Raw genomic sequence first — 57,671 nt, forward strand, 5'->3', positions numbered from 1 at the left:
GTCTGAAGGCCACGCGCCGATGCTATCCCGCACCCCTTGCGATCCTGTCGGCGGTCTATGAGGGCACGCAGGTGCCGTTCGACACCGGCATGCGGATCGAGGCCAAGTATTTCGGCACGCTGCTGGCGGACAAGATCGCAGGCAACCTGATGCGCAGCTTCCTGCGGACGGGCGCGGCGCGGAAGCGAGTGTTCGGCGATCCGGCGCGCGCGCCGCTTGCGGTCCGGCGGATCGGTGTTCTCGGCGCGGGGATGATGGGCAGCGGCATCGCGAATGCGGCGGTCGGGGCGGGTGTGGAGGTCATGCTCTACGACGCGGATCCCGCCGCCACCGCGCGAGGCCTTGCCCATGCGCAAAAGGACCGCGCCCGCGCTGTTGCGCGCGGTAGCCTGACCGAGGCGCAGGCGCAGGCGACACTTGCCCGTATCACGCCCACCGAGGATCTTGCAGCTTTCGCAGGCGCCGATCTGATCATTGAGGCGGTCTTTGAGGATCGCGCGGTGAAAGGCGATATCCTGGGCCGCGCGCAGGCAATGCTGGGTGCTGGCGGGTTTATCGCGTCCAATACCTCCACGCTCGCGATAAGCGGCCTTGCGACGGCTGTGGCTGATCCCGCCCGCTTCATCGGTCTCCACTTCTTTTCGCCAGTGGAGCGGATGCCGCTGGTGGAGGTGATCGTCGGGGCCGAAACCTCGGCGGAGACGATCGCCGACGCGCTGGCCTTCGTGGCGAGGCTGAAGAAGACGCCCATCGTCGTGCACGACAGCCCAGGGTTCTACACCAGCCGCGTCTTCTGCACCTATATCGACGAGGCGATGGCGATGCTGGCGGAGGGCATTTCTCCGGCGCTGATCGAAAACGCCGCGCGGATGGCAGGATTTCCCGCGCCGCCGCTGTCCGTAACCGATGAGGTGTCGCTCGATCTGCAGGCCCGTGTGATCGGTCAGGCAAAGGCGGATCGGCTCGACGCGAGGTTCCTGCGCGCTCATGCGGAGCCGGTGGTCGCGCGGTTCAACACGCTCGGTCGTCTCGGCCGGAAGACGGGCGGCGGCTTCTATGACTACGCCGCAGATGGCGGCAAGCAACTCTGGCCCGGCCTTGCGGACCTGTTCCCCCAGGCCGCAGATCAGCCGACGGCAGAGGCGGTTGGCAAGCGTCTTCTGTACGTCCAGGCACTGGAGAGTGCCCGCTGCCTGGCCGAAGGGGTGATCGATGACGAGGCGACCGGTGATATCGGCTCCGTGCTGGGCATTGGTTATCCCGCCTGGACGGGCGGGGCGTTGTCGCTGATCTCCACGATCGGTCCGGAGCGCTTTGCCGCAGAATGCGCAGGGCTCGCGCAATCCTGCGGCGCGCGCTTCTCCCCGGATGATGTCGTGATCGCCGGCGCGGTTGCAGCGGCATCCCGGGCGCGTGCGGCCTGAGGCACGAACTTATCGAACGGCCGATTGATCAAAATTGAGGATCGGATAGTGTCATCTGGCAGGCGGGGAGGTCTGCCGAGGGAGGAAGAAAATGAAGAAGATCATGACTTGTGCGGCAGCCTTGTCCGTCGGGGCTACCATGGCGATGGCAGACATGACGAACGGAGAGATTACCGTCGTCGTTCTGACCGACATGAGCTCCAGCTACTCCGATACGTCGGGGCGGGGATCGGTGGCAGGGGCGGAGCTGGCGGTGGAGGACTTTGCCCGGGAACATCCCGATATAAAGGTGCGCGTGCTGAATGCCGACCATCAGAACAAGGCCGATATCGGGGTCCTCAAAGCACGCGAGATGATAGATACCCAAGGTGCCGACGTCTTCGTCGACATCTCCAACTCGGCGGTGAGCCTTGCCGTGCAGAGCATTGCCCGGGATGCGGACCGCGCGGTGATCCATGTCGGGTCGGCCACGGCGGCGATCTTTGGCGAGGCCTGCTCCCCGACAGGCGCCATGTGGCTCTATGACACGGATTCGCTGTCAGAGGGACTGGGCCGCGCGATCATCGCCGAAGGCGGTGACAGCTGGTTCTTCATCAGCGCCGACTATGCCTTCGGCAAGGCGATGGAAGCCAGCATGACCCGCATCCTGGGCGAGATGGGCGGCACGGTAAAGGGCGCGGTCCGCCATCCCATCAACAACACGGACTATTCCTCCTTCGTCCTGCAAGCTCAGGAATCGGGCGCCAAGGTCGTCGGCTTCTTCAACGCCTCCGGGGACACGGTCAACTCCCTCAAGGCGGCGGGCGAATTCGGCCTGGCGCAGCAGGGTCAGAAGATGGCCGCGCCGCTCTTCTACATCCAGTCGGCCAAGGCGGTCGGCCCGGAACTGGCGCAGGGGCTGCAATACATGGCGGGCTACTATTGGGACCGTGACGAGCCAAGCCGGGCCTTTGCCAAACGCTTCAGCGAGAAGATGGGAGGAGGCGTGCCGTCGGAGGCTCATGCCGGCACCTATAGCGCGACGCTCCACTACCTGCGCGCCGCGGCCGAGGCCCAGACCGACTCCGGCAAGGCGGTCATGGCCAAGATGAAAGAAATGCCCGTCGATGATTTCTTCGCCCCGGGTGCGATGGTTCGCGCCGACGGACGGCTCCAGAACGACATGTATCTGGTCGAGGTCAAAAGCCCGTCCGAAATCACCGGCGAGTGGGATATCCTGAAGGTCATCCGCACCATGCCGGCGAAGGAAATCCTCGTGCCGCTCGAAAAGAGCAAATGCCCGCTCGTCACCAACTGACAGAAGCGGAGCGGAATGGCTGGAGCCGGGTCTCCAGCCATTCCCGTATCAAAGCGACCGGGAGATCAGTTCCTTCATGATCTCGTTCGTGCCTCCGTAAATGCGTTGTACGCGGGCGTCGGCCCACATGTGGGAAATCGGATATTCCACCATGTAGCCGTAGCCGCCGAACATCTGGAGGCAACCGTCGATGATGCTGCCCTGCTTCTCTGTGAGCCAGAACTTCGCCATGGCTGCCGTCGTGTCGTCGAGGGTGCCGTCCAGCAACCGGCGGATACAGTCGTCCACGAACACGCGGCCTATCCGCGCCTCCGTCCGATATTCGGCGAGTTGAAAGCGGATCGCCTGATTGTTGAACACCGGCGCACCGAAGACCTTGCGCTCCTTGACATAGGCCGTGGCAAGGTCGAGCGCCGTTTCCGCCGCCGCGATGGCCTCCACCGCGATGATGAGCCGCTCTCGCGGGAGCTGAGCGCGCAATTGGGCGAAACCTTCGCCCTCCCGGCCAAGAAGATTTTCCGCTGGAACCTCCGCCGCGGCAAAGAACAATTCGGCGGTGTCCTGGGCATGCCAGCCGATCTTCTTCAGATTTCGCCCCCGGCTGAAGCCCGGTGTGCCCTCCTCGACCCCGATGAGGGAGAGGCCGCGGGAGCCTTCACCCGGTCCCGTCTTCGCAACGACAAGTATCAGCCCGGCGTTGTGGCCGTTGGTGATAAAGGTCTTCTGGCCGTCAAGGATATAGCGGTCGCCATCCCGCACCGCCCGTGTCCTTATCGCCTGCAGGTCGGAACCGGTTCCGGGTTCCGTCATGGCAACGGCCCCAACCAGTTCGCCGGTTGCCAGCCGGGGCAGCCAGCGCATCTTCTGTTCTTCGGTGCCGTAGTGAAGGATGTAGGGCGCAACGATGCCATTGTGGAGCGGGATGCCGAAATCGAGGAATCCGATCCGCGCCAGCTCTTCCATGATGACGACCTCATACCGGAAATCGCCGCCTGCACCGCCATATTCCTCCGGCATGCTCGCGCAGAGCAGCCCCCGCTCACCCGCCTTGCGCCACACCTCACGGGGAACTGACTGCCCGTCCCGCCATTCCTGCATATGAGGCACCACCTCTCGCTGCAGAAAACGTTCAAGAGACCGGCGGAATTGCTCGATTTCGTCCGACATGGTCCTATGCTCCTCCGGCCATGAAACTGTCAGACGAAATTATCGGCCAATCGTTTGGTTTGTAAAGTACGCGCTCCCGGTCATTGATCGGAGAGTTCCGACACAGTGCCGCCGAACCGATGCTGTATGGACGGCAGGGAAGCCCTTCATCCGCTCGGTGAAGAGCATCAGGGTCGCTGCAAGAACCTATCATTCATCGGCCGTCGCGCTGGTGCAACTCAGATGGCGACACGCCGTGCAATCTGAGAGATAAAGCCGTAGCCGAGCATGCGGGCGCCGTCCGGCCTTTTCGGATAATGCCTGTCGGAGCGCAGATACCGAAGGATGTTTATCTCGCGCGCTCCTGTCGGGCAGCGAGAGGGGTCGGCGGCGCCATGCTGATCCAGACATCTTCGCCAGAGGCCTGCGGTCTGCCGAAGGCTCCGGCGACATCTCGCAAGGGGCGACGTCGGCAAGTTGCAGACCTGCCTGCTCCAGAGAATGCGCAAGAAGGCAGGTCTAGAAACGAACTGTCGATCAACCCGCCGCGCTTTCCCTTGAGTTAGCCCCTGTCTCGGAAAGGGGCCTTTTCGGCGCGGCAGGTGCGATCTGTCACCTGTCGCATCAGGGAATCACGCGTCATGCCGATTGTCATGCCCTTCGCCGGGTTGAATGACCTGCGGAGCGACACTGCACAGCAGGCGAGGTCTCCCCGGCGATGGTCGACTCATATAGTGTCTGGCGACAATCTCGACAGTTGGTCCAGGCTTCAGTCAGCGCCGCAGGCGGTGCAGGTTTCAACGAATCCAGAGCGACTGGTATGCCGCAGCATGTGCTTTCCCGCCGTCAGTCGAACTCTCGAATCCGGCGGACGAGTTCGGGGCCGATGAGGGCGGAGATTTCGGGCGATGTCATCTGGGAGTGCAGGCAGGGCGCATCAAGCAGATCGAGGGTCTCTGCATAGGCGTGCCACATCTCGGGCCTGAGCGGCCTGCCGGCGTGGTCCTGCGCGGCGCGGATATGGGTGATGGTTGCCGGCAAGGGCGTGTGATAATGGTTGCGAACGAGGCGGTTCGTATCGGTCACCGTCCGCACCACCCCGTCGAGCGTCCGTTCAGGCAGGCTGCCCAGGGCGGTATCCCCGGCGCGGAGAAAGGCAACGACGGCTTCCCGCGTCGCAAGCTCGGGATAGGCTTCCGGATCGTAACCAGCGATAGCCAGAAGCGCGCGCAGCGCAGCCACGGGATCGGGATCGGGCTCATCGCGCCAGCAATCCGCGGGATAACTGTCGAGCAGCGCGACCAGCCCCGTCTCACGCCCGATCTGCGTCAGCGCAACGGCCATTTCTTGCGCGATGAGACCTCCGACCGACCAACCTGCCAGATGCACCACACCTTCCGGCTGGAGTTCCGAAACCCGGAGAATGTAGCGACGGGCCAGCGCCGCAAGGCTCTCCGGCATGGGTTCGTCCGGGTCAAGGCCCGGGTGCTGAAGCCCCCAGACCCGTCGCTCGGGCGCGATGTGTCGGGCAAGCGCGCGGTAACCCCAGGCGATGCCGCCCGCGGGATGGATCACGAAGAGCGGCGACCTTTCCGTGTCGCCATCAGCCAGCAGCAAGACTGGCCCAAGGCCATCATCCCTGGGCCGGGCAGCATCCAGAGCGGCAGCCAAGCTGGAAAGCACCGGATGCTCAAAAACGGTTCCCAGCCCGCAATCCCGCCCGGTCTCCTCCTCGATCCGCAAGGCCAGTCGCACGGCCAGGAGGGAATCTCCGCCCAGGGCGAAGAAATCAGCCTCCGCCGGGAGGGGGCCATGAAGATGCAGAACCTCGGCGAAGAGGTTTGCCAGCAGGGTTTCGGTGGGCGTCTGCACCGGCCGGCCGGTCGCGACGAAATTCGGCACGGGCAGGCTCTTGCGGTCGAGCTTGCCGTTGGCGGTGACGGGAAGCGCATCGAGCGGCACTTCGGCGGCAGGCACCATGTAAGCGGGCAGCTGCGCTGCCAGCCGGGGCATGAGCGCACCCGGCGCATAGCTGTCCGTGGGCACGAGATAGGTGACCAGCCGCTTCTCTCCGGCATGATCCTCCCGCGCCACGACAACGGCCTCGCGCGCGAGGCCCGTCGCCATGATCGCCGCCTCGATCTCGCCCAGTTCGATCCTGAGACCCCGGACCTTCACCTGCTGATCCGATCGCCCAAGGTAGACGACCGCCCCGTCGGGCCGGAGCCGGGCGAGATCGCCGGTAGCATAGAGCCGCCCCCCCGGATGGCGCGGATCGGCGAGGAACCGGGCATCGGTCAGGTCCGGGCGGCCCAGATAACCGCGTGCGAGTTGCACACCGCCAAGATAAAGGTGCCCCGCAAGGCCGGGCGGCACAGGCCGCATCCGATCGTCCAGAACGTCGAGCCGGGTGTTCCAGACCGGAAAACCGATGGGCAGAGGGTTGGTGCGGTCCGCTGCGGGTGCAGGCCAGTAACTCACGTCCACCGCCGCCTCGGTCGGGCCGTAGAGGTTGTGCAGCTCTGCCGAAATGCGCCGATGGAAGCGGTCGCGCTGTTCAGCGGTCAGCTCTTCGCCCGAACAGAACACCCGGCGCAACGAAACGCCTTCGGAGGCCGGGACCGCGAGAAAGGCCGACAGCATGGAGGGCACGAAATGCAGCGTCGTGATGCCATGCCGGCGGATCGCGGCCGCGATGGCCGCAGGATCCCGGTGCGCACCGGGTGGCGCCATGACGAGCTCCGCGCCAGCGATCAGGGGCAGGAAGAACTCCCAGACCGAGACGTCGAAGGTCGCGGGCGTCTTCTGAAGGATCCGGTCGTCTGACCCGATACCGTAATGCTCACGCATCCAGAGGAGCCGGTTCACGATGGCCCTGTGCTCGATCACCACACCCTTCGGCTCACCCGTCGAGCCAGAGGTAAATATTACATAAGTCATATTATCCGCGGCGACCTCGCTCCGCGGCGCTTCACCCTGCGCAGGCCAGTCGGAAACCAGCAGAAGCGGCGTGCCCGGTGGAAACAGGCCGGCGTTCTCCGCCGTTGTAAGGACGACGACGGGTGCCGCCATTTCCAGGATGCGCGCGATCCGCCTTGGGGGATGCTCCAGGTCGAGGGGCAGATAAGCGGCCCCAGCACGCAAGATGCCGACCAGCGCCACGGGGAGTTCGGCAGACCGCTCAAGAGCCACCGCCACGATCCGCTCCGACCCCGCTCCCAGCCGCGCGAGTTCGGCGGCGAGGGCATCGCTGCGCCGCTTGAGTTCCGCATATGTCAGGGTGCTGGAGCCGAAGGTGATCGCAGGCGCATCGGGCGTCGCAGCCATCTGCGTCTCGATCAGCGCGGTGAGCGTCGTTTCCGGCAGCGGGACCCGCGCGGCTTCGGCACGAGCATCCTGAAGGTCGATTTCCTCCCGAGTCGCGGTGGCCACATCCGCGAGCCGTTCGGCAGAAAGGCCGTTCTGCAGGAACGCAACCATCCGGTCCGAATGGGCGGCGATCTCCTCGGCAGTGTAGAGATCAGGATTGGCGTCAATCTCAAAGAGAAGGCCCGACCGCGCATCGCCCCGGAACGTCATCGTGAGATCGTCCACGGCGCCCGCGCCGAGAATATGCAGCCCCACCTCCAGCCCGGCAAACACCGGCGGCAGGTCGAAGGGCTGCACATTGACCAGCGGCCCGTAAAGCCGCCGCGCTCCGCCGATCAAGCCCAGATCCCGGCGCAGCTGCTCACTCCGGTAGCGTCCATGGCGACGCGACTGCAGGAGCTGTTTCGCCACTCCGGTGAGCCAGTCCGGCAACAGCGCATCCTCATCAGCCGTGAGGCGCAGGGGCAGGACGTTCATCACGGTACAGGGCAGCCGGGCGGCCTTGCTGCCCATGCGCGCCATGAACGGCACACCCAGCACCACCTCCCCATCAGACCAGCGGGCCAGATAGGCGCCTGCGAGTCCCGTCAGCACATCGGGCCATGTCAGCCGGTGGCGCGCCGCGAAGGCAGTGAGCTCCGCCTGCAACGCATCGGACAGCCAACGGCTGTGACGGAGGAAGGTGTGCCCTGAAACCGCCCGCCCCGGCGCAGGTCCGGTCACTTCCGGCAGATCGGCGAGGGTCTGGCGCCACCAGTCGCGATCAACCTTCCGGCGCGGTGAACTCCGGTAGTCCGCGTCCTCCTCCAGAGCACGCGCGAGAGCAGGGAAGGCGGCGGGCGGCGGCGCACCCGTCACCAGCGCCGAGTAATGCTCTCCGATGCGGTTCGTGATGAGCACCATGCCGTAGCCGTCACAGGCGAGGTGGTGGATCCGCTCATAGAGCAGATGCCGCCCGTCCGGCAGACGAAACAGTGTGAAGGCCGCGACCGGCTCCGCCGCGAGGTTCAGCGGCCGGTCACTGTCGGTCTTCATCAGCCTCCGGGCTTCGGTTTCGGCATCAGCGCTATGGGTAAGGTCCATGATCGTCAGAGCCGGGCCTTCGCTGTGACGCCACTGCACAGGCCCCTCCGGGGTTGCGCGGAACCGCAGATGCAGCGCCTCCGTCTCCCGGATCGTGCGGGCGACAGCTGCACGGAGCGCCGTGAGGTCAAGTATCCCCGTCAGCTCCAGATATTGCCCGGTGTTGAGAATGGGGTTCGCAGGATCGAGCGCCTGCGCATACCACAACCCCTCCTGCGCTTCCGTCAGGGAATGATCTTGCCCCGGCACGGCGGGCGGCAAAAGGCTCTGGTCAGTCATGTCAGCCGGCAGCCTGATGCTGGGAGATGACGGTCCACCATCCGCCCAGGGTCTCGTATTCGGCAAGCATCCCGAAATCCGCGGTCAGCCCCGCCTGCTCCCAGCCGAGGATAAGTGTCATTAGCCGCATGGAATCCAGCCCCAGATCGGGGAGGTTGTCATCATCGCCGATCTCGGATGGATCGACATAAAGCACATCTGCGATGTCCTTGCGCATGCGCTCGAGGGTCAGGGTCATGCGGTCTTCTCTCCATTCAGATATTCGGCCCGTAGCGCGGCGCGGAGCGCCTTGCGGCTGACCTTGCCGACAGCGGTGGATTCAAACGCGGTCACAAAGATCACCTGATCGGGCACCTTGAAGTCAGCAACGCCCCTTGAACGCATGAAGGCGCGGATTCCGGCGGCCTTCGGGCGCTCCTCACCGGAGGGGATCACAAAGGCGCAGCTCCGCTCCCCCAGATAGGCGTCCGGGATCGAAACCACCGCTGCATCAAAGACCCCCGGATGCGCCAGAAGGTGATCCTCGATCTCCTCGGCCGAAATCTTTTCGCCCGCGCGGTTGATGTGGTCGCCCGACCGCCCCTGCACCACCAGATAGCCGCCCGGAAGCCGCTTCACGATATCGCCCGTACGGTAGAACCCGTCGGGCGTAAAGCTGCGGGCATTGGCGGCGGGTTCGTTGTGATAGGCGCGGATCGTGTAGGGTCCGCGGGTCAACAGATGCCCCGCCTCCCCCTCCGGCACCGGGTTGCCCTCGTCGTCGAGCACCAGAACTTCGTCATCCGGGCTGATCGGGCGGCCCTGCGTGTTCACGATGATCTCCTCGGGATCGTCGAGGCGCGTGTAGTTCACCAGCCCCTCCGCCATGCCGAAAACCTGCTGGAGCGCGCAGCCCAGCACCGGCCGGACGCGCGCCGCTGCTTCGGGCAGGAACTTCGCCCCCCCGACCCCGAGCACCTGGAGGCTGGACAGGTCATGCTTCGTCCCGGGCGCGGCCTGCATCCACAGAAGCGCGAGCGGGGGGACGAGGCCGGTGATCGTCACTCCTTCCCGCTCGATCAAAGCGAAAGCGGTGGCGGGGCTCGGATCGGGGCTCATCACCACCCGCCCCCCGGCATAGAGTACCCCGAAGACGCCCGGCGAGCTCATGGGGAAGTTATGCGCTACGGGAAGCGCGGCGAGATAGACCGTATCGGCACCCAGACGACAGATCTCGGCGCTGGCGCGGAAGCTGTAGATGTAATCGTCATGCGTGCGGGGAATGAGCTTGGACAGGCCAGTGCTGCCACCGGAAATCTGCAGGAACGCGACGGCGGCCGGGTCCACTTCGGGGAGTGGTGTCTCGCCTGGCATCAGGGCATCGAACGATAGATGCGGCCCCGGATCGCCGACCACGATCACATGGGCAAGCGCCGGTACCTCGGTCTGCACCGTGCTGGCCAGCGCACGGTAGTCGAACCCGTCCATCTTGTCGGCCACCACCAAGGCCTTGGCGTGTGATCGGCGGGCAAAATGTATCAGTTCCGTCTGCCGATGCGCGGGCAGCGCGTAGACCGGGATCAGGCCCGCAAGAAACAGCCCGAAGACCACCGGGAAAAACCCGGCGACATTCGGGATCTGCACGATCACCCGGTCTCCCGGAGTGAGCCCCAGCCCAAGAAAGCCGGACGCTGCGGCTTCTGCCCGGGCCAGCAACTCACCATAGGTCCAGCGTATCTCGCCGTCCACGACAGCCACGCGGCCGGGATGCTCGGTCGCCCGTTCCCGCAAGACGCCGCCCATCGTTTCACCGCGCCAGTACCCCTTATCGCGGTAGTGTGCGGCAACCTCCTGCGGCCAAACCTGGCGCGGCGCGTCTTGGTCGGATTGCACCATGCGTCATACCTGCTCTTTGGATGGCCAGCGGCCCGGCTCAGGCGGCATAGCCGCACAGACTAAAACAGTCAACTTTGCGTGCGGAGCGTTGCGGGCCAGAAGGATCAGTGGCATCACCATTGGCAACCCCCTCGAACGAGATCCGCCGATGCCCTCCCCTACAGTTCCCCTGCGCGACACGCCGACCGTCTACGGCCGGATCACGCGAGCGCTCCACTGGTCCATCGCCGCGCTGGTTCTGTGGCAACTGTTCGGCATGACGCTCCGGCTGATATTCGGACGCCAGCCATTCGTATCCTTCTTCGTCGGGTCGCATCAGCCGGTCGGCACCGTGCTTTTCGTGCTCATCCTCCTTCGGGTGATATGGGCCTTTGCCAACCGCGATAACCGGCCTTCGCATGGAGCGGGTCTGGTCGGGATCGGGGCGCGGCTCGGGCACTTGGCACTGTATGCGGTGATGCTCCTGGTGCCGTCGCTGGCGCTCCTGCGGGCCTGGGGTTCGGACCGGGCCTTCGCACCCTTCGGCGTTCAGGTTTTCCCAGCGCAGACGCCGCCGGTGGACTGGGCCGTGGGGCTGGGCGATGCGCTGCATGGCGAACTTGGCTGGGTTCTGGCACTGCTCATCCTGGGCCATGTCGTCATGGTCGGCCTGCATGAGGGGATGTGGCGCGACGGGACAATGGCGCGGATGGCAGGCACCCGCGCGCTGCGCCGTTAGCGCCTCTTCGCCTCGTTCTCCAGATCGATGAGCAGCGGCATTTTCTCCCGCCAGGCCGCGTACCAGCTTTCCACGGCACCGCCGAATATTTCCGGCCCGGCTTCCACCAGCGGTGCGCCGGCCTCCTTCAGCTTCGCGCGGTAGTCCGCGTCGATACCGGCATAGGCCGCGCGGATATGCGCCGCCTCCTCTCCGACCAGCCGCGTGATCAGGGCCCGGTCCTCCTCAGGCAATGTCCGCCATTTCCGCCCCGAGGCGACGGCGAACATCGGGAAGATCGCGTGCCGGCTATCCAGCACCACCGCCGAATAGTCCTGGAAGCGATTGTTCCAGGTGCCCTCAAGGTCAATCTGCATCCCGTCGATCTGGCCGTTGGAATAGGCGTCAAACAGTTCGGGAAGCGGGAGGGGCGTGGGGGCGGCACCGGCACGGGTCCAGAAGTCCATCTCCTGCGCCAGAGGCACAGTACGGATCTTGCGCCCGGCAACGTTGCCTCCTTCGGGCAGCGGCTTGGAAAGCAACACGATCCGCATCTCCGCCATGCCATATCCAAGACCCTTCAGACCCAGCGCGCCGAGCTTTTCCTGCAACGCGGTGGCGGTAGGCCCCTCCAGCAGCTTCGCAGCGCTTTCGGCATCGGGCACCAGATAGGGGGCCGTCAGGATGCCAAAATCCGCATCGCGGTTGGCAAGCTCCCCGACCGTCAGGAAAGCAAGGTCTAGCGCCCCCGTCTGGAGCTGCTGGAGCATCTGCGCCTCATTCCCCAGCTGGCCTGAGGGAAAGACCGCGAGTTTTATCCGGCCCTCCGTCTCCGCCGAAATCCTGTCCGCCAACGCATTGGCCGATCGTGTCCATTGATGCGGCGGCGGAGTGACCATGCCGATGCGCATATCCTGCGCGCCCGCCGGTACAGACAGCGTCACGATGGCCAGCAGACCCGGGACCCACTTTGGAAAACGCATGTTCTATACTCCTAGCCTGCGTTGATGGCAGCGATCAGCGTCATCCCCGCAAGGACCGCGATCACCCCCGCGAAGAACGGAACAAGCAGCCATGACAGCCGCTCGGCGCTGACCCCTGTCAGAAGCGACGCGGTGTAAAGCCCTGCGCCCACCGGCGGGGTCAGCAGGCCCAGCGTCAGGTTGAGGCAGAGGATCACCCCGAAGGTCACTGCATCAATGCCATAGACATCGGTCGCCACCGGAAGGAGGACGGGTGCGATGAGGATGATCGCCGGAATGGGTTCGAGCACCGTTCCCAGCAGCAAGAGCAGGATGTTGAGCAGAATAAGGAAGGCCAGCGGGGAAGAAGCCATCTCCTGCATCCAGTTCGCAGCTTGCGCGGGCAGGCCGGCGAAGGTCACGACCCAACCGATGATCTGCGCGGCCGCGACAAGAAAGAGCACCGCGCCGGAGGTTACAGCAGTCCGTACAAAGACCTGCGGCAGATCGGCGAGACGAAGCTCCCGGTAAACCAGCGCCCCGATCAGCATCGCGGCCAGAGAGGCGATCGCCGCGGATTCCGTGGGTGTAGCGATGCCCGTCAGGATGGAACCCACGACGATCAGCGGCACCGCGAGCGCAGGGAGTGCCTGCCACCCGGCACGGAGCCTCCCACGGAGGGGTTGCGATGGGACGCGGGGCAGATTGTGCCTCCACCCCAGCCCCGCGATGATGAGGGCAAAGACCGCCGCCATCGCCAGCCCCGGCACGATCCCGGCCACGAAAACGTCCGCCACGGGAACCTGTGCCACGGTCGCGTAGACGATCAGGTTCATGGAGGGCGGAATGACAGGGGCGAGCAAGCCGCCTGCCGCTGTGACAGTGGTCGCGAGATCGCGCGGATAGCCTGCGCGTTCCATCTCCGGCACCGCGAGCCGTGACATCACGGTCAACTGCGCCACGGTTGATCCGAGAACCGTCGCCATCAGAAGGTTGGCCAGCAGATTGACATAGGCGAGACCGGCGCGCACCGGCATCATCATCGCCTGAGCCAGAGCAAGGAGTCGCCGCCCGATGCCTCCCGCGCCCATCAATTCTCCCAGCAGGATGAAAAGCGGCAAGGCAAGCAGCCCGTAGCTTTCGATCCCCGCAAAGAGCTGCTGCGGGAAACTGTCGAGCAGCACCGCATTGCCCCCCGCGACGATCAGGATCAGCGCCACGCCGATCAGCACAAAGGCAATCGGCGCGCCGATTGCCAGCAGGACGATGAATGACAGCCCGGCGGTCATGCCTGCCTCCTCAGTTCGGTCAGATCGGCGGAGAGGGCCGCGAGCGCGTGGATCGCCCCTGTCATGCAGGTCATCGGCACGATCAGCCAGAACCAGAACTTCGGCACGCCCAGGGTGAGCGTCGGGTCGGTGTAGATGAAGTTGAACGTATCGCTGGCAAGCGCCGCGCCGGACCCTGCACGGAGAAGGCCGGGCAGGTCGAACCAGCGCCAGATAAGCCACCCCATCACCACGAAGAAGACCATCACCAGAAGGTCGCTCAGCAGCAGCAGCCAGGCCCGCCCGCGGCTGCTCAGACGCTCTGGCAGGAGCGCGACTGCCATGTGGCTGCGGGTGGCGATCCCGAGCGAGGCACCCAGAAATGCGACCCAAACCATCAGGTGCACGGCGAGTTCGTCCGTCCAGATCAGCGGCTGCCCGAGCGTGCGCGACACCGATCCCGCGAGCAGCGACAGGCAGATCGCCGCGACAAGCGCACCACCGAGCGCCATTTCGGCCTGCGCGACGCGCCGGCTGATGCGGCCCGGGAGAGCCGCGCGGATACCGGGCTCATACCCGACGGCATCATTGTTCAGGCTCATTCGGCCGCATCCTTCTGTCGGGGGGATGAAGGCAGTTCCTCATCCACCAGCACCATCAGGCGACCGCGCGAACAGCGCTCCACGCGCGCACTGACGCCATAGACCTCGGCCAGCATGGCAGGCGTAAGCACCTCCTCGGGGCGCCCGGCGCTGTAGAGGCACCCCCGTCGCAGCATCACCATGTTGTCCGACCACTGCGCCGCGAGGGCCAGATCATGCAGAACGGCGATGACCGTCCGCCCCTCCGCGGCAAGGCGGCGCACCTCCGCGAGAAGACGCGCCTGATAAGCAAGGTCGAGCGCACTGGTCGGTTCATCCAGAAGCAGCACCCGCGGGTTGCGGACGATGGCCTGCGCAAGCCCGACCATCTGGCGCTGCCCGCCCGAGAGGCTGTCCACCGGCTCGAGGGCGAAGTTTCCGATCCCCAACCGATCGAGCGTTGCCATCGCGACGGTTTCCGCAGCACCCCGAACCTGCTCGCCGCCCGCGCGCAGCGCTGCAATGATGCTCTCCAGCACGATGAGCGAGGAACCGGTAGCCAATGATTGTGGCATGAAGCCCAGGAGCATCGCGCGCTTCGATCCGGGCAAGCGGTGGAGATCCTGACCATTGAGCGTCACCCGACCGCGATAGGGCAGAAGTTGCGCCACCGCGCGGAGCAGCGTGGATTTCCCCGCGGCGTTCGGCCCGGCAAGCACCGTCAGCTCGCCCTCCCGGAGCGGCGGCAGGGTTAACCCGTCCAGCACCCGCCGGGCACCGAATTGGACGGAGAGATCGCTGACTTCCAGCCCGGTCATCGTGCCTCCCTGCCCCGCAGGATCAGCCAGAGGAAAATCGGCAGGCCGATCAGCGAGGTGACAAGCCCGATCGGCAGCAGAACTCCCGGCGCGACGAGTTTCGACAGGGTGGAGGCCAGCGACATCACCAATGCACCGGTGAGCAGACTGGCGGGCAGGAAGAAGCGGTGATCTTCACCGACCAGCATGCGCGCGATATGCGGGCCGGCGAGGCCCACGAAGCCGATCACCCCGACCATGGAGACCGCGCCCGCCGCCAGCAGGCTCACCCGGATCAGCGTCCAGCGGCGGAGCGCAGTGACATTGACACCAAAGCTGCGCGCCTGCTCCTCTCCCATGCGGAGGGCAGTGAGCTGCCACGCCGCCCGGAAGGAGAAGGGCAGTGTCACCGCGAGCAGCAGCGCAAGCAGCGCCACGCCCGGCCAGCGGCTCGAAGCCAGGCTGCCCATGGTCCAGAAGACGAGCTGCTGGAGCGCATCCGGTGAAGCCACGAACTGCACCAGCGACAGAAAAGCGGCAGCGGTGAAATTCAACGCGATACCGAGGAGGACGAGCACCTCCGTCCCGCCTCCGCGAAGCCGGCCCAACGTCTGGAGCAGTGCAAGCGCCCCGAGCGCGAAGAGAAAGGCATTGGCCGAAACGCTCCATGCCGCCGGTAGAAACGGCAGGCTGATGCCCAGCACGATGGCCAGCGCCGCACCAAGCGCCGCGGCGGAGGAGACGCCCAGCGTGAACGGCTCGGCCAGGGGGTTTTCCAGCACCGTCTGCATCTCCGCCCCCGCCAGCGCCAGAGCCGCGCCGACGCAGAGCGCCATCACGGCCACCGGGAGCCGCACATCCCAGACGATAACCCTTGCCCCGCGCGACACATTCTCCGCGCCAGTCAGCACACGCACCGTCTCGGAAAGGGTCAGCCCCGCCGGCCCTGTGGACAGGTCGATGAGAAGGGCCACCACCGCGAGCAGCCCAAGGAGGACCACCAGCGCCGCACGACGGCGGTTCCGCTGCCGGTAGCGATCAAGCAGGAGCGCCGTCATCGACGCGGAACCACCCACCAGGTTCCCGGCACGGAAACCGGCGCGAAACGGGTCTCGATCTCGGCCCGCGTGGCGGCGGGATCAACATCGCCGAAGAGGTCGGGGTGGAAGGTGCGGGCCAGGTACTCGATCAGCGCGATATGGGCCGGCGTGTCGTTGAAGAGGTGCCACACACCTGCGACATGCCCGTCTTCCACCGCGCGCAGAGAGGCGAAACCGGGTGCGTTGACGAGCGTGTCGAAGCTCTGCTGCGCGGTTTCCGCCTCAACCAGCGGCCCCAGAACCAACCCGCCGCGGGAGGCCATATGCGTGCCCCCTGTGGCGATGTAGAAATCCGGGTCGGCGGCGATCAGGAATTCGAGGCTGACATTGCCCAAAACACCCTTCACCAGTTCGCCGCCGATGTTCTCCCCGCCGGCAGTCGTGATGAAATCATGGAAGACGCCGGTACCGACGGTGGAGCAGCACCCCTGCGCGGCGGCATGAACATGGAAGAAGACGCGCGGCCGCGGGATGGCCGGGTCAGCCAGCCGGTCGCGGATACGGTCCAGGCGGGTTTCATAGAACAGCGCGAACTCCTCCGCCCGGTCCGACGCTCCGGTGAGCGTGCCAAGAAGGCGGAGGCTGGACATGGAATTCTCAAGCGGATGGGAGAAGAAATCGACGTAAGCCACGGGAATGCCAGCGGCTTCCAGTTGGCCCCGCGCGACCTCCATCGCCTTGTCGGCGGCATCGACGAGCGAAAGGACCACCAAGTCGGGGTTGAGCGCCACGATGCTCTCCACCGAAATGTCACGGTTGCCGGAGCCCACTGGGCGGATGGCGTCGATTGCCGGAAACTTCGCGCGATAGGCGTCCAGCGTCGGTTCATCCAGCCCCTTGTCAAGCCGCCAGCCGGTAACAAGCGCCACGGGATCGTCATGGATCAGGCCAAGAACGGCCATATGCCGCCCCTCTCCCAGCACGATCCGCCGGGCCGGCTCCGGCAGCGCCACCTCACGGCCCAGTATGTCGGTGGCCTTGACCTCCGCCGACAGGGGCTGGGCGATGACTGCAGCGGCCAGCGTGAACACGGCGACGCATAGGGCGTGAAGGCGGACCATGTCAGGTCTTTCGTAGGGCGCCGGTCGTCCGGCGGGAAAATGCTTGCGGCGGAGGCCACCGCCTCCGCCGCTGTCTCATGGCGCGGGATCAGTGCGTGGCGGGGGTGATCCGCCAAATCCGGTCGCCGACTGGGTCGTTCTCGCCGCGGGACTTGTTCACAGCGTAGATGTTGCCTTTGCCGTCGGCACGAAGCTGGTTCGGCATGCTGCCTGCGTCGAGGTTGGCCACGATCTTGCCATCGGTATCGACGACGGTGATCGTTCCCGCGCCCCGGTTGGCCACATAGGCCAGGCGGTTCACCGGGTCGAAGGCGACGTTCAGCGCACCGGCGCCGACTTCGACGTCATGGAGCACTTCGCCGCTGGTATTCGCAATCAGAAGGTTGTCGGTCTGCTGCGATGCCACGAAGATCAACCCGTCCTTCGCATCGAACGCCACACCGGAAGCACTGCGCGCGCCCGGAAGCGGGAAGACCTTCGTTTCACCTGTCGCCAGCGTGACGACCGCCGCTTCGTCCGAAAGCATGCTGACGGTGACGAGCGTGCCCCCCTCGGTGTCGATATCGAGGCTCATGACAGAGAAATCCCCGCCACGCTTGCCCGACTGAACCACGATGGGGTCCAGCTGCTCCAGCGTCTTGGTGTCAAAGACCTCGATATTGCCGGTCCCCGTCGCGCTCGCATAGGCACGGGAGTTGGCCTCATCAATCACCACATCGCGGGCGTGGGCGACAGCGCCCGGCTCAAACTGCTTGACCAGCGATAGATCGGACTGCTGGTAGACCGCGACGGTATTCTGACGCGTGTTGGTCACCCAGACATTGCCGTTCCTGTCATCCACCGCGACGCCGTAGACGGCGAACACGCCGCCATCACTACCGTCTGCCCGTGCGGGAGCGGCAGGAGGCGCGACCTGTGCCTGTACCTCGAGTGTCTTCGCATCGATCTTCAGCAGGGCGGAGTCCTTCACCGGCGGGCGGCCGATCGCAGAAGTGACGAAAACGGCATCGGTGGCATCGCTATGGGCGACCTGATAGAGTCCGCGTGTCACCAGACCGCTTTCGATAGCGAACTTTTCCTTGCCGGAGACAGGAACATCGGGAGAGATTTTCAGCTCCACGACCGTGGCCGCCGCCGGTTTCTCTGCAATGACGACGATCGGTTGCAGCCCGGTGACGGCGTCGGCATCCAGCGTCAGATCGAACGAGAACTTGCCCTCTGCGTCGACAATGATCGGCCCGTCGGTATTGAGCACCGTCGGGCCACGGAGCAGTGTGATCTCCTGCCCAGGGATCAGGCGGTCACCGGCGATCCTGACCTTGCCACCTTTCAGGATGGCGCTGCCCGGTGCATCAGAGGCGGCGCGAACCATCCCCGCAAATCCGTCTGCGGAGGGGGTGAAGATCGTGTCGGCCAGAGCGGGGTTCGCCGCGGTTGCAAGAATCAGCGCCGTCACACCCAGCGAGGCGCGCAGGCGGCTGAACGGAAGAATGGCCATGTCGGGACTCCTTGACCTCATGTCATCAGTCACTTGGCTGCCCGGGATTGTCCGGTCTGGCTTGGTTCGCGTGCAGCACTATATTTCCGACAAACTTTGTCAACCACAACCGGCGCGACCAGCGTTGGTCTCTATATGAAGAGACACCATGCGGCAGATGGTAAAGGTGGGGCCGGAGCACGCCCTGCGACAAGCGGAACTGCTCATACTGCGCAGCGAAAATCCCACACATGAAATGGTGGAAAGAACTGTGGCCACAGGACCGGGGCACCGCATCTTCCTTGCCATCCCCCGGATCAGGCCACCGCAGAGCGGATGGCCCATCCTGTATCTGCTCGATGGCAATGCAGCCTATGACTATCTGACACCCGCGCATCTCGCCCTCGCCCCGGGGCTGGTCGTCGCCGGTATCGGTTATGACACCGACCGGCAGTTCGCACGGGAGCGCCGCACTCTGGATTTCACCGCCCCTGACGGTCCTGGCGATGGTATCCGGCCCGACCCTGTCCACACCGGTCGTCTTGCCGGGGGAGGAGCGGTGTTTCTGGATCGGCTCACCGGGCCTTTGCGGGAGGCGGCAGAGCGGGGGTTGCGGATCGACCCGCAGCGCCGGACACTCTGGGGCCATTCCTTCGGTGGTCTTTTCACGCTCTACGCGCTGCTCTCGCGGCCCCGCGCCTTCACGCGCTACGCCGCCATCAGCCCGTCGATCTGGTGGGATGAGCCGCTGATCCGACGCGTTGCCGCACAATCCGCGGCTCTCGATCCGCCACCGCCGCTGCTCGTCGCACTCGGCGACCGCGAGAAGCGGTCAGGAAGCGACGGCCCGACGCCGGACGGCCCTGCCCCCGCCACGATACGCTTCCTCGAAACATTGCGGGAGTTTCCCGGACTGCGGCCCGTCTTGCATGTGCTCCACGAGCATGCCCACATCCAGACCCTCCCAGGCTCGCTGCCGCTGGTGATCCCGTTTGCGGCTGAGGAGTGATCGCCCTCGACCAAGGCGCATTCGCGGAAATCGTCTAACCGGCGCGCGCTCCGCATCGTTCGCCCCGCGCGCGGGGCGAAGCTGACGGAACGGCTCGCGCGGCGGATCGGGGCACGCTTGCTTCCGCACGGGCAGTGTTTTCGCGGGTGGCGCCGGACGCGCCAGCCCTCGCACGGGTGTCGCTGCCCGAAAAGCATCTCTGTCGCCAAGGGCCCCCGGCCAGCAGCGCCCGCGCGGGTGTGGCTGCGCTTAACGGAAAGCATTCGTTCCTCCGTACAGACATCACAACACCTTTCCGATCACACCCTCTGCACGGGCTTTCCGCCTCTGCCGGTCGCGGCAATGCGTGTCGCGCGTCTGGCTCCTTCCGCCTTCGTGGCGGGGCATCGCGCTTGAGAAAACCGCCGCGACTGGCGCATCGTCGGGGTTTCATCAAGCTGTCATCCATCTGGCCGCTCCCCGATCCTTGACCAGATGCTCTGGGCCATGCCAGTTCTGTGCGGCAACTCAGGGAAGACCATGGCCGCGACAACCAATCTTCTAGCTGGTATTCCAGTTCTCTTCGTCATGGCGACCGAGGCGGAATACGGCCCTGCCCTGCGCGCCCTCATCACGCCGTTGATCACCGGGGTCGGGCCGGTGGAGGGCGCGGTGGTCCTGACCGCTGCCTTGGCCGAAATGCGGCAGCGACCGCGACTGATCGTTTCGCTCGGCTCCGCCGGGTCACGGACCCTGGATCAGGCGCGTGTCTATCAGGTTTCCAAGGTCGCCTATCGCGATATGGACGCATCGGCTTTGGGATTTGAACGCGGTCTTACACCGTTTCTTAACCTGCCCGTGCAGATCGACCTTTTGCATCGCATTCCCGGCCTGCCCGATGCCAGCCTCTCTACCGGAGGAAATATCGTCAGCGGCACAGCCTATGATCGGATCGAGGAAGATATGGTGGACATGGAAACCTTTGCCCATCTCCGCGCCGCGCACCGCTTCGGTATTCCCCTGATCGGCCTGCGCGGAATATCTGACGGCGCCGCTGAATTGACCCATGTCACGGACTGGACCCAGTACTTGCATCTCATCGACGAACGGCTTGCGGCTGCGATTGCCATGCTCCGCACCGCTCTGGAAGACGAGGCGCTGAACATCTGAGGGAGGTTGCTTCTGCGCTCCGGCCTTGGGAGCGCGGGGAACCGGCAGGCGGGCACAAGATCGGACCGAAACCGCTCAAGTGCAGGTTATCGCGAGCCTGATGCTCCGACATGGACTTACCGCAGGCTGCGGTCAGAGACATTGAGCGCAAAGCAGGAAGCCTGCGCCGCACATGGCGGGCGCCATTGGAGAGATCGTCTCGATCACGACTGCAATCCTATCCGGTCAGCACCCTTCCGCTATCTGGATCCTCTGGATGGGCGTATCGATTTAAGCGCCCACGCTCCCCGGGGATCTTCAGAACTCCAGCCATGTCTCTTCCTGCAATCAGCCGGTCGAGGGGATGCGGAGACGGTCGCCATCCAGCAACCCTCTGTCCGTCGGGTCGAGCGAGCGTAGCACTCCCCCTCCCCGTCTTCCCCGGCCGGCTCCTGGCCACGCCGCGCAGGCGGGGCACTTGATGTAGAGCGACAACTCCTCCCCGCTCGAAAGGGTCTCATACATTCATGGCCATTATCGACCTTGGCTCGTTCGTTCCGCGTTGCTCGACAGCCTTCTCGACAGGGTCGCAGCTTTGAGATGCAACGCCGGACAGGAGGTGGCAGGTCTTAGCAGGCCGGGCGGAAATCCAGCCCTGGATCAATGCTGGTGGGACGGTCCTTGAGCGAGAGCGCGGCCGTCACGGCCGGTGTCCGGCTGATCACACGCCCGCCACGGAGCACGAAAAGCCGCGTCGGCTTGAGCCGAATGGCCTCCGTCACATCGGCGGCCTGCAAGACCACCATATCGGCCCTGCAGCCCGGGGCCAAACCGTAATCCGCAAGGCCCATCGCCCGCGCCGGGTTCAGCGTGACCGCCTCGAAAAGCCGGGTCTTGTCCGCGACGCTGCCCATCTGTGCGACATGGACGGCCATATGTGCGACCTCGATCATGTCTGCCGCGCCCATGGAATACCAGGGGTCCATGCAGCAATCCTGCCCCAGAGAGACATTGATCCCCGCCGCCATCAGCTCCGGCACCCGTGTCATGCCGCGCCGCTTCGGATAGGTGTCATGTCGTCCTTGAAGCATGATGTTGATGAGAGGATTGGGGATCGCATGGATTTGCGCCTCCACCATCAGCGGGATGAGCTTGGAGACGTAGTAATTGTCCATGGAATGCATAGAGCTGAGATGCGAACCCGTCACCCTCCCCTCGAGACCGAACCGGATTGTCTGCGCGGTCAGCGTTTCGACATGACGGCTCAAGGGGTCATCGGTCTCATCGCAATGCATGTCGACCCGGAGGCCACGGTCTGCGGCGATACGGCAGAGCGCTTCGACGGAGGCACGGCCCTCTTCCATGGTACGTTCGAAATGCGGGATGCCGCCGACGATCTCCACCCCCATGTCCAACGCCCGTTCCAGCGCGGCGGCGCCGTCAGGCGTGCGGTAGTAACCATCCTGGGGGAAAGCCACCAGTTGCAGGTCGATGTAGTCCCGGACGCGATCGCGGACTTCCAGAAGCGCCTCTGCCGTCACCAAGCGTGGATCGGAAGTATCCACATGGCTGCGGATGTGCAAAAGACCCTGGCTGACCGCGAGATCGCAGTAGCGGAGCGCCCGCTCCACCAGCGCCTCCCTTGTCAGCAACGGGCGGAGCTCCCCCCAGAGTGCGATACCCTCCAGCAACGTGCCCGAGACGTTCATCCGCGGCAGCCCAAGAGAGAGGGTCGCATCCATATGGAAATGCGGATCACAGAAGGCGGGGCTGACGAGCCGCCCGGTGGCGTCGATCACCTGACCTGCCTCGGCGGTAATCCCCGGCTCCACCGCGGCGATGTGACCGGCTCTTATGGCAATATCGACGCCTTGTCGCCCATCGGGAAGGTTGGCATTGCGGACCAGGGTATCGAACATCGGATGGCCTTTCAGCGTTCGCCGCGGCGATAGGGTTGCATGAGCGCCTGCGGCACGCGGGCGCGGCGCGCCATGACCGCCAACGCGACAATGGCGAGCACATAGGGTGTCATGAGGAATATCTGATAAGGGATCTGGCCGCTGAAACCAGCCTGAAGACGGAGTTGAAACGCATCGAAGAACGCGAAAAGCAGCGCCCCTGCAAGCGCGCGGAGAGGCCGCCACGAAGCAAAGACCACCAGCGCGATACAGATCCATCCCCGCCCCTGCACCATGGTCGGGATAAAACTGTCGAAGGCCGAGAGCGTGAGGAACGCCCCTCCAACGCCCATCAGGGCCGAACCCGCGATCACCGCTCCATAGCGCACAACCATCGGATTGATCCCCTGCGCTTCGGCGGCATGGGGGTTTTCGCCGGTCATGCGGATCGCGAGGCCAAGCGGCGTACCGAAAAGGAGCCAGGCCATCAGCAGCGCCAGCGCAAAAGCGAGGTAGGTGGGCGCGGTCTGGGTGAACAGCGCCGGGCCGAAGAACGGCAAATCCGACAGGCCGGGGATGACGAGCGGAGCAAAGGGCGTGATCTTGGGCGGGGTGCCTTGGATCGCGACAAGCAGCCGAAAGAGATAGTAGCTGAGGCTCGAGGCGAAAAGCGTGATCCCAAGGCCCACGACATGCTGTGAAAGGCCGAGCGTCACCGTCAATACGGCATGGAGCAGGCCAAAGAGCGCCCCCGCAGCCGCAGCCACGATCAGCCCCGTCCAGAGATCATACCCGTGAAAGACCGCCAGCCAGCCAATCATGGCACCAAAGGTCATGATCCCCTCGATTCCTAGATTGAGCACCCCCGCTCGCTCGCAGAGCAGCGCGCCCAGCGTGCCAAGGATCAGCGGTGTCGCAATCCGCAGCACTGCCGCCCAGAGACCGGCGGAGGCGAGTATGTCCAAAAGAGCTATCATCGACGGATCCTGTACTGCGTGAAGAACAGCGCAACGAGCATCGACAGCAGGGCAACCGACACGGTGACATCCGCAATGTAACTTGGAACAGCGAGCGCCCGGCTCATGGCATCGGCGCCCACGAACATCGCGGCGGTGAAGAGCGCGGCAAGGACAACCCCAAGCGGGCTGAGGTTCGCCAGCATTGCCACCACGATGCCAGAGTAACCGTAACCCGGAGAAAGTTCCGTCGTCACATAGCCCATGACGCCCATCACCTCCATCGCGCCCGCGAGGCCCGCCAGCCCCCCCGAGATCACGGCGATCCCGATCAGCGTTCGCCGGAGAGGCACCCCCGCAAAAGCCGCACCTGCCGGACTCAGACCCGCCGCCCGCCCCTGCATCCCGAAAACGGTTCGCGCCTGAACCCACTGGATCACGATCGCCAACCCCAGGGCGATGATCAGGCCAACATGCAGCCGCGACCGTGCCACGATGGCCGGCAGGGTTGCATTACCATCGACCGGGATCGACTGGGGCCAGCCGAAAGCCATCGGATCCTTCAGCACTGTGTCGATCAGCATGGAGACGAAGAGAATGGCGACGAAGTTGAGCAGAAGAGTTGTCACCACCTCATCCACCCCGAAGCGGAGCCGGAGCCACAAGGGAATGAGCAGAAGGACAGCTCCGGCAGCGGCACCTGTCAGGAACAGCAGCGGGATTTGAACGAATGCGGGCAATCCGGCAAGAGCCGTGCCGCTTATCGCTGCAACCGCTATGGCGCCCATGTAGAATTGACCCTCCCCGCCGATGTTCCACAGCCGCGCCCGGAACGCGACAGCGGCGGCAAGCCCTGTCAGGATCAACGGGATCGCCCGCGTCAGGGTCTCCGTTATTGCGAGCCGGGAGCCAAAGGCGCCGCTGGCGATCCGGCCGAACGCATCCAGCACGGGAGCGCCCGCAATGGCGATAAGCCCTCCGGTAAGGAGCAGCGCGACTGCAACAGCGATCAGCGGCGCAAGCATGATGAGCGCCGCAGGCCGTTCTGCACGGCGTTCAAACCGCATCTGTCGCCTCCCACTCTCCCGCCATCATCAGACCGAGCCGCCTTGCATCGGCGGACTCCGTCGGAATGGCGGGCGAAAGGCGTCCGCCCATGATGGCGTGAATCCGATCCGACAGCGCCATGACCTCCTCCAGATCTTCAGAGATGAGCAGGATCGCCGTACCCTGCCGCCGGGCGTCGAGCAGGCGCTCGTGCACAGCCGCGACGGCTCCCTCGTCCAGCCCGCGCGCCGGCTGCGCGGCGATGAGGACGCGAGGACGTTCGATCAGGTTGCGGCCAAGGATGAGCTTCTGCATGTTCCCCCCTGAGAGCAGCCGAATTCGGCTGGTCGGTGTGCCGCCCCGCACGTCGAACCGGGTGATGATCTCCTGCGTGCGCGCGATGGCCGCCTGCTGATTGACGAGACCAAGGCGAGAGTACTGTGCAAGACGCTCCAGCACGACATTCTCCCACAACGTCATCTCCCCAACCGTCCCCTCATGGTTCCGGTCCTCCGGGATCCGGCCGATCCCCGCCGCTATGGCCATGGGAACCGTCAGCCGGTCCAGCCGCTCTCCGTTCAGCATGAGATCGCCCTCCGTCCAGCGTGTCATGCCGCCCAGCACCTTTGCGAGCGGTGCCTGACCGTTCCCGGACACCCCTATAACGCCAAGGATCTCGCCCGCATGGAGGCGGAAGCTCACGGATTTCAGCCGATCCACGCCCCCCTCCCGAAGCGACAACCCTGCTGCCTCCAGAACGATTGGGCCAGGCGTCGCAGGCGCGCGGCGCGGGCGTTCAACCGCGCGACCCACCATCAGTTCGGCCAGTTCGCCCTTGCTCGTCTCCGCCGCGCGCCGCTCCGCCACGAGCTTCCCGCCACGGAGAACCGCCACCCGATCGGCGGTGGCCATCACCTCCTCCAGCTTGTGTGAGATGAAGATCAGCGACAGACCCTGCCGGGCCATCTCCTTGAGGGTGGAGAACAGGCGGGCGGATTCCTGAGTCGTCAGAACGGCGGTCGGTTCGTCAAGAACAAGGATTTGCGCATCGTTATAGAGCGCCTTGAGAATCTCCACCCGTTGCTGCTCTCCCACCGAGAGATCACCCAGTCGCGCTTCCGGCACGACGCTGAGACCGAACCTGTCGGAGATCGCCATGAGTTTTGCCCGCGCGGCCCCTGTCGCAGAGCGCGGGCGCCAGAGGCTCTCCGTCCCCGTCATCACGTTCTCCAGCACCGTAAGATTGGGCGCGAGTGAGAAGTGCTGGTGCACCATGCCGATCCCCGCTCGTATCGCCGCGCGCGGTCGGCCCGGTGGCAGATCCGCGCCCATGACCCGGATATGGCCTGTATCCGGGGTGTAATGGCCAAAAAGAATGCTCATCAGCGTCGTCTTGCCTGCGCCATTCTCTCCCAGCAGAGCGAGGATCTCTCCCCTTCCCAATGTCAGCGTAATCGCGTCGTTCGCCAGCGTATTGCCAAAGCGTTTGGAGACATCGACGATCTCGAGCACGGCATCGGTCATGCGGGATTTCCCATTGGATTGGTCCAACGCTCCTCGGCTTCCAGCAGCCCGGCGAGCGCCAACAGCACCCCCTCCGACCCAATCGGCGCGATCATCTGGATCGGAAGCGGCAGGCCCTCCGCATCCGCGCCGAAGGGTATGGTGATCGCAGGACAACCCGAGACATTGGCCAGCGTCGAGACCGGAGCAAAACCCGACATCGCCTTGAAATGCCGGTTGGTATCCGTCTCAGTCGTCGGCAACCAGCCAATGGGCCGCGGCGGACCCGTCAACATTGGAGTGAGCAGCACATCCACCCGGCCGAACAGGCCGGAGACTGCGTGGCTGACATGCGGAAGTTCGGCAATCACCTGCCAGAAGTCCGTGGCGGCTATCGCTTGTCCCTCCGCGATCACACGCTGCGTCAGTGGTTCTGCGCGCGCCGGATCCAGCCGTTCGGAAGTGACGAAGGCGGCGAGGTTCACCGTGACAAGGGCACGGAAGATCCGATCGCTCGCTTCCACTTGGGCGCGGATATCGGCCCAGTCGAGGGTCACGATCCGGTGCCCGTGCGTCGTGAGCGTCTCTGCCGCAAGCTCCACCGCCTCACAACGCGAAGGATCCGTCGCCGGTGCGGTTTCCGTTAGGAGACCAATTCTCAGAAGGCGCGGGTCAACCTCGGAATAGCGCGTGGGGAAAAGCGGGCCGCGTGCCACCTCCGTCACCACCGGGAAAAGCCGGGCAGCATCACGGACGGACCGGCAGATGGCAAACTCGCTGGCAATGCCGCCCAGATGATTGCCAAACTCAGGTCCCTCCACCACCGATCCCCGGCCCGGTTTCAATCCCACGAGCCCGCAACAGGCCGCTGGTACGCGGATGGATCCGCCTGCATCCGTGGCATGGGCGATCGGGACGATACCCGCCGCCACCGCTGCTGCGGCACCGCCAGAGGAGCCGCCTGCGCTGAGCCTCGGCTCCAGCGGATTGTGCGCCATCGGGCCAATGGCCGGTTCACTGGCCAGCGACAGGCCGAACTCCGGGCTGGTCGTCAGTCCGAACGGCAGCAACCCCGCCCGGCGAAATTCTCTGGCAAGGCAGGAGTCCTCCGCCGCCATAGGCTCGACCATGCCGGAGCCGAGGCGGAGGGGCAGGCCCGCGAACGGTCCGCCCAGATCTTTTGCGAGCGTCGGAACACCCGCGAAGACAGCATGGCGCCGAGGCGAGTCCGGGGCCAGCGCGTCGAACTCTGCGGCGGCCTGGCGCCCAGCGGCGGCGTCCAGCCAGGCCACTGCACCGAGAGCGGAAAGACGGTCTGCGGCAGAGAGCGCCTCCGCCATCGCCTCTCCCGCCGAAATATCCCCATTCAGGATCGCCGTGGCGAGCGCAGTTGCATCAGACGGCACGATCAGCCCTTGGTCGGGTCCGCGAAGTTCTGCGGCACTGCGAAGGCCCCGCTGCGGATCTGCGCGTGAACCGCCTCCATCGCGGCCTCCGCTTCTGCCGGTGCCACGCCTTTGACATAAGCGATATCGCTGCCGCCCTCCTTCATCAGCCCATAGGCCGTGTAGTCGCGACCGGCGGACTTGCCTGCCTGAGCATCCGCGATGGCGGCGTTCAGGATCGGGCGGAACCCCCAAAGAGCATTGGCAAAGACCGTGTCGGGATACATCGGCGTGTAGTCGATGAGCGAGCCGACGGCCTTGATCCCACGTTCCTTCGCGGCGTCCGCGGTGCCGATGCGTTCGCCGAACAGGATGTCCGCACCCGCGTCGATCAGGGCGAGGCCAGCCTCCCGCGCCTTGGGCGGGTCGAAGAAAGTGCCAATAAAGGTCGTGGTGTGGCGGGCCTTCGGGTTGACCGCCTTTACGCCCTCGGCAAAGGCATTGATAAGGAGGTTGATCTCCGGGATCGGAATGGCTCCCACCGAACCGAGCCGGTTTGTCTTGGTCATCTTGCCGGCGAGCATCCCGGCAAGATAGGCGCCGTCGTAATTCCAGGTTCCAAACACCCCGAAATTATCGCCGGATGGCTTGCCGCTCGACCCCATGACGAAGGCGGTACCGGGATAGTCGGTCGCCACATCGCGGGCCTGTTTCTCTACCGGGAAAGTCTCGCCGATGATGAGCTTGGCGCCCTGCTCCGCATATTCCCGCATGGCGCGCGGATAGTCTGTCGCGGACACACCTTCCGAAAATACATACTCGATCGTGCCTTCCGCGGCCGCATCCCGGAGCGCCTTGTGAAGGACGGAGTTCCAGGCGTTCTCCACCGGCGAGCCATGGATACCCGCCACCTTGATCGGGGTTGCTGCACGAAGAAGCGCTGGCATGAAGAGGGCAGCCGTGCCGATGACAAGCCCGCTTTGCAGCAGCCGCCGCCGCGTAGGTGTGGTGAAGGACGTCATGATCTGTATCCCCGTAGAGTTCTTACTGTTTTTCGAGAGCTAGAGAGAGGCATCGTCCGCTGTCAACGGAGTCCGCTTCCCGCTCTCCTGCAGAGCGACGTCATATCACCAATTGCTTAATAATGCGCCAAACGAGCGATCGCTTGAATGGATGGACGACTGCCAATCAGGAGTTCACACATGCTTATAGAGCCGCAAGAACGCTCCTCACCGCTTCGCGGGAGAAGTTCAACAGCTTCGTTGCATCCGTTCAGACACGGAGAGGTCCGACCGGGTAACCACGGCACCGCAGTGCTGGATTTTCCTCGCTCATCATCGGCGGCGTCGTCTGTTGACGACGCTGGAGACGCTGGAGACGCTGGAAATTCACACGAGGCATCGGCGTACCACCGCTTCCGCGATGCATCCCGTCCGGCGGTCAGCACGCTATTAATAATCGCCCATCGTCGGCATTCTGGATCGCAGTATTCTCGGCTCATCGCTTCAGGGCCGGCGCCCTCGACACTGCGGGATCTCGCGACTTTCTCCACCGGCAGGTGGCACTATCCTTGCGAACCACCGCCGAATTCCGCCCCGGAATAGAATACATCATCTCCCTTAGCGGGACGCCAGAAAGCCGCCCCCTCCGGTTTCGGCGGGGAATAGCGTCGTTCTTATCGACTCGCGGCCGATTGAGTGTCCAGACCGCGCACATATGGCATGGGCTTGGCGCGCTCCGGACCAAGACAAAGGGAATAGTCCCCGTGAGCAACTTCGTACGCGAGAGGATGCTCGCCGATCGCCCATTGAGTCTCTTCGGGCCGCGACGCAGGGTGAATTGTATCTTTTCATCCTGCGCAGCGTAGAGAGGACTTCGGAAGTCCGGCCTCGAACACCGCATTCCTGCAGTGTCCCGCAAAACGATGGACGACAGCGCTAACGGCAGTTCATAGCGACCGACATCCGTCAGATCAGGCTCTGGGTAAAGGCTTCGTCCGAGAAGCCCCGGATGTCTCGACAGATAGCGGCAACCGCTGCAAAGAAGTCGCGATACGAGTCGTTCCGGTAGGTCGCGAAATAGTTGAGTTTCGGAAGTAGCACCGGCGTGCGCACGACTTGCAGGCGCCCTGCCTGTATGTATCGCGCGAAGAAGGTGCGGGGCAAGATGGTGATCCCCATGCCCGTCGCCGCCATCTCTGCCAGAGCGCCCATGTTGTTGCAGTTGATCCGCTTGCGAAATCGCAGCGCCTCGTTGTCAATCACCGCATGGAGCATGGGCCGCAGGATCGAGGACGCGGATTGAGACAGCAGAGTTAGGTCCAGCAACTCTGAACGTGTCAACTCAGTCCGACCATCGATCAGAGCTGGGCTGCACATCCATTCCAACTCCAGATCGTCCAGCGGCGCTTCGACGAACTGCGGCACCATCGTGCTATAGGGGCAGATGATGAAATCGACCTTCCGGTCCAGCAATCTCTCGACCAGCACACTGCTGAGGTCCACCTCCGGCTCGATTTCGATGCCCGGATAGCGTTGCCGGAGCCGCTCCACCAGTTCTGGCAGCCAGGAGATCGCCACGAGATCCGTCACGCCCAGCCGGATTTTCATCGGCGCGGCATCACTACCACGGGCAGAACTGACCAGCCGGTCGCTCAGCCGAAGCATCTGTTCGGCGATATCGCGGATCGCTTCGCCGCGGACGGTCAGTACCGATTGACGGCCCGAGCGTTCAAACAACGGATCGGTGAAATGGCTCTCCAATTCGCTTATCCGCTTGGAGATCGTTGATTGCGCCACATTCAGATACTCCGCCGCCGCTTCAAAGCTGCCGAGCGTGGAAGACCAATAGATCGCTTCGAGTTGTTTGATCGTGAACATGCGAAACTCATGCAAAAAATGCACTAGTTATGGTCAATTAATATCGCTTTTTTAGCAAGTAGGGAAGACGTACATTTTTCTGACATGGCGATGACACGCCAACGTCTTGGGGGAATTCATGACGATCCGAGAGTATCCACCGGCACCGCAAGTGCCCGTCGATCTGCTACGCGATTATGCCGGGACTGCAAGCTCGATCATCAGCGACTGCCTCGACCGGTTGCCTGGTGCCGTGGGGCTCATGCCGTATCACGCTACGGAGACGATCATCGGGACTGCCTTTACCGTGCGGACCCGGTCGGGCGACAACTTTGCCATCCATGCCGCGCTGAACCTGGTGCGGCCGGGCGATGTGATGGTCGTCGACGGTGGTGGCGACATCACCCAAGCGCTGATCGGCGAGATCATCGTGCAGAAGGCGATGGCGGTCGGCCTCGCGGGTTTCGTCATCGACGGGGCGATCCGCGATGTCGATTCGATCCGTAAGCTCGGGCTGCCGGTCTATGCCCGCGCAGTCACCCATCGCGGCCCTTACAAGAATGGCCCCGGCGTATTGAACCAGCCGATCGCGGTCGGGGGCAGCGTGGTCATGCCAGGTGATCTCGTGGTAGGCGATGCCGATGGCATCGTGACCCTGCCTCCAGAAACCGCTGCCGAGATTCTACCTGCCGTCCGCGCCAAGGAGGAGCACGAGCGTCAGAAGATCGCGGAGATTCGCAGCACATTAACGGAGATCACCCGCCGCGCGGGATAAGACTTATATTGTCGAAGGGGAGGAGCCTTATGCGACATCTGGGAGTTTTGGCCGCAGCAACGCTGCTGGCCGCTACAGCCGCCATTCCCGCCCTTGCCGGGCCGGAGACGGAAGTGAGGATCGTTCTGCCCGCCGGGCCTGACCGGCTTGATCCCTGTGAAACACCACGTTCGGTTATCGGCAGGATCATCAAGCAGAACGTGGTAGAGACTCTCGTCGAACTGAACTACGACGACGCCTCGCTTATCCCGCGGCTGGCCGAAAGCTGGACCCAGGACAGCCCGACGGAGTGGACTTTCAAGCTGCATCCCGGCGTGACCTTCCATGACGGCGCGCCATTCGATGCGCAGGCCGTCATCAAGGCGTTGGAACGCACGATCGATCCCGCGCTGACCTGCATCACCCGGACGAAGTACTTCGACGGAGTGGATATCAAGGCGGAGGCGGTCGATCCGCTGACCGTCAAGTTCACCACTGCGAAGCCGAGCCCCATTCTGCCGACGCTTCTGGCGCAGATGGCGATCTCGTCGCCAAACACCCCCATGGGCGTCTATACGAACGAGCCTGTCGGCACCGGCCCATATCGCTTCGTCAGCTGGACACAGGGCCAGGACGTGGTGATCGAGCGCAATGATGGCTACTGGGGCGCCGCCCCGACGATCACTAAGGCCACCTATGTCTGGCGCGCGGAATCCTCCGTCGTTGCCGCGATGGTGCAGACCGGAGAGGCCGATCTCGCCTTCTCCATTGCACCGCAGGATGCGACGAATACGGAGATGGACAAGGTCTATCCGAATTCCGACAGCGCGATGTTCCGCCTCAGCGTCGACATCCCTCCCCTGAACGATATCCGTGTACGCAAGGCCATCAACCTCGCCATTGACCGTGAAGCCTTCCTGGGGACCATAATCTCCGATCAGGCGGTGGTCGCGACACAGCAGGTTGGCCCTAATGTCCTCGGGTGGAACCCGGACCTGGTGCCTTGGAAATACGATCCCGACGAGGCAATGCGGCTGCTGGCCGAGGCCAAGGCGGATGGCGTGCCGGTTGACACGGAGATGCGGCTCATCGGCCGCCCGGCAATGTTCTCCAACAGCAACGAATTCGTGCAGGCTGTGGGCGAGATGCTGCGCGGAGTCGGGCTCAACGTGAAGATGGAAACGCTGGAGATGTCGCAATGGTTGGAAGTGGCCAACAAGCCCTTCGATCCGGCGCGCAGGCCCAACATCTTCCTGACGATGCATGACAACAACAGCGGCGATGCGGCCTTTACCGTCTACTTCAAGTATCACTCCAACGGACGGCAGAGCGAACTGCATAACCCCAAGCTCGACGCGATGATTGAGGAGGCTTCTACCCTGTCGGGCGATGCCCGTGCGACCGCCTATCACGAGGTGTTCCGCATGATCTATGAAGACATCGTTTCGGACGTGCCTCTGTTCTACATGGTCAACTACATGCGCATCGGGCCGCGGGTCCAGTTCACGCCGACCATCGCCAACGCGGTCGAACTCCAGCTGTCGAAGCTGCAGCTGACCTCAAGCTGACCGCCCGCCGGGGCGTGAATGCCCCGGCCTCCCATCCCAGATCGGAGGTGCCCTATGGGCGATTTCATCTTCAGGCGATCAATGCAGAGCATTCTGTCGCTGGTCTTCCTCATCATCGTCGTCTTCATCCTCGCCCGCATGACCGGGTCTCCCGCCCAGCTGTTCCTTCCGCCAGAGGCAACGCAGCAACAGATCGATGCCTACAACGCGCTGCACGGGTTCGACGACCCGCTGCTGGTCCAGTTGGGCAACTTCATTCTCGGCGTGTTTCAGGGTGATTTCGGCGAGTCGCTGCGGTATTCGCGCCCCGCCCTCGATATGGTGCTTGAGGCGTTTCCAACCACGCTGGCGCTGGCTGCGGTGACAATGCCTTTGGTGCTGATCATCTCTATCGTGACCGGTGCGCTCGCCGCTTATCGGCCCGGCGGCCTCTTCGACCGGATCGCCAGCCTGATCTCGCTGATCGGGGCCAGTACACCGAACTTCTGGGTCGCCATCGTCGGCGTGCTGATCTTCTCCGTCACGCTGAAGGTCCTGCCGACGTCGGGCACCGGAACCTGGGCACATTGGGTCCTGCCGGTGGCTGTGCTGACGCTGCGCCCCGCGGGGGTGTTGGTTCAAGTGATGCGTACCTCGATGATGACAGCGCTTTCCTCGGTCTATGTCAAGGCGGCGAAGGCGAAGGGCGTTAAGGCGCGGACGATCATCTTTGTCCATGCCCTGCGGAACTCGCTCCTCCCGGTGATTACCGTCGCCTCCGACCAAGCGGCCGGCATCGTAAATGGCGCCGTGATCGTCGAGACCGTCTTCGGCTTCCCCGGTATCGGCAAGCTGATGATCGATTCCGTCCTGATGCGCGATTTCGCGGTTATCCAGGCGGCCATCCTCGTGACCGCGCTCGCGGTCTTCCTCATCAACATCATTGTGGATATCTCCTATGCCTTCGTCGACCCCCGCATCCGCCACAGCTGAGCTGTCGGCCGCGTCCGGGCGTCGCAGGTCTTCGGTCCTGCTGCGGTCCCTGCTCCGTGACCGCTACGCCACGGCATCGCTGATCTTCCTTCTGATCGTGCTGATCTGTGCGATCATCGGCCCGTCGCTTCTCGCGGAGCAGGCCCGTTCGCTGAACCTGCGCGGCAGAAACGCGCCGCCCTTCTCGCTCGAGAACGGCTGGATGTTTGTTCTGGGCGGTGACGCGCTCGGCCGCAGCCTGCTTGCCCGGATTATCGTGGCCAGCCAAAACACCCTTCTTATCGCAGGCAGTGCCGTCTTCCTCTCGATGCTGGTTGGCGGATTCCTCGGGCTTGTCGCCGGCTATCGGGGTGGCAAAGTCGGTGCAATTCTGCTGCGGCTGGCAGATGCGATCATGAGCTTTCCGTCGATGCTGCTGGCCGTCATTGTGCTCTTCGTTTTCGAACCGGGTGTGATGAACGTGGTGCTCGTGCTGGCCGTATCGCGCATCCCGATCTTTATGCGCACCGTCCGTGCGGAGGTGCTGGAGCTGAAGCAACGGATGTTCGTTACTGCCGCCCGCGCGATGGGCGCGAAGAAAAACCGCATCCTGCTGCGCCACATCGCGCCGATGCTGCTGCCCACGCTCATCAATCTGGCGGCACTGGAGATGGCCTTTGTCATGTTGGTCGAATCCGGCCTCAGCTTCCTCGGCATCGGCATCCAGCCGCCCGACGTGACATGGGGCCTGATGGTGGCGGATGGGCGCAACTATCTCGGCTCCGCCTGGTGGCTTGCTTTCTGGCCTGGCCTCGCGATCATGCTTGTCGCGATGTCCCTCAATCTGCTGTCCAACTGGCTGCGCATCGTCACCGATCCGGTAGAACGCTGGCGCCTTGAAACCGAAGCGAGGTAGACAATGGCGCCCCTTCTTTCCGTCAAGAACCTCTCGATCCAGTTTCCATCCCGTTCGGGCGTCGTACGCGCCGTCGAGAATGTGACCTGGCATGTCGACGCGGGAGAGACGCTCGCCATACTCGGCGAAAGCGGGTCAGGAAAATCGGTCAGTGCCTCAGCGGTGATGAACCTGATCGAGACGCCGCCCGCCGTCATCTCGCAGGGGGAAATCCTGTTCGAGGGACTGGACCTGCTGAAAGCAGATGAGGAGACACGTCGCCGGATCAACGGCCGAAGCATCTCCATGATCTTCCAGGATCCGCTTGCGGCGTTGAATCCGGTCTATTCGATCGGCTGGCAGATCGCCGAGACGCTGCGCGTTCATGGCACGCCTAGCGATCAGGCTCAGGCCCGCGTAGTAGAACTGCTGGCGCGTGTCGGCATCGCCGAGCCGGAGCGCCGAATGAAGGACTATCCGCACCAGTTCTCGGGCGGGCAGCGGCAGCGTATCATGATCGCCTCGGCCATCGCCCTGAAACCGAAGCTTCTCATCGCCGATGAGCCGACCTCGGCGCTGGACGTGACCGTGCAGGCGCGGGTGCTAGAGCTTCTAAAGGAAATCCAGGCCGAGAACGGCATGGGCATGGTGCTGATCACGCACGATCTGTCGGTCGTGGAGCGGGTGGCGGACCGCGTGGTGGTGATGCAGGCGGGCCAGATCGTGGAGACCGGCACCGCGGCGCAGGTGATGAACAACCCCCAGCATAGCTACACCCGCCGCCTGCTGGATGCAGTGCCGGGGCGCAAGGGCTTTACCACAGCCACCGAGGCTAAGGGTGCGCCGCTCCTGGAGGTGCGAAATGTAACGAAGATATACGGCGGGCTCGCGCGCCAGTTCTCCAAACTGAAGATCGCGCCGGTGAAGGCTGTCGATGACGTCTCCTTCACCATGGCAAAGGGCGAGACCCTGGGTGTGGTGGGCGAATCCGGTTCTGGCAAGTCGACACTCGCTCGGATGATCCTCGCCCTGGACGAGCCGAGCGACGGCACGATTCATTTCGACGGTCAGCCCCTCACTGGCTTGACCGAGGCAGAAGACTACAAGATGCGCCGCCGGGTGCAATTCGTGTTCCAGGATCCGACCGCCTCGCTCAATCCTCGGATGACGGTGCAGCAGATCATCGCTGAACCCTGGGCGATTCATCCCGATGTCTTGCCGCGCGGGCAATGGCGCGCACGGGTGGGCGAGCTTCTGGAGCAGGTAGGGCTGAAACCTGATCATGCCAACCGCTATCCCCACCAGTTCTCGGGTGGACAGCGCCAGCGGATCGCCATCGCGCGTGCTCTGGCGCTGAAGCCGGAACTCATCGTCTGCGACGAGGCGGTCTCAGCGCTCGACGTGTCGATTCAGGCGCAAGTGATCGACCTGCTGAAGGATTTGCGCCGCGACTATGGCCTGTCCTATGTCTTCGTCGCCCATGATCTGGCGCTGGTGCGGGATTTCGCAACATCGGTTCTGGTGATGTATCGTGGCAGAATTGTGGAACAGGGTCCCGTGGCGCAGGTTTATGACAACCCGCAGCATGACTACACGAAGGCCTTGTTGAAGGCCGGGGCGAGCATCCCGGTTGAGGCGGCATAGGACGGCAGAGTGACCCAAAGACCCCGGCGTCAGATCCTGACGCCGATCCTCCTACCGATATTGGCGGCCGGGCTGCTGGTGCAGGCGACGGTGCCGCTGGCCCGGATTCTTACCACCTATTCCGCTCTGGAGGCTGGCTTCGGACCAAAGGTCATCGGCCTTTTGTCTGCGGCCTTCGCGATCCTGCCGGTTTTTCTGACTGTCCTTCTCGGCCGGTTCAATGACCGGGGCGGAGCCAGGGGCGCGGCAATGGCGGGCTCCATCGGATTATTGATCGCCTGTCTGGCCCTGTGGCTGCTGCCGCCGTCGCTCTTTGGCCTGCTGGCCGCGACGGCGCTCCTGGGCATCGCGCAGACGCTGGTGCTGGCCTCGATGCAACTGATGATCTCGCGCAGTTCCAGCCGGATGCATCGCGATGCAGTGCTGGGCAATTATATGGTCGCCGTCTCGCTCGGCCAGGCGCTGGGGCCGCTGTTTCTGGGCGTGGCCGACGGTCGGCCTCATGGGGCCGCCATTCCGGTTTTGGGAGCGGCCCTGCTGGTAGTGGCCATGCTCCAGCTGATACGGGTCTCTCCCAGCCGCAAGCGCGACGGCGATCGCGCCGAAATCCCGCTGTCGGAGATCGCCGCAACCCCCGGCCTGCCGTGGCTTATCATTCTGGGCAGCATCTGCGTTGCCTCGCAGGATCTGATCCTTGCTTTCCTGCCTTTGCTTGGGGTTGAGCGCGGTATCGCCCCCGCCGCCATCGGTATCCTGCTAAGCTTGCGCGCGGGTGCCGCAATGGTGTCGCGCATCTGCTTCAGCCGGGCGGTTCGCCTTCTGGGCCGCGGTCGGCTACTGCTGGCGGCAACGCTGATGGGCGGGCTTGGGCTGCTGGGGATCAGCCTGCCCCTGCCGGTCTGGGGGCTGGCAGTAGCCTTAGCGCTTACCGGCTTCGGCGTTGGTATCGCGCTGACAAGCACAGTATCGTTGACGATGGTGATAGCCCCCCCGGCCGCCCGCGGAACTGCCCTCTCATTGCGCCTGACCGCGAACCGCATCGCGCAGTTCACGATTCCGATCATCGCTGGTGTCGCCGTCGGATCATTCGGCGCAGCAGGAGTTCTAGGCGTTTCCGGAGCAGCCCTGATGACCGCCACGCTGATGGCGCCACGGGCCTTTCGCCAGAAGAAGTTCTGAGACCGGATTGAGTGGGGGGTGGCCAAACTCCTGGACCAATGCCGATTCAGAATCCGGCTCCTTGGCGATTGGAGGAAAGGTTGCCCGCCACTCCAGATCAGCCGTGAAGGCAGACGCTAGAACGGCCAGCAACATATATGTCCCAACCGTTCATAGGATAATATGGGCGAGCATCGCTGCCTGAATGTCCGCGCCTCTCGCCGTAGCCGCTCCCGTTCCATATTCAAGGCGCAGAAGCCGCGGGCGCCAGCCTCCGCCGGACGATCTTGCAAGAACCAGCATCATCTGGCCCGGTCCCGACGGGGAGGGGCTGTCCGTGGCGATTTCCGCCATCAACTCCGCCGGCTCTTTCAGTCCAACTGCCTTCGCGCAGGCGATGAGGGAGCCATATCGCGAGGTCTCGTAGTGCTCGGCTGCTTGCGCCGCAGCAAGAATACCGGCTTCAAGCGTAAGCTGACCTTTAAAGTCCTCCATGACCTCATCGGCTTCTGCAGTAATACCGTTAACGGCATCGCAGGTCTTATCGCACGCAGCTTTTCCCAATCATATCGAACACCTGCCGAAGCGGTTCGATATGCGTACCCGTTTCGTCGCGATGCGAGGCGAATGCTTGCTTGAGATCCGGATCAGACGCGCCGCTCGCCAGCTTCTTAAGTGCCGTCAGTAGCTTTTTTCGGCATATCGGCATAATAGATATCCCGAAGGGTTTCATGAAAGAGCGTATCGAGCGTCTTGGCGGGCATGGAGATTTCCTCACGGCAACGGTGCTATCGAACGCAAGGCAATGAAGCGTATGACAGAGGCCTAGGCCTAGCATGCTCATTGGTTACGAACGCTCGGTGCATCGGGAGGTCGAGCGCCACTTGGAAACGGGTGCAGCCGCCAACCAGCAGGTGCGCTCCATCGCTTCTGCCCTTCCGCTCTTTTTCCTCCGTTCCAACCTTACCGAGCTCCGCCTTTCGCTGACAGCGCGGGCCGACCTATATTGCGGTTGACGGCTCGCGCTTGTCGTATTCAATTGTATGAATAAATTAGCAGCGCCCCTACCTATCCCGTGACCGGCGGGGCAAGGTAGCGCTCGCCGCTATCTGCGAGGATCGTGACGATCAGCCGCCCGGTCATTTCCGGCCGTGCGGCGAGCCGCGCCGCGGCGGCGATGGCCGCGCCGCCGGAGAGGCCGACGAACAGCCCTTCTGTCCGGCATAGCGATGTTGCAGCCGCGCGTGCCTCGGGCGTGCCTACTTCCAGCCATTCATCGGCAAGACCCGGATCGTAGACGCCTGGCAGGGCCTCCGGTGGAATGTCGGAAATACGATGCACACCCTCGATCTGATCGGGATAGGGATCGACTTCCGACGGCAGGGAAGAGAGCGCAGGCTCCACAACGGCTATATGGAGCGTGGGATTACGTTCTCTGAGATAACGGCCTACGCCCGAAACGGTACCGCCCGTCCCCACCGTCGCGACCAGCGCATCAATCCGTCCCCCGGTGTCACGCCAGATCTCCGGCCCGGTGGTTTCATAGTGGATGCGAGGATTGGCCTGATTGCCGATTTGATCGGCGAAGAATCCGTCCGGGTTCAGCGCCCTTATCTCCGCCAGCAGGATGTCTCTCGCGTTGGGTTCGAGAAAGCGCCGGTTCGGGATCTGCACCACCTCGGCGCCATAACTGCGCAAGAGGTCTATCTTGCCGGGATTGATGCAGTCCCGGGTATAGAAGCGGGTCCGGTAGCCTCGTGCGGCGCCGATTGCCGCAAGACCTATGCCGGTATTGCCGCTCGTCAGATCGAAGATCAGCGCTCCAGGACGAAGCTTCCCGGACCGCTCGCCTTCCCGGATGATGGCCCAGGCGGTGCGGTCCTTTATGCTTCCGGCCGGATTGAGATATTCCACCTTCGCGACGATGCGCGCGCCCAACCCGTGGAAGCGGCGAAAGCGATGAAGCTCCAGCAACGGCGTGTTACCAATGAGAGCCGTGATATCTTCATGGATCACCGCCGCCGGTTGCGTATAAGGCTGGGCGGACAGCGATGGGTTCTGCCGGACAAGCGGACCGGTCTCAAGCATCATATGGCCTCCTTCTGCTTCATCTGATCTACGCCGCTCCGTTCCGGCAGCAGCTTCGCCATGTCGGTCAGGATTTGCTCGTAATCCTCCACCGCGAATTCGTAGGGGAGTTCCAGGCGCAGTTCGCGGGACACCGCCGCTACAGGGTCGCGAGAAAGGGCCGCCGCGATCTCCTCCACCGTGCCGACGATATCGGGGAGAAACAGCGTCCGCCGGGCGCCCTGCGGTGCCCGCGTCCGGGCCTGGCGACTGCGGGCAAAATCCGCATAGCGGCGTCGCGCCGCGAAATCGGCGCTGTCCGTTGGCAGGATCACGCGACCAAGGCCAATACGCGTGCCTCCCGCGCGGCGGTACGTGTCGATGAGCCGCCGTTGCGCCGTCAGGAAGTCATCGGTGTCTTCTCCGGAAACGATGTTGCCGGTCAGCAGATGAAACCCGGCACCGCCGGCCCAGGCGGCGGAGCGCTGCGAACCGCCGCCATACCAGAGCCGCTGCGCCAGCCCGCGGGCCACGGGTTGCAGTCGGGGCGGCTGTGCACCGGCGGCATTGCCTGCAACCTCCTCCGGGCTGAGCAACGGGCTGGCGATCAGCCGGGCCAGTTCCTCCGCCCGGGCATGGCCGTAGTCTGCCTCCGCCGGATAGCCGCCGATCAGCGCGGCAAAGGGCGGGGGTCCGACGGAAACCCCCACGTTCAGCCGCCCGCGGGAGAGCACATCCACGGTCGCAAGATCCTCCGCCAACCGGAACGGGTGCTCATAGCCCAGCTGGATCACGGCTGTGCCAAGTCCGATGCTCCGGGTCCGCTGGCTGGCGGCAGCAAGGAACGTCGCCGCCGAGGAGATGCCGCGCTCAAGATGCCGTTGACGCACCCATCCGCTGTCATATCCCAGCCGCTCGCCCAGCTCGAAGAGGCGGAGCGTCGCCTCCAGCCCCGCGAAGGGATCCTCTTCGGCATAGTTGCCGGGGACCAGAAAGGCGACGTGATCGAAGGCCATGCGCACCACCTCGTCAGTACTTGGGCAGGCCGGGCGGATTGGTGCGGCTTTCGGGGAGAGTCTCCTCCGTCAGCTGCCAGCGTTGCAGCACAGCCGCATAACTCCCGTCGAGAATTGCCCCGTTGATGGCCTCCGTCACCGCCTCTGCCAGACCCGACCCCTTCCGCGTCGTGACCGCCACGTCGGACCGCTCCGGCCAGCCCGCTGAAAGCGTGCCAACCCTGCGGATATCCCCGTCCCGCGCGGCGATATAGACAAGCTGTGCATTCGGCTGGACGATCACATCCGCCCGGCCCGAGCGCAGCGCGATGAGCCGCGTGGCCTCATCGTCGAAATACTGCAGCTCCGCGGGAGGAAGTCCGGCGGCCCGGTTCAGCTTGTCCCAGGCGAGCAGGATGCGCTCCTGATTGGTGCCGGCACCGACGATGATCCGCAGCCCGGCGATATCCTTCGGTTCCACGATGCTGTCGATCCCCCGGCCCTCAAGCGTGAAGAACCCGTGCAGCCCCTGCCGGTAGGTGGAGAAGTCGAACTTCTCCTTTCGCTCCTCCGTCACCCCGACGTTGGAGATCACGGCATCGTATTTGCGGGAGACAAGCCCCAGTGGCCAGTCCGCCCAGGCCACGACCACGGTCTTCAGCTCGAGCCCCAGCGCGTCGGCGATCAGGCGCGCGATGTCTGGATCGGCGCCAACTACCGTCTTTGCATCATTGGCATATGTGGAAAGCGGCGGCCCGCCCGAGGCCGTGTTGGCAATGGTGAAGAAGCCCGGATTGGCGAAGGCGAAATCCTGCGGCAGCTTGGCGATGGCCGCCGGGTTCCGGGCGGTATGGATCAGGTCTTTGCGATCCGGATCAAGATCGAAGACATCCGCCGCAGCCCATCCCGGCCCGCAGGCAGAGGTGAAGGCCACACCGATGGCAAAGCTGCTGAGAAATCGGATGAAACCACGGCGGGAGAACGGGATCATGGAAGTGTCCAATCGTCTGATGCGTTTTGGGGCTTACTTCTTCGGAAGACCCGGCGGGTTGACCCGGCTTTCCGCTATGGCCTCTGCCGAAAGGTTCCAGCGCGCCAGCGTTCGGGCATAGGCGCCGCTCGCGATCTGCGCGTTCAGAGCCGTGGAGATTGCTGGCGCGAGGCCGGAGCCCTTCTTCACTGCCACCGCGATCTCCGCCGTGACGGGCCAGCCACCGGACAGGGTGCCGACGGCGCGGGTCTTGCCTTCCTGCGCTGCCTGAAAGGCGGAGGTGGCATTGGGCCCGAGATAGGCATCAATGCGCCCGGACTGGAGCGCGAGGTCCAGCACCGGCTGATCGTCGAAATAGAGGACTTCGGTCGCAGGCAGACCCTTCGCCTGGTTCTCCTCTATCCAGCGCAGGAGGATCTGCTCCTGATTGGTGCCGGAGGAGACCGAAACCTTCAGCCCCGCAATGTCTGCCGCGCTGTCGATATGGGTGATGGGGCTGGCGGCGGCGACGTACCAGCCAAGAAGATCAGAGCGGTAGGTGGCGAAGTCGAACTTCTCCTTCCGCTCCTCCGTCACGGTGACGTTGTGGATCACCGCATCGTATTTTCCAGATACAAGACCAAGAGGCCAATCAGCCCAGGCGACGGGGATGAGCTCCAATTCCAGACCGAGGCTGTCGGCCACCAGTTGCGCAATGTCGGGCTCACCACCGACAGGGGTGCGCGTGTCCGTGGCATAGGCCGCGAAGGGCAGCCTGTTCGGCACAGACGCCACGGTGAGTTTGCCCGGCGACACGAAATGGAAGCCGGCAGGAAGCGCCGTGATGGCCTCCTCTACCCGGTCCACGCGGATGCGGTCCGGTTGCTCGGGGCTGAGATCGACCGCAGGCGCGGCGGCATGGGCCGGAAGCAGCGGAGACAGCAGTGTCGCAGCGATCAGGGCCGCACTTTTCAGAAAGGAGGAAGACATGGGAAAACCTCTTTGGAAAAACAGGAGATCATGGCCTTTTGCTCACCCAGCGGGCACCGGCATTCTCGGCGATAGCGTTGCTATCCGTGCGCATTTCGGCTGGCCCGTCCTCGCACCCGGAAGGGCGGTGCGAAGACGGGCGACAGCACAGGCGCGGCGGGAGGGGCCGCGACCGTGACGCGGGGTTCAGAGCACGCGGCCCAGAAACTCCGCCGTGCGGGGATGCTCAGGTCGGCTGAAGAACCGTTCGGGAGGAGCGGATTCCACCACCCTGCCCCGGTCCATGAACACGACGGTGTCCGCCACCTCACGCGCGAAGCCCATCTCATGCGTGACGATGATGAGCGTAACGCCAGAACGGGCGAGTTCGCGGATCACTGCAAGCACCTCCCCCACCAGTTCGGGATCAAGGGCGGAGGTCGGCTCATCGAAGAGCAGAACCTTCGGTTTCAGGGCTAGCGTCCGAGCGATGGCGACCCGCTGCTGCTGGCCACCGGAGAGCTGCCGGGGATAGGCACCGGCCTTGTCGGCTAGCCCCACGCGGGCAAGCAGATCCCGCGCCAATCGCTCCGCCGCCGCATGGGACAGGCCGCGCACGGCGATCGGAGCAGTGACGATATTCTCCAGCACCGTCAGATGCGGGAACAGATTGAAGTTCTGGAACACCATGCCGACATCGGCGCGGCGTCTCAGAATATCCCGCTCCCGCAGTTCATGAAGCGCATCCCCGTCGCGCCGATAGCCGATCAATTCGCCGTCGATGGAGATGAAACCTTCGTCCACCCGCTCAAGATGGTTGATCGAGCGCAGCAGCGTCGATTTGCCGGAACCGGACTGGCCCAGGATCGCGGTGACCGAACCGGCCGGGAAGGTCAGCGACACATCGCTGAGCACCTTGTTCGCTCCATAGCTCTTGGAGACGTGCTCGACATTCACCGTGCCGCCGGTCGGGAGCGCCTCTGCCCAGCCGGATGACGAAGCGGAAGGCGGAGCAGCTGCTCTCTGCGGAGAGTCTGCCCGTCTCGCAGACAGGATCCCGCCACGTTCCAGAACTGAGCGGAAAAGGTTTGGTGGAGGAGTGCGCAGCGCGCCGCGCGCGAAATGACGCTCCACGAAATACTGCACCAGCGACAACACCGAGAGGATCACGAGATACCACACCGTCGCAACCATCAGCAGCGGGATCACCTCCAGATTGCGCCGATAGATGATCTGCACGGTATAGAAAAGTTCCGGGATCGCCAGGACATAGACCATGGAAGTCCCCTTGGCCAAGCCGATCACTTCGTTGAAGGCCGTTGGGAGGAAGGCCCGCATGGCCTGCGGCAGAACGATGCGCCGCGACTGAAGGCCCTTGGGCAGACCGAGCGCCGCCGCCGCCTCATGCTGACCCTGATCCACGGAGAGGATCCCTCCCCGGATGGCTTCGGCCGAAAACGCGCCGAGGTTCAGGGTGAGACCGATCACCGCCGCCCAGAACGGCGTCAGGAACTGCGTGGTCGGATAGCTCCAGAAGGTGATCGACGTGTAAGGGATGCCGAGCGACAGCGTCTCATAAAGATAGCCAAGGTTGTTGAGCAGCAGCAGAAGGACGATCAGCGGAATGGACCGGAACAGCCAGATGAACCCCCAGGCGACAGCGACCATCAATGGCGAGGATGATACCCGTGCCAGCGCCAGCACCGTGCCGAGAGCAAACCCGAAGATCGAGCCAAGCAGCGTGAGCCAGAGCGTCCGCCCCAGACCCACCAGCACGGGTTCCGAGAAGAACCATTCCGCAAAGACCGGCCAGCCCCAGCGCGGGTTGCCCAGCACCGAATTCAGCACCGCGGCCAGCACCACAGCACCCGCCAATGTGGCGAACAGACGCCCGTAGTTGCGGGCGGGAACGATGCGCAGCCCATCAAAACGCCCCGGCTGCCGCGAAGATGCGGCAGTGGCGGGAAAATCGGTGGCGGTCATGTGATGTCCTTTCCTGCCGCCTTTGGATCACGCAGAAGCGGGGGCACAACCTGGGGATGGCGCAAGACGAAGGCCGCGGCCCAGCGATCGCGATGACGCATCAGTGGACGGGCCGCGCGTTTCATTCCGCGGCCTCGCGGAAAGCGTGTTCGGCGGCTATCTTCGCGGCGTGGGCAGCCTTCGCCAGACGAGTGCGTTCGGTCGCTTCCTCCGGCGTGGCGGCCGGCTCCTTGAGCGGCGTCGTGCCCGGTTGACCGGCCTTGGCCCCGATATGCTTCTCAAAGGGCAGCGTCCGGTAAAGAGCGCGGTCGACAGCAGGGTCGAAAAGCCGCCGATAGCCGAGCGAGACGTAAAGCGCCTCCGCCTCCGGCTGCCGGAATCCCGTGGTGAGATAGAGCCGCGTATAGCCAAGTGCCGCTGCGCTTTCCTCCAGCGCCAGAACGATCTGCCGCGCCAGCCCCTGCTTGCGCAGATCGGGCCGGGTCCAGATCCGCTTCAGCTCTGCCGTCTCGGCATCATGGCGCATGAACGCCCCTCCGCCGATTGTCTCATCCTCCCGCCGGATAAGCAGGAAATCCCCGGTAGGCGGCGCGAAAGCCTCAGGCGGGTAGCGATAGACCTCCGCGCGTGCGCCGGCCGGGTCGAAGGTGGTGCCGTAGCGGATGTCGTACTCGCGGATCAGATCCTCGATCAGCGGCTGGGCTTCCGGCGCATGCGGCGAGGAACGGAGGATGACGGCGGATGTCATTGGATGTCTCCCGAAAGAAATGCCTCGGCGAGGGCGGCCCAAAGGGTGGCCCCCGGGAGCAGGATGGCGTCGTTGAAGCGGTATTCGGGGGAATGGAGGGGCGCGCCCTCACCATTTCCGAGAAAGAGGAAAGCGCCGGGCACTTCCTGAAGATACCACGCGAAATCCTCGCTCGCCGTGCGCGGCGCGAGGGTGGGCAGCACGGCCCCTTCACCCAGAGCGGCCAGCGCCGCCTCCCGGGCGATACGCAGTTCGGCGGCATGGTTGACCACCGCCGGAAAGCCCGGACGGTAGTCGATATAGGCGGTGGCCCCCAAAGCCTGCACTACCCCGGTCAACAGGGCAGGAACACGGGCGGCCAGCACTTCCCTCGTACGGGCGGAGAAGGAGCGGAGCGTCAGCTTCATCTCCACGCTGTCGGGAATGACGTTGGAGGCCGCGCCGCCGTGTATCGCACCGACCGTCACGACCGCCGCTTCCAGCGGATCGACATTACGGGCGACGACGGACTGGAGCGCGGTGATGGCATGGGCGGCGGCCACGACAGGATCCACGGCCTCATGCGGAGCAGCACCGTGGCCGCCCTTGCCGCGTACGCGGAAATCCACCTGATCTATGCCAGCCATCGCCGGCCCTTCGATGAAGCCGAAACGGCCCTCCTCGACCCCCGGCCAATTGTGGAGACCGAAGATCGCGTCGACCGAAAAGCGGTCGAACAGCCCTTCGCCGATCAGCCGCCGGGCGCCCTGACCTATCTCCTCGGCAGGCTGGAAGATCAGATGCAATGTGCCGCGAAAGCGCCGCGTTTCCGCCAGATATCGTGCCGCAGCCAGCAGGATTGCCGTGTGACCGTCATGGCCGCAGGCGTGCATCACTCCCGGCACGGCGGAGGCGAAAGTTAGGCCTGTCGCCTCATGGATCGGCAGCGCGTCGATATCTGCGCGGATCGCCAGGCGCCGCCCCGCACCATTGCGCAGCGTACCGATCACCCCGGTCCCCGCGAGGGGCGTGACCTCATAGCCCCAGCCTTCCAGCAGTGCGGCGATCCGCGCCGAGGTCCGGCGCTCCTGAAAGGCCAGCTCGGGGTGATGATGCAGTTCCTGCCGAAGCGCGACGAACTCAGCGATGCTTTCGGCAATTCTCTCCCGGACGCCGCCCTGGGGCGCCGCGATCCGTCCAGCAATGGTCATGACGTTCTCCTATACGGCTGCGGCCTGCGGGAGCGGCCCCGCCCGATAGCGGCTTTCCCGGAACGGCAGGCCGAGATGGTCCCGCAAGGTCTCCCCCGGAAGGTCGCGGTCGAACCGGCCCCGCGCCTCAAGCTCCGGGATCACGAGGTCGATGAAATCCTGCAACCCCTCCGCGATGACGGAAAAGCCGAGGATGAAACCGTCGCAGGCACCCGCATCGATCCAGCGGATGATTTCCCGCGCCACATCCGGACCGGTTCCGATGAAATTCGGACGCGGCGTTGCGGCGGCAAGGGCCGCTTCACGCAGCGTCTGACCCTTTTCGCGCGCCACACGTTTGATGCGGTCCGTCGTGGAGCGGAAGGAATTCCGGCCCAGCTCTCCCAGATCGGGGAAGGGTGCGTCAGGGTCATACTGGCTGAAATCGTGGTGATCGAAGTAGCGGCCCAGATAGGCGAGCGCTTCCTCCACCGTGATGAGATCGCGGATGGCACGGTATTTCGACTCCGCCTCCGCAGATGTCGTCCCGACAATCGGGGCGATGCCGGGAAACACTTTCACGGCGGAGCGAGCGCGTCCATGGGCCTGGGCGGCATCCTTGACGCGATTTGTGAAGGCGCGGGTTTCGTCAAGATCGGGGGAATGGGTGAAGACGGCATCGGCATACTTGCCCGCCAACCCGATCCCGGCATCCGACGAGCCTGCCTGAAAGATCACCGGCTGGCCCTGCTTCGACCGGGGCGCGTTGAGCGGCCCCGCCACCTGGAAGTAGCGCCCCTTGTGGTTCAGCGTATGCAGCTTTTCGGGGTCGAAGAACCGGCCCGTCTCCCGATCACGCAGTATCGCATCCTCGTCCCAGCTGTCCCAGAGACCCTGCGTGACCTCCAGGTATTCATCGGCGATCTCGTAGCGCAGCGCATGTTCGGGATGGGCGCGGGAATAATTCAGTGCGGAGCCTTCCAGAGGCGTCGTCACCACGTTCCAGCCGGCGCGCCCCCCGGACAACAGGTCCAGAGAGGCCAACTGCCGCGCCACGGTGAACGGGTCCGAATAGGAAGTGGACACCGTCCCGGCGAGACCGATCTTCTTCGTTTCCCGCGCGAGCGCCGAAAGCAGCGTCAACGGCTCGAAACGATTGAGAAAGTGCGGGATCGACTTTTCGTTGATATACAGCCCGTCCGCCACGAAGGCGAAGGCGATGCCCGCCGCCTCCGCCTTGCGCGCCGTCTGGGCGAGAAAGTCGAAGTTCACGCTGGCGTCCGCCGGACCGGAGGGGTGTTTCCAGGCGTTCATATGTCCGCCCGCGCCCTGAAGCATGATCCCGAGGGTGATGTCTGCGGCCATGTGCCTGCTCCTGTTCACGCGGCCCGACGCTGACGCGCCCGGGCAATGAGTTGGATGGAGCGGAGCCGTCGTGCGGCATCCGCTACCGGAATATCGAGGATGAATTCCCGGACGCCATGAGCGCGTCGCAGGGAGGCCAGTTCCTCGTGAATATCCTCTCCCGTGCCTGCGACGATGCGCGGGCGACGTTCGCTGATGCTATAGTTCTGCACCCCTGACTCGACCGCATAGTCCTCTGCCGCGGCACGGGAGCCGAGGTTCACCGCCTGCCCGCCGGGCAGTTGCAGGCGATAGACATGCGGGTCCGCGACCGCCTCCTCAGCCTCGCCGCGCGAAGGGGCGGCAAAGGCAGTCACCGCGAGCATCGAAGCACCCTGCCCCCCTGCGTGAATCGCGATAGTCCTGCTCAGGCTGTCCGTATCGCCGTCGTGATGCCCGGCATGGACATAGCCCCAGCCAAGCTCCGCTGCCCTCCGCGCACTGTCGGGGCTCGCACCCAGCAGAAACAGCTCCAAACCCTGCCGGGGTGCGGGCCGGAGTTCAGCGCCGAGCGCGCGGCCCTTGAGCCAGCCATCCAGCTCCACCAGCTTGGTATTGAAGTCCCGTGGTGTGACGCGCTCCGATTGCAGCGCCCGGGTGCTCTGCGGAAGGCCGCCCGGTGCCTTGCCGATCCCGATATCCACCCGCCCCGGCCCGAGATGGCTCAGCACCGAGGCGATCTCGGCCACCTTGTAGGGGCTGTAGTGCTGCAGAAGAATTCCCCCGGTGCCTATCCGAAGCGCCCGGGTCCGCGCCAGAAGATGGGCGACAACAAGCTCCGGTGCGGCACTGGCGAGCGCGTCAAACCCGTGATGCTCGGCCAGCCAGTAACGATGGTAACCCAGCTGGTCGGCAGCCTCTGCCAGCGCGATGGTCGCGGCCAGGGCATCCGTATCGGTCGCCGTGGCGACAGGGCTCTTGTCCAGTAGGCTCAGCAGATATGTCATCGTGGATCACGGTCAGGAAGCGTTAAGTGACAATAGTCTACAGAGTTACTGTAGTAAATCGGAGGAGGCTTCTGAACTTTGAGCCGAAAAGGGGTGAAACTTCCCCGAATGGCCAAGGATCAAACAGAAACATTCCCTTCAGCGTGATCTGGGGGATGGAAGATAGAAATTTAATTGTTTGTTTTCATTATATTATATTTCAGACCTTCCCGCCTGCGGCTGCCCCCCGCAGGCCTGATCCCCGCAAGAGTCCCACCCCCGCTTCGCCAGACGATCGGCAGCCGGGGCTGACGTTAACCGATGCTGGCCTGAGCCATCCGCCTCGATCGCAGCGGTCATTCATCGTGTGCAAGAAAGCAGCCGCTTCACGAATGCTGGTCTCCATTGCGCTTTCGGCGTCTCTGCCGATGATCCAAGCCGGGCCAAGGCGCAAAGTGCATGGCAAGAAGCCATACCGTATCGCCAGGCTGGAAGCCGGAAGCGGCGCTCTCCTGCGCGATGCATCGCTTATCCGGCCGTCCGGAATCCGGGACTGCCCCTGCGCTCTGCTTGAAGATCGACGCAGAATCGGGACTGCCAACGACAGCACGTATTCTTCGTTCACCTTGCTGCAGAAGGTGGCGGCGCTCTCTGGGATCATCCCCCTCATCGCCTCAACGTTGTGGCTTTGCCGGCGGAGACGAAGCGGATCGCGTCGCCGGGTTCGGCGCGGACGAAGGCAGGCTCGAAGACCATGGCGCCGGTCCCCCTTTTCGGCGGCATGCGGTGCGGTACGGCCAGCAGGCAGATCAGGGTCGGCATCAGGCGCATGGGGCTCCTCCGTTTCGATGTCCCGGTTGCGGCGCGGGGGGCCGGGCGCGCAACTGGACCTTGATGCCGAGCTTGGGGAACCGCAGACCCATTTCGGCGCAGGACGGGCCGACCTCCGCCCATCGCCAAGCCCTTCCATCACCCGACTGACGCACGACGGCTTGCAGTGCGGCGGGGTCGATGTGCTTTTAGTTGATCTCAAGCCCCTGCCCCTGCCGCAGCCCGTGTCTGCACGAATCGGTCGGCGGTGATGATCCGTGTGGGGCGAGCGCCGAAACGGGCATGCAGCCGGCCTGCCGCCTCTCCCCCCGTCATGCCGTCGCCAAGCTGCTGGTCGATGAGATAGAGGATAAGGACGATCTCCTCCATCAGTTCCACCGCCGCCTCGCCGCTCGCCACCTCCCGCACATTGACGCCGCGGCGCATCAGGAGCAGCGCGATGGCGCGGCGCAGACCGTCATCATCTTGGGGATCCTGCCCTGAGAGTCGGCATCCATCTAAGCGAGCCAGCGTTTTCGATGAGAGCATCGTTGACGCGTTGGCAAACCTCGCAGGTCCGCCAAGTGGCAGAGCAAGAGATGGAAACCACCTCCTGTGGGCCGACAGGATGGTCCGGAGTTGTCCTCCGATTGCCACGGTCGTTGACGGGTTCCTTGACGATCTGTCAGAGGGCTTGGCGCTGCCAAACCCTCTCCTTGTCCGGCTGACGCCGCGGCTTAACCTTTCCTCAGGTTGAGAAAGAAACGCACCATCTCGGCGCTTGCATCGGGTCCTTTGGGGTCGCTGTAGGAGCCGCCGGGCTTTCCGCCTGACCACGCATGGCCAAGACCTTCTATGGTCCACTGCTCCAGAAGCGCCGCTCCGTCGCTTGTCGTCGTGGTCTCCCGGACGAAGCCACGGCCATTTGTCTGTCCTGAAACCCTGTCCAGAAGCGTCTGCTTCGGCCCAGCGGTGATGACATCCGCCGCGATCCGATCTGCATTCGCGCGGTGGACAGTTTGATCCGCGCTACCTTGGAAGATAATCGTGGGTGTCGGGTGCGGGTCGCTTGTCCGCATGGTGTCGCCCGCCTTGCCAGCCATGGCTGCAAAGGCCGAGGGCACATCCTTTGCACTGCCGAACGGCAGTCCCGAATGCGCACCGACGGCGGCAAAGACATCGTGATATGTCTGACCGAGGATCACCGCCATCGCCGCCCCTGCCGACAATCCGGCGACGAAGGTCTGTGCCGGTGGGATGCCATGGTCTTTTGACATCTCGACGGCGAGACCGGCGAGGATCGCCGGTTCGCCCCTGCCGCGGCGTTGATCGCCGGGGCTGAACCAGTTCCAGCATGACTGCGCGTTGTCGCCCCGCGACTGCTGCGGATAAACGATGATGAGCCGATGCCGCTCGGCAATCGCGTTCATCCCGGTGCCTGCCGCAAAATCGGCGCTGTTCTGTGTGCAGCCATGGAGCATCATGATCATCCCCGCAGCACCATTCCCGGCGCTGGCGGGAACATATTTCAGGTAGTCGCGCCCCCCTGCATCGCAGACGAAATGCCCACTGTCGAAGCGCGCGCCCGGCACCAGCGGCTCTGTCGGAACGGGGCCCGGTTTTCCGGCCAGGCCGGACAGCGCGGACAGCGGGTTTGCTGGCGCGGGGCCGATGCCCCCTGCGGAAAGACCGTGCTGCGCGAGGGTGCGGCGCACAAGATCGCTGGGATTGCCGGAGCGTGCGTCGGCAATTGCCTGACGCAGCGCGCCGAGGTCGAGTGATTTCATGCTGCAATTCCTTGCTTCAGGAGACTAGTGGATACGATCGCCAAGTATCTTTCGGATGTCATCGCCGGCTTGCAACGCGCCAAGCACGGTAATCGAGGCGATGGTTGCGGAAGCGAGTTCGGGCGTGACGTCAGGCGCAATGCGTGCGAGGCCGACCACGGAGACATGCAGCCGCTCCCCCTTGTCTCGCAGCCCCTCAAGCTCCGCGCGGGTGATCGTGCGCAGGCCGAGGTCCATGGTGTTACGCTCGAGCGACCGGGTCAGCACCTCTTCATGGGTCGCGATCTGATTGCGGATCGCGGTGCGAATGAAGTCGCTGCGATTGGAATAGAACCCCTCCTGCACCAGAAGGTCGATACGCCCCAGATCGACGAAACCCAGGTTCAGAGTGATCTTCTCGCTATCTGGGGTCTTGAGAGGTGCGGGTGCTGCCATGACTGCTCTCACTGCTTTATGGATGGTATATGGATGGTATATGGATGGCTTCAAGAGGTGTAAGGGCGGTATATCGAGGGCCGATGATCGCAGATCTGTCATACGCCCGCGGTGAGAAGGGGGTATCTATCTTCGTGCAAAGGTCTAGGTTGGAAGAACCGTCGATTTAGGCGGCGTTCTAAGGAGCAGGCCAATGGCCAAGGGCATGGACAAGCGAAAACGCGATGAGAAGAAACCGAAGGCGGTCAAGCCGAAGGTGATTGCTGCCGCACCCAGCACCAAGGATAAGGTTGCAAAATCCATCGCTGAGAAAACCAAATGAAGCATCATACGAGCGCATTGCCAAGATGCCATGACGCTCGTTGAGCCCAACTGCAGGTTTGGGCGCCGCGTGACGAACCACTCGGCAGATGCGGCTGCGCGCTGCAGATGGTTGCGAACATGATTATGCCGTCTGCCTGAAAAGACCCCAGGTCCAAAGGCTTCTCGACGGCATATTCCCTGTACTTGCTCGGATATGCAGACTGGCTGTCGCCAGAAAAACTTACGCATCCGGATCTCATAAGCTGACGACGCCCAGGGCATGAACTACCCAATGCTGAGGCGTGGTGACGGTGGGAATCGTCTGCCCATTTCGTCTGTTCGCCATCGCCCGGCCGCAACCGAATTTCGGCCGAACCAGTAAAGCTAGTTCCATGGGCGACTTAGCGGCTGGACGCAGGTTGCAGCAAACTCCGGTTCATCACGGCAAGAACGATGCGATCACACGGCTCGTTGGATCATCGACAAGATCGCGCTCTCTGAAACAAGGCGACACGGGGAGATCATGGACATGGTCGACCCGAAAAATCGCACTGAGAGGCCACCCCAAGACCCGCGACGCGGCACGTACAACTCTCCATAAATCATGTGCTGGCAACAGTGGCCGCAGAGGATGAGGGAAAAGCCTGCGCGCAGGTGGCGTGCAGGCTTCCGGCGGACACCCAGTGTTCTTTCGTGAAGGTGTGGCGCAGTCAGGCGCCGACAGCCCGCCATGCGAACGGCGGTTGCGAGCGTCACGCTCGCGGTGGGAAGCAAAGGCGATCCTAGTATCGACGCCTCACCAACGTCCGCACCGGATATCGGAGGGCAATTCCCCTGCCTGTGAGGCCAGCCCGACCATCGCTTTTTTGGGGTTGCCGATCGCGTCCTCCCTCGCGGCAAGGCGCTATGCCATGCAGCCAACGAGGGGGCAGGTAACGTGCAAAATGCCGCGGCCTGAATTAATGCGCCGCCTTCCGCAACGTAACCTGTCCAGCCGCTCTTGCGCTGGACCCTAGCGCGCCCCAGATCACTGGCGTGAGCAGAAACCTGCTCCCAGTTTTTCCCAGGACTCATCCTCCTCCCCGAGTCCAGGAAAAGCGCGGCGACCCTCTCCTCCCTCCCTGGGGTCGCCGCCACCTTCCCTCCCAACACGATCTGCAGGACCGGGCCGTTGCCAAAGGACGGCACGGAAATCTCATCTGCGACATGGAATATTCATCTCACCGTTACAGAACGTCGACGAAACTCCGCCACTGCTCGCGCCGATCAACCACGGAGTTCTCATGTCCGCCCGTCTGCTCTCCGCCGCCTCGGTGCTGGCGCTCATTTCTGCCCCGGCGCTTGCCGACAGCTTCAACCGCATCTCGACCTTCCCGGTCATCGCCAACATGGCCGCCGGTGAGGATGTGTCGCGCGCCTCGTCGGCCGAGATTATCTCCGTCTCGGAGGATGGTAACAGGCTGATCTATACGGACAGCCCGCTCGGCGTGCTGGGCCTCATCGACATCACCGACCCGCGTGCGCCTAAACCGTTAGGCAATGTCGTGCTCGACGGAGAGCCTACGACCGCACATATCATCGGTGATCGCGCGTTTGTCGCAGTCAATACCTCCGCAAGCTACACGCAGCCCTCCGGGCGACTCGTGACGGTGGATATCGCCTCCGCGAGAGAGATCGCCTCCTGCGATATCGGGGGCCAGCCGGATTCCGTTGCAGTCGCCCCGGATGGCAGCTTTCTTGCCATCGCGGTGGAGAATGAGCGGGATGAGGATGCCGGAGACGGTGGCCTTCCCCAGATGCCGGCTGGATTCGTGGTCAAATTGCCGCTCAATGGCACCGAAGCGGATTGCGCGGGGTTGCAGCGGATCGAGCTGACCGGCCTTGCCGGGATCGGCGGCGAAGATCCGGAGCCGGAGTTCGTCGATATCAACGCGGCGGGCGAGATCGTCGTGACGCTTCAGGAAAACAACCATATCGTCGTGATCGGCCCAGATGGCAGGGTCGCGTCGCATTTCTCCGCGGGAGAGGTGGTGCTTGAGGGCGTCGACACGAAAACGGACGGACGTCTTTCCTTCACCGAAACGACTGCCCCCCTGCGCAGGGAGCCGGATGGGGTGAAATGGATCGACGCAGATCACTTCGCGATCGCAAACGAAGGCGATTGGAAAGGCGGGAGCCGTGGTTTCAGCATCTTCCGCAAGGACGGCACCCTGATCCATGATTCAGGTGCATCGCTGGAGCGGGCCATTGCGGAGATCGGCCACTATCCAGAGAAGCGATCGCGCGCCAAGGGGGTGGAAATCGAGAGCGTCGAATTCGCCCGCTACGGCAACACGCCCTATCTGTTCGTGGTATCGGAACGCGCCTCCATCGTCGCGGTGTATGAACTCAGCGATCTGGCACATCCCAAACTCGTGCAGTTGCTGCCCTCCGGCATCAGCCCGGAAGGCGCTGTCGCCATTCCCTCCCGCAATCTGCTGGCCACCGCGAACGAGGCGGACCTTGGCGAGGATGGGGCCGCCCGTGCGCATGTCATGCTCTATGAACTCTCCGATGCGCCGCCGGCGTACCCGATGCTCACTTCCGCCGGGACGGATGAACTGATTGGCTGGGGCGCTCTCGGTGCGCTCGCCGGGGTGGACGGGAAGCCCGGCCATCTGGTTGCGGCCTCCGACAGCGTCTATTCCGCCGCGCCCGCCCTTTATGAGATTGACGCGACCACCACGCCTGCGCGGATCGTCAACCGCATCGCTGTCACCCGCAATGGCGATCCGGCGCAGAAGCTGGACATCGAAGGGATCACCCCGGATGGCAAGGGCGGCTACTGGCTTGCCAACGAGGGCGATCCGGCGAAGCTCGTGCCGCATGCCATTCTGAACGTGAATGCAAAAGGGGAGATAAAGAAGGAAATCTCCCTCCCGCTGGAGCTTTTACCGCATCAGACGCGCTTCGGCGCGGAGGGCGTTGCGCGCATCGGCAATACGCTGTGGCTCGCCATGCAGCGGGAATGGGGCGATGACGCGAAGGGAGAGGTCAAGCTTCTCGCCTATGATCTCGAGAGCGGCGAATGGGGCGCAGTGCGCTATCCGCTGGAGAAGAAGGGGGAAGGCTGGGTCGGGCTGTCGGAGATCGCGGTCCAGGGCGAACATGCCTATGTCATCGAGCGCGACAACCTGATCGGCGACAAGGCGAAGCTGAAGAAGATCTTCAGCATCCCGCTGTCGGACCTCAAACCCGCAAGGATCGGGGGCGATCTGCCGCTCGTGACCAAGGAAGAGGTGCGCGACCTGATCCCCGAGCTGCGAAAGCTGACCAACGGCTATGTAGTGGACAAGGTGGAAGGCTTGGCCTTCGACGCGGCGGGCGATGCCTACGTCGTCACGGACAACGACGGTGTGGATGACAGTTCGGGTGAGACTCTGTTCTGGAAGATCGGCAAACTGCGCTGACCTGAGCAGGCCTGAACCACGGGGGCGGGTTCTCCCGCCTCCAGATACGTGAGCCACAACTGAGCCCGGTGGCTTTGACACATTCGTTCAGCGCTGGCCGTTGCTTCCATTGAGACGCGCCGGTCAACGAGCACTTCAATTCAGATCGCCAGGCAGTTCAGTGCGTTGCTAGCCCACCAGAGAACGGTTCAGCACGTTGCAGAAGGCGGGGTCGGTCATGTGTCTGGAATCCGTAACGACATACGGCATAAGGGAACGAGCGGTTTTACTTCGACCGCTTGCAGTGCTCAGGATTTTTATCTGAGACGACCAAAGGCACGCCCCTCGGAAATCGCAAAGGCGGTTCAGGCCGAGTGCCGAAAGGGGGGGTTCCTCCGAGAGACGCCACGATCCGGCGGCGGGTAACCCGATCAGCAAAAGTGTCGCACCACGGCTCCACGAGGATGACCCGGACACGATGGCCGATCCTCGCCGTGGCTCCAATCCCGAAGTATCCGCTCGATGTGGTGCAGATCGGCCATATGCGAACCAACGGGCCGAGACGGTCATCACCTAAACGCCGCTTGGCCTCATGGCGGGAAGCGCCGGTGGAACCTTACGGTCAGGGTTTTACAGTCGGGCGAAGGCTTCGAGCAAGGTGCGCTCCGATTTCAGCAGATAGGCATCCAGAGCCTCCGCCGCACGCTGGGCCTCCCCGGCTTCCACCAGCCTCACGATTTCCCGGTTCATGGTGATATAGGGCGCGTGGAGCATTTCGGGGCTGTCCAGCACACCGAATGCCAGCCGTAGTTCCGTCGCCACCTGCGCATAGAAGGCCATGAGCCTCGGACTGTCGGTCAGTGCGACGATGGCGGCGTGAAACTCCATATTGGCGCTCCCCACGGCGCGCCAGTCAGGGCGGAGCGCCATATCCTCCGCGGCCTCCACGGCAAGGCGCATCCGCTCGACCGCGCGGTGGCGGGACCAACTGTGGGCAATGGCAGGGACTTCGATCGCGCGCCGCACCCTGTATATGTCGAGGATCGTCGCCATGGTCGGCGTTTCGACAAAGACGCCCCGGTTCGGCTCATGGCGAAGCAAGCCCTCCCGCGTAAGCAGACGAAATCCTTCGCGCAGCGTGTTGCGCGAGACGTCGAATTCCGTGGTGAGCCGCGCTTCGGACAGCCGGCTGCCGGGCCCGATCTCACCACTGGTGATCATCGCCCGAAGACGCCCCGCTGTCTGTTCGACAAGGCTCTGCGGAGGGGCTGGCAGCCGCTCTGCGGCCGTGGATATCGACTGCATGATTGTATCCCCTCGTACTGTGATCATGTCGAAAGCGGCGCATCAAGGCAATAGCGCACGGCACCGGACACTCCGGTCACAACTTTCAGTCTGCTAATTTGTTCAGCAATAGTATGAAATTTGCATAGTTTATGAACAGATATGTATGTTAAAATACAGTATATCGTTCGACAATTTATTAAGTATGATAATACAAACTTGACCGATAAGTCAGACGAAAGCAGGAACGGCCAAAGGCGCGACGCGCGCAGCAGCAGGAGCATTTCCGATGGCAGACCCTCACCCCTCCGCCGCCAAAGCGACCGCCCGCGGCGGTTTCATGGCCGCGATCTTCCTGATGGCCACCTCTGCCATCGGACCGGGATTCATCACGCAAACGGCAACCTTCACGGCAAAGCTCGGGGCAGCCTTCGCCTTTGCCATCCTCGCGTCGATCATTATCGACTTCGTGGTCCAGCTGAATATCTGGCGGATCACTGCGCTCACCCGCAAGAACGCCTCCGATACAGCGAATGCGGCGATCCCGGGCGCGGGCTATCTGCTGGCCATTCTGGTCATCATCGGCGGGCTCGCCTTCAACATCGGCAATATCGCCGGGGCCGGATTGGGGATGAACGCGATGTTCGGGCTGGACCCGAAGATCGGTGGCGCAATCTCGGCGGCTCTGGCCATCGGCATCTTTCTTTCGAGACGCGCGGGATCGTTACTCGACAGGGCGCTGATCGGCCTCGGTCTGCTGATGATCGCAATGACGCTGGCCGTGGCCTTCGCATCCTCTCCCCCGGTAGGTGAGGCAGTGCGCCAGATGGTTCTGCCGAGCGTCATCGACTTTCCGACCATCACCACCATCGTTGGCGGCACAGTCGGCGGCTACATCACTTATTCGGGCGCGCACCGCCTGCTCGACAAGGGACTGGTGGGAGAGGAGAACCTTGCTGCGGTGACTCGCGCCTCGCTCACGGGCATCGCGGTGACAGGCGTCATGCGGTTCGTGCTGTTCATGGCCGTTCTGGGTGTCGTCGCTTCCGGCGTTACGCTGGATCTGTCGAGCATGGCGGCAAACCCGGCCGCACAGGCATTTGCTGCTGTGCTGGGAGACTGGGGGATGCGCATTTTCGGCGTGATCTTCTGGGCGGCGGCCATCACCTCCATCATCGGCGCGGCCTATACCTCCGTCAGCTTTTTCGTGGTGTTCCGGCCTA

General features: G+C 63.8%; 48 protein-coding genes (2 of these 48 cut by a window edge). 14 read left to right on the plus strand and 34 right to left on the minus strand.

All coding sequences use genetic code 11. The features are described from left to right. Window positions 1–1,424, plus strand: partial view of a 3-hydroxyacyl-CoA dehydrogenase NAD-binding domain-containing protein gene (locus tag CN97_RS09310; RefSeq protein WP_035710268.1) — the 3' portion only. It extends 724 nt beyond the left edge of the window; the window shows 1,424 of its 2,148 coding nt (coding positions 725–2,148); the start codon falls outside the window, past its left edge; it ends in the stop codon at window positions 1,422–1,424. A gap of 91 nt (window positions 1,425–1,515) precedes the next feature. After that, entirely contained in the window at window positions 1,516–2,721 is a 1,206-nt protein-coding gene (locus tag CN97_RS09315) for an ABC transporter substrate-binding protein (protein ID WP_051911106.1), read from the plus strand. Between the two features lie 48 nt (window positions 2,722–2,769). Here CN97_RS09315 and CN97_RS09320 read toward each other — a convergent pair whose 3' ends face one another. From CN97_RS09320 to CN97_RS09335, 4 genes are all read right to left on the minus strand, one after another. Continuing rightward, a complete protein-coding gene (locus CN97_RS09320; protein ID WP_088217107.1) occupies window positions 2,770–3,888 on the minus strand; it encodes an acyl-CoA dehydrogenase family protein in 1,119 nt (372 codons plus the stop codon). 825 nt (window positions 3,889–4,713) lie between these two features. Beyond that, window positions 4,714–8,598, minus strand: coding sequence for a non-ribosomal peptide synthetase (locus CN97_RS09325; RefSeq protein WP_051911107.1), 3,885 nt, complete (start codon window positions 8,596–8,598; stop codon window positions 4,714–4,716). Window position 8,599: 1 nt separating this feature from the next. Continuing rightward, a complete protein-coding gene (locus CN97_RS09330; protein ID WP_035710272.1) occupies window positions 8,600–8,836 on the minus strand; it encodes a phosphopantetheine-binding protein in 237 nt (78 codons plus the stop codon). Next, window positions 8,833–10,473: a (2,3-dihydroxybenzoyl)adenylate synthase gene (locus tag CN97_RS09335; protein ID WP_035710275.1), complete on the minus strand. Its 1,641-nt coding sequence runs from the start codon at window positions 10,471–10,473 to the stop codon at window positions 8,833–8,835. Before CN97_RS09335 ends, CN97_RS09330 begins: the two co-directional genes overlap by 4 nt. A gap of 148 nt (window positions 10,474–10,621) precedes the next feature. On the opposite strand from CN97_RS09335, the gene CN97_RS09340 reads away from it, so the two are divergent. Beyond that, the gene (locus CN97_RS09340) at window positions 10,622–11,191 is read left to right on the plus strand and encodes a cytochrome b (protein WP_035710278.1); all 570 of its coding nucleotides are present in this window, start codon (window positions 10,622–10,624) and stop codon (window positions 11,189–11,191) included. On the opposite strand, the gene CN97_RS09345 is transcribed toward CN97_RS09340, so the two are convergent. The 7 genes from CN97_RS09345 to CN97_RS09375 all read right to left on the minus strand — a co-directional run bounded on the left by CN97_RS09345 (window position 11,188) and on the right by CN97_RS09375 (window position 18,437). Beyond that, window positions 11,188–12,153, minus strand: a complete 966-nt coding sequence (locus CN97_RS09345) for a TRAP transporter substrate-binding protein (RefSeq protein WP_035710280.1) — start codon at window positions 12,151–12,153, stop codon at window positions 11,188–11,190. The genes CN97_RS09340 and CN97_RS09345 overlap by 4 nt on opposite strands. Window positions 12,154–12,164: 11 nt before the next feature. Further along, complete coding sequence (locus tag CN97_RS09350) at window positions 12,165–13,421, minus strand: TRAP transporter large permease (RefSeq protein ID WP_035710284.1); 1,257 nt, start codon at window positions 13,419–13,421, stop codon at window positions 12,165–12,167. Continuing rightward, window positions 13,418–14,002: a TRAP transporter small permease gene (locus CN97_RS09355; protein ID WP_051911108.1), complete on the minus strand. Its 585-nt coding sequence runs from the start codon at window positions 14,000–14,002 to the stop codon at window positions 13,418–13,420. Before CN97_RS09355 ends, CN97_RS09350 begins: the two co-directional genes overlap by 4 nt. Further along, window positions 13,999–14,799 (minus strand): ABC transporter ATP-binding protein, encoded by an 801-nt coding sequence (locus CN97_RS09360; RefSeq protein WP_035710288.1) that lies wholly within the window; start codon window positions 14,797–14,799, stop codon window positions 13,999–14,001. The genes CN97_RS09355 and CN97_RS09360 overlap by 4 nt, the downstream gene beginning before the upstream one ends. Beyond that, the gene (locus tag CN97_RS09365; protein WP_035710291.1) at window positions 14,796–15,836 is read right to left on the minus strand and encodes a FecCD family ABC transporter permease; all 1,041 of its coding nucleotides are present in this window, start codon (window positions 15,834–15,836) and stop codon (window positions 14,796–14,798) included. Before CN97_RS09365 ends, CN97_RS09360 begins: the two co-directional genes overlap by 4 nt. Then, the gene (locus tag CN97_RS09370; protein WP_035710293.1) at window positions 15,833–16,939 is read right to left on the minus strand and encodes an ABC transporter substrate-binding protein; all 1,107 of its coding nucleotides are present in this window, start codon (window positions 16,937–16,939) and stop codon (window positions 15,833–15,835) included. The genes CN97_RS09365 and CN97_RS09370 overlap by 4 nt, the downstream gene beginning before the upstream one ends. 88 nt (window positions 16,940–17,027) lie before the next feature. After that, entirely contained in the window at window positions 17,028–18,437 is a 1,410-nt protein-coding gene (locus CN97_RS09375; protein ID WP_035710296.1) for a Vgb family protein, read from the minus strand. A 148-nt stretch (window positions 18,438–18,585) separates the two neighbouring features. On the opposite strand from CN97_RS09375, the gene CN97_RS09380 reads away from it, so the two are divergent. Together CN97_RS09380 and CN97_RS09385 are read left to right on the plus strand one after the other, a co-directional pair. After that, window positions 18,586–19,425: an alpha/beta hydrolase gene (locus CN97_RS09380; RefSeq protein ID WP_035710303.1), complete on the plus strand. Its 840-nt coding sequence runs from the start codon at window positions 18,586–18,588 to the stop codon at window positions 19,423–19,425. Between the two features lie 519 nt (window positions 19,426–19,944). Then, window positions 19,945–20,574, plus strand: a complete 630-nt coding sequence (locus tag CN97_RS09385; protein ID WP_035710312.1) for a 5'-methylthioadenosine/S-adenosylhomocysteine nucleosidase — start codon at window positions 19,945–19,947, stop codon at window positions 20,572–20,574. Window positions 20,575–21,182: 608 nt separating this feature from the next. Here the strand turns inward: CN97_RS09385 and CN97_RS09390 are convergent. The 7 genes from CN97_RS09390 to CN97_RS09420 all read right to left on the minus strand — a co-directional run bounded on the left by CN97_RS09390 (window position 21,183) and on the right by CN97_RS09420 (window position 30,221). Then, on the minus strand, window positions 21,183–22,472 hold the full coding sequence (locus CN97_RS09390) for an amidohydrolase family protein (protein WP_035710316.1): 1,290 nt from the start codon (window positions 22,470–22,472) through the stop codon (window positions 21,183–21,185). A gap of 11 nt (window positions 22,473–22,483) precedes the next feature. Next, on the minus strand, window positions 22,484–23,428 hold the full coding sequence (locus CN97_RS09395) for an ABC transporter permease (RefSeq protein WP_035710319.1): 945 nt from the start codon (window positions 23,426–23,428) through the stop codon (window positions 22,484–22,486). Next, a complete protein-coding gene (locus CN97_RS09400; RefSeq protein ID WP_035710321.1) occupies window positions 23,425–24,474 on the minus strand; it encodes an ABC transporter permease in 1,050 nt (349 codons plus the stop codon). Before CN97_RS09400 ends, CN97_RS09395 begins: the two co-directional genes overlap by 4 nt. Beyond that, window positions 24,464–25,978: an ABC transporter ATP-binding protein gene (locus tag CN97_RS09405; RefSeq protein WP_035710324.1), complete on the minus strand. Its 1,515-nt coding sequence runs from the start codon at window positions 25,976–25,978 to the stop codon at window positions 24,464–24,466. Before CN97_RS09405 ends, CN97_RS09400 begins: the two co-directional genes overlap by 11 nt. Continuing rightward, window positions 25,975–27,363 (minus strand): amidase, encoded by a 1,389-nt coding sequence (locus CN97_RS09410; protein WP_035710326.1) that lies wholly within the window; start codon window positions 27,361–27,363, stop codon window positions 25,975–25,977. Before CN97_RS09410 ends, CN97_RS09405 begins: the two co-directional genes overlap by 4 nt. 2 nt (window positions 27,364–27,365) lie before the next feature. Continuing rightward, window positions 27,366–28,364 carry a BMP family protein gene (locus CN97_RS09415; protein ID WP_035710329.1) on the minus strand — a complete coding sequence of 333 codons (999 nt, stop codon included), beginning with the start codon at window positions 28,362–28,364 and terminating at the stop codon, window positions 27,366–27,368. Window positions 28,365–29,309: 945 nt separating this feature from the next. Beyond that, complete coding sequence (locus tag CN97_RS09420) at window positions 29,310–30,221, minus strand: LysR family transcriptional regulator (protein ID WP_051911109.1); 912 nt, start codon at window positions 30,219–30,221, stop codon at window positions 29,310–29,312. Between the two features lie 118 nt (window positions 30,222–30,339). Between CN97_RS09420 and CN97_RS09425 the strand changes: the two genes are divergently transcribed. From CN97_RS09425 to CN97_RS09450, 6 genes are read left to right on the plus strand one after another with little or no spacing between them, the layout of a single operon-like run. Then, a complete protein-coding gene (locus CN97_RS09425; RefSeq protein WP_035710330.1) occupies window positions 30,340–30,975 on the plus strand; it encodes an RraA family protein in 636 nt (211 codons plus the stop codon). 29 nt (window positions 30,976–31,004) lie between these two features. Beyond that, window positions 31,005–32,522: an ABC transporter substrate-binding protein gene (locus CN97_RS09430; protein ID WP_051911110.1), complete on the plus strand. Its 1,518-nt coding sequence runs from the start codon at window positions 31,005–31,007 to the stop codon at window positions 32,520–32,522. Window positions 32,523–32,576: 54 nt separating this feature from the next. Further along, window positions 32,577–33,494 (plus strand): ABC transporter permease, encoded by a 918-nt coding sequence (locus CN97_RS09435; protein WP_035710333.1) that lies wholly within the window; start codon window positions 32,577–32,579, stop codon window positions 33,492–33,494. Beyond that, window positions 33,460–34,389, plus strand: coding sequence for an ABC transporter permease (locus CN97_RS09440; protein ID WP_084684071.1), 930 nt, complete (start codon window positions 33,460–33,462; stop codon window positions 34,387–34,389). Before CN97_RS09435 ends, CN97_RS09440 begins: the two co-directional genes overlap by 35 nt. Window positions 34,390–34,392: 3 nt before the next feature. Further along, on the plus strand, window positions 34,393–36,012 hold the full coding sequence (locus CN97_RS09445) for an ABC transporter ATP-binding protein (RefSeq protein ID WP_035710335.1): 1,620 nt from the start codon (window positions 34,393–34,395) through the stop codon (window positions 36,010–36,012). A gap of 9 nt (window positions 36,013–36,021) precedes the next feature. Beyond that, on the plus strand, window positions 36,022–37,191 hold the full coding sequence (locus tag CN97_RS09450; RefSeq protein WP_035710337.1) for an MFS transporter: 1,170 nt from the start codon (window positions 36,022–36,024) through the stop codon (window positions 37,189–37,191). A gap of 150 nt (window positions 37,192–37,341) precedes the next feature. Here the strand turns inward: CN97_RS09450 and CN97_RS09455 are convergent, their stop codons facing one another. The 15 genes from CN97_RS09455 to CN97_RS09525 form a co-directional block, all read right to left on the minus strand. After that, on the minus strand, window positions 37,342–37,734 hold the full coding sequence (locus CN97_RS09455) for a DUF892 family protein (protein ID WP_088217103.1): 393 nt from the start codon (window positions 37,732–37,734) through the stop codon (window positions 37,342–37,344). Then, window positions 37,712–38,014 carry a DUF892 family protein gene (locus CN97_RS21450; RefSeq protein ID WP_088217102.1) on the minus strand — a complete coding sequence of 101 codons (303 nt, stop codon included), beginning with the start codon at window positions 38,012–38,014 and terminating at the stop codon, window positions 37,712–37,714. Before CN97_RS21450 ends, CN97_RS09455 begins: the two co-directional genes overlap by 23 nt. A 224-nt stretch (window positions 38,015–38,238) precedes the next feature. Then, on the minus strand, window positions 38,239–39,261 hold the full coding sequence (locus CN97_RS09465; protein ID WP_211253666.1) for a PLP-dependent cysteine synthase family protein: 1,023 nt from the start codon (window positions 39,259–39,261) through the stop codon (window positions 38,239–38,241). Next, window positions 39,258–40,253 carry an LLM class flavin-dependent oxidoreductase gene (locus CN97_RS09470; RefSeq protein ID WP_035710345.1) on the minus strand — a complete coding sequence of 332 codons (996 nt, stop codon included), beginning with the start codon at window positions 40,251–40,253 and terminating at the stop codon, window positions 39,258–39,260. Before CN97_RS09470 ends, CN97_RS09465 begins: the two co-directional genes overlap by 4 nt. A 13-nt stretch (window positions 40,254–40,266) precedes the next feature. After that, the gene (locus tag CN97_RS09475) at window positions 40,267–41,223 is read right to left on the minus strand and encodes an ABC transporter substrate-binding protein (RefSeq protein ID WP_035710346.1); all 957 of its coding nucleotides are present in this window, start codon (window positions 41,221–41,223) and stop codon (window positions 40,267–40,269) included. A 33-nt stretch (window positions 41,224–41,256) separates the two neighbouring features. After that, window positions 41,257–42,192 carry an ABC transporter substrate-binding protein gene (locus tag CN97_RS09480; RefSeq protein ID WP_035710350.1) on the minus strand — a complete coding sequence of 312 codons (936 nt, stop codon included), beginning with the start codon at window positions 42,190–42,192 and terminating at the stop codon, window positions 41,257–41,259. Window positions 42,193–42,378: 186 nt separating this feature from the next. Next, window positions 42,379–44,154, minus strand: a complete 1,776-nt coding sequence (locus CN97_RS21530; protein ID WP_084684072.1) for an amino acid ABC transporter permease/ATP-binding protein — start codon at window positions 44,152–44,154, stop codon at window positions 42,379–42,381. Window positions 44,155–44,275: 121 nt separating this feature from the next. Further along, window positions 44,276–44,902 (minus strand): GNAT family N-acetyltransferase, encoded by a 627-nt coding sequence (locus CN97_RS09490; RefSeq protein WP_035710362.1) that lies wholly within the window; start codon window positions 44,900–44,902, stop codon window positions 44,276–44,278. Continuing rightward, on the minus strand, window positions 44,899–46,092 hold the full coding sequence (locus tag CN97_RS09495) for a M20 aminoacylase family protein (protein WP_051911111.1): 1,194 nt from the start codon (window positions 46,090–46,092) through the stop codon (window positions 44,899–44,901). Before CN97_RS09495 ends, CN97_RS09490 begins: the two co-directional genes overlap by 4 nt. Window positions 46,093–46,101: 9 nt before the next feature. Continuing rightward, window positions 46,102–47,436 carry an LLM class flavin-dependent oxidoreductase gene (locus CN97_RS09500; protein WP_035710368.1) on the minus strand — a complete coding sequence of 445 codons (1,335 nt, stop codon included), beginning with the start codon at window positions 47,434–47,436 and terminating at the stop codon, window positions 46,102–46,104. A 14-nt stretch (window positions 47,437–47,450) separates the two neighbouring features. Next, window positions 47,451–48,422, minus strand: a complete 972-nt coding sequence (locus CN97_RS09505) for an MsnO8 family LLM class oxidoreductase (protein ID WP_035710375.1) — start codon at window positions 48,420–48,422, stop codon at window positions 47,451–47,453. A gap of 645 nt (window positions 48,423–49,067) precedes the next feature. Continuing rightward, window positions 49,068–49,232 (minus strand): cupredoxin domain-containing protein, encoded by a 165-nt coding sequence (locus tag CN97_RS20625; RefSeq protein WP_156969582.1) that lies wholly within the window; start codon window positions 49,230–49,232, stop codon window positions 49,068–49,070. Window positions 49,233–49,430: 198 nt separating this feature from the next. Then, complete coding sequence (locus CN97_RS09515) at window positions 49,431–49,658, minus strand: response regulator (RefSeq protein WP_165496714.1); 228 nt, start codon at window positions 49,656–49,658, stop codon at window positions 49,431–49,433. 290 nt (window positions 49,659–49,948) lie between these two features. Then, window positions 49,949–50,998 carry an extracellular catalytic domain type 1 short-chain-length polyhydroxyalkanoate depolymerase gene (locus CN97_RS09520; protein ID WP_035710390.1) on the minus strand — a complete coding sequence of 350 codons (1,050 nt, stop codon included), beginning with the start codon at window positions 50,996–50,998 and terminating at the stop codon, window positions 49,949–49,951. Between the two features lie 24 nt (window positions 50,999–51,022). Then, window positions 51,023–51,433 (minus strand): CopG family transcriptional regulator, encoded by a 411-nt coding sequence (locus CN97_RS09525; protein WP_035710395.1) that lies wholly within the window; start codon window positions 51,431–51,433, stop codon window positions 51,023–51,025. Between the two features lie 193 nt (window positions 51,434–51,626). Between CN97_RS09525 and CN97_RS21320 the strand changes: the two genes are divergently transcribed. Together CN97_RS21320 and CN97_RS09530 are read left to right on the plus strand one after the other, a co-directional pair. Beyond that, entirely contained in the window at window positions 51,627–51,755 is a 129-nt protein-coding gene (locus tag CN97_RS21320; RefSeq protein ID WP_254915473.1) for a hypothetical protein, read from the plus strand. Window positions 51,756–53,019: 1,264 nt separating this feature from the next. After that, the gene (locus CN97_RS09530) at window positions 53,020–55,185 is read left to right on the plus strand and encodes an esterase-like activity of phytase family protein (protein WP_035710401.1); all 2,166 of its coding nucleotides are present in this window, start codon (window positions 53,020–53,022) and stop codon (window positions 55,183–55,185) included. Between the two features lie 609 nt (window positions 55,186–55,794). Here the strand turns inward: CN97_RS09530 and CN97_RS09535 are convergent. After that, the gene (locus CN97_RS09535) at window positions 55,795–56,469 is read right to left on the minus strand and encodes a GntR family transcriptional regulator (RefSeq protein ID WP_051911112.1); all 675 of its coding nucleotides are present in this window, start codon (window positions 56,467–56,469) and stop codon (window positions 55,795–55,797) included. A gap of 268 nt (window positions 56,470–56,737) precedes the next feature. On the opposite strand from CN97_RS09535, the gene CN97_RS09540 reads away from it, so the two are divergent. Further along, a protein-coding gene (locus tag CN97_RS09540; protein WP_035710411.1) for an NRAMP family divalent metal transporter crosses the window boundary here: on the plus strand, window positions 56,738–57,671 show its 5' portion. It continues 296 nt past the right edge of the window; 934 of the gene's 1,230 nt are visible here — the first part of the coding sequence; its start codon is at window positions 56,738–56,740; its stop codon lies beyond the right edge, outside the window.

The sequence above is a fragment of the Haematobacter massiliensis genome (assembly GCF_000740795.1).
Taxonomy (GTDB): domain Bacteria; phylum Pseudomonadota; class Alphaproteobacteria; order Rhodobacterales; family Rhodobacteraceae; genus Haematobacter; species Haematobacter massiliensis.

Coding starts and splice junctions, on each gene's coding strand:
- CN97_RS09315 (WP_051911106.1), top strand. CDS start 1,516: ATGAAGAAGATCATGACTTGTGCGGCAGCCTTGTCCGTCGGGGCTACC.
- CN97_RS09320 (WP_088217107.1), bottom strand. CDS start 3,888: ATGTCGGACGAAATCGAGCAATTCCGCCGGTCTCTTGAACGTTTTCTG.
- CN97_RS09325 (WP_051911107.1), bottom strand. CDS start 8,598: ATGACTGACCAGAGCCTTTTGCCGCCCGCCGTGCCGGGGCAAGATCAT.
- CN97_RS09330 (WP_035710272.1), bottom strand. CDS start 8,836: ATGACCCTGACCCTCGAGCGCATGCGCAAGGACATCGCAGATGTGCTT.
- CN97_RS09335 (WP_035710275.1), bottom strand. CDS start 10,473: ATGGTGCAATCCGACCAAGACGCGCCGCGCCAGGTTTGGCCGCAGGAG.
- CN97_RS09340 (WP_035710278.1), top strand. CDS start 10,622: ATGCCCTCCCCTACAGTTCCCCTGCGCGACACGCCGACCGTCTACGGC.
- CN97_RS09345 (WP_035710280.1), bottom strand. CDS start 12,153: ATGCGTTTTCCAAAGTGGGTCCCGGGTCTGCTGGCCATCGTGACGCTG.
- CN97_RS09350 (WP_035710284.1), bottom strand. CDS start 13,421: ATGACCGCCGGGCTGTCATTCATCGTCCTGCTGGCAATCGGCGCGCCG.
- CN97_RS09355 (WP_051911108.1), bottom strand. CDS start 14,002: ATGAGCCTGAACAATGATGCCGTCGGGTATGAGCCCGGTATCCGCGCG.
- CN97_RS09360 (WP_035710288.1), bottom strand. CDS start 14,799: ATGACCGGGCTGGAAGTCAGCGATCTCTCCGTCCAATTCGGTGCCCGG.
- CN97_RS09365 (WP_035710291.1), bottom strand. CDS start 15,836: ATGACGGCGCTCCTGCTTGATCGCTACCGGCAGCGGAACCGCCGTCGT.
- CN97_RS09370 (WP_035710293.1), bottom strand. CDS start 16,939: ATGGTCCGCCTTCACGCCCTATGCGTCGCCGTGTTCACGCTGGCCGCT.
- CN97_RS09375 (WP_035710296.1), bottom strand. CDS start 18,437: ATGGCCATTCTTCCGTTCAGCCGCCTGCGCGCCTCGCTGGGTGTGACG.
- CN97_RS09380 (WP_035710303.1), top strand. CDS start 18,586: ATGCGGCAGATGGTAAAGGTGGGGCCGGAGCACGCCCTGCGACAAGCG.
- CN97_RS09385 (WP_035710312.1), top strand. CDS start 19,945: ATGGCCGCGACAACCAATCTTCTAGCTGGTATTCCAGTTCTCTTCGTC.
- CN97_RS09390 (WP_035710316.1), bottom strand. CDS start 22,472: ATGTTCGATACCCTGGTCCGCAATGCCAACCTTCCCGATGGGCGACAA.
- CN97_RS09395 (WP_035710319.1), bottom strand. CDS start 23,428: ATGATAGCTCTTTTGGACATACTCGCCTCCGCCGGTCTCTGGGCGGCA.
- CN97_RS09400 (WP_035710321.1), bottom strand. CDS start 24,474: ATGCGGTTTGAACGCCGTGCAGAACGGCCTGCGGCGCTCATCATGCTT.
- CN97_RS09405 (WP_035710324.1), bottom strand. CDS start 25,978: ATGACCGATGCCGTGCTCGAGATCGTCGATGTCTCCAAACGCTTTGGC.
- CN97_RS09415 (WP_035710329.1), bottom strand. CDS start 28,364: ATGACGTCCTTCACCACACCTACGCGGCGGCGGCTGCTGCAAAGCGGG.
- CN97_RS09420 (WP_051911109.1), bottom strand. CDS start 30,221: ATGTTCACGATCAAACAACTCGAAGCGATCTATTGGTCTTCCACGCTC.
- CN97_RS09425 (WP_035710330.1), top strand. CDS start 30,340: ATGACGATCCGAGAGTATCCACCGGCACCGCAAGTGCCCGTCGATCTG.
- CN97_RS09430 (WP_051911110.1), top strand. CDS start 31,005: ATGCGACATCTGGGAGTTTTGGCCGCAGCAACGCTGCTGGCCGCTACA.
- CN97_RS09435 (WP_035710333.1), top strand. CDS start 32,577: ATGGGCGATTTCATCTTCAGGCGATCAATGCAGAGCATTCTGTCGCTG.
- CN97_RS09440 (WP_084684071.1), top strand. CDS start 33,460: ATGCCTTCGTCGACCCCCGCATCCGCCACAGCTGAGCTGTCGGCCGCG.
- CN97_RS09445 (WP_035710335.1), top strand. CDS start 34,393: ATGGCGCCCCTTCTTTCCGTCAAGAACCTCTCGATCCAGTTTCCATCC.
- CN97_RS21450 (WP_088217102.1), bottom strand. CDS start 38,014: ATGAGCATGCTAGGCCTAGGCCTCTGTCATACGCTTCATTGCCTTGCG.
- CN97_RS09465 (WP_211253666.1), bottom strand. CDS start 39,261: ATGATGCTTGAGACCGGTCCGCTTGTCCGGCAGAACCCATCGCTGTCC.
- CN97_RS09470 (WP_035710345.1), bottom strand. CDS start 40,253: ATGGCCTTCGATCACGTCGCCTTTCTGGTCCCCGGCAACTATGCCGAA.
- CN97_RS09475 (WP_035710346.1), bottom strand. CDS start 41,223: ATGATCCCGTTCTCCCGCCGTGGTTTCATCCGATTTCTCAGCAGCTTT.
- CN97_RS09480 (WP_035710350.1), bottom strand. CDS start 42,192: ATGTCTTCCTCCTTTCTGAAAAGTGCGGCCCTGATCGCTGCGACACTG.
- CN97_RS21530 (WP_084684072.1), bottom strand. CDS start 44,154: ATGACCGCCACCGATTTTCCCGCCACTGCCGCATCTTCGCGGCAGCCG.
- CN97_RS09490 (WP_035710362.1), bottom strand. CDS start 44,902: ATGACATCCGCCGTCATCCTCCGTTCCTCGCCGCATGCGCCGGAAGCC.
- CN97_RS09495 (WP_051911111.1), bottom strand. CDS start 46,092: ATGACCATTGCTGGACGGATCGCGGCGCCCCAGGGCGGCGTCCGGGAG.
- CN97_RS09500 (WP_035710368.1), bottom strand. CDS start 47,436: ATGGCCGCAGACATCACCCTCGGGATCATGCTTCAGGGCGCGGGCGGA.
- CN97_RS09505 (WP_035710375.1), bottom strand. CDS start 48,422: ATGACATATCTGCTGAGCCTACTGGACAAGAGCCCTGTCGCCACGGCG.
- CN97_RS20625 (WP_156969582.1), bottom strand. CDS start 49,232: ATGCGCCTGATGCCGACCCTGATCTGCCTGCTGGCCGTACCGCACCGC.
- CN97_RS09515 (WP_165496714.1), bottom strand. CDS start 49,658: ATGCGCCGCGGCGTCAATGTGCGGGAGGTGGCGAGCGGCGAGGCGGCG.
- CN97_RS09520 (WP_035710390.1), bottom strand. CDS start 50,998: ATGAAATCACTCGACCTCGGCGCGCTGCGTCAGGCAATTGCCGACGCA.
- CN97_RS09525 (WP_035710395.1), bottom strand. CDS start 51,433: ATGGCAGCACCCGCACCTCTCAAGACCCCAGATAGCGAGAAGATCACT.
- CN97_RS21320 (WP_254915473.1), top strand. CDS start 51,627: ATGGCCAAGGGCATGGACAAGCGAAAACGCGATGAGAAGAAACCGAAG.
- CN97_RS09530 (WP_035710401.1), top strand. CDS start 53,020: ATGTCCGCCCGTCTGCTCTCCGCCGCCTCGGTGCTGGCGCTCATTTCT.
- CN97_RS09535 (WP_051911112.1), bottom strand. CDS start 56,469: ATGCAGTCGATATCCACGGCCGCAGAGCGGCTGCCAGCCCCTCCGCAG.